Origin of the sequence: Serratia marcescens, from assembly GCF_029846115.1 — a bacterium.
GTDB classification, from domain to species: Bacteria; Pseudomonadota; Gammaproteobacteria; order Enterobacterales; family Enterobacteriaceae; genus Serratia; species Serratia marcescens_L.
The window spans coordinates 4,903,456-4,961,126 of record NZ_JARVZZ010000001.1 but is presented as its reverse complement, the minus strand read 5'-3'; the positions used below and the strand labels follow the sequence as shown (position 1 = coordinate 4,961,126).

Here is a 57,671-nt window from a genome sequence, read left to right as displayed (position 1 = left end):
GGTGAGCCTGACCTTCAGCGGGTCGGTCGCGCCGATCGCCGAAGTGGGTAAAACCGTGAGCGCCGGCATCATTCTGAAGCCGACGGCGGAAGGCCAATGGGCGTGGAGCAATGAGTCGACGCTGGTGTTCACGCCGAAAAAACCGCTGCCGATGGGCGCGAAATATGACGTGACCCTCGAGCCCGCCACGTTGCTGGCGCCGCAGGTCAAGCTCGCCAAAACCCGTTATGCCTTCACCGTGCCCGCGTTTGATTACCGTCTGGGGCAGGCCGAGTATTACCGCGATCCGCAAGATGTGCAGAAACGTAGCGCGATTTTCAATTTGCAGTTCAATGCACCGGTTGACGTCGCCAGCATTGAAAAACAGATTTCGTTGGGATTGAAAGAAGGCAACACTTCCTCCGAGAAAAAGCTGAACTTCTCTCTGGTCTATGACGAGAAAAAACTGAACGCTTGGGTGCATTCCGAGCCGCTGCAGGCGCTGGATCAGGGCGGCGCAGTGCATCTGACCGTCGGTAAGGGCGTTAAATCGACGGCGGCCGGCAATGCGGTCGAAGAGGCGAAAAACAACTGGGTCAAAGTCCCGACGCTGTACAGCCTGGCGTTGAGCGACGCCAGCGCTCAGGTGGTGGACACCGACGGCGGCCAAGGGCAGCGTGCGCTGGTGGTCGGCTTCAGCGATGCGGTGAAAGATAAAGAGCTGGCGCGGGCCACCAAAGCCTGGCTGCTGCCGCAGCACGATCCGAGCGATGCCGAAGCCGCCAACGATGCCGAAGATTTCTATCAATGGACGGTCGACAGCGTCGGTAAAAACGTGCTGGCGCAGGCGACGGCATTGCCATTGACGCTTAACGAGGCTGAAGAGGCCTACCAGCCGCAGTTCAGCTTCCGCTTTGAAGCCCCGGCGCATCGCTTCGTGCTGATCGAGATAGACAACCAGCTGGTTTCCGTCGGCGGTTACAAAATGCCGAAGAAGGTTTATCGGGTGGTCGAAGTGCCGGAGTTCCCGAAATCGCTGCAGTTCATGTCCGCAGGCTCGCTGCTGTCGGTCAACGGTGACAAACAGATCAGCGTGGCGGCGCGCAACGTGGCGGGCCTGCGGCTGGACATCAAGCGGGTGATCCCGAGCCAGCTGCAGCACATCGTCTCCTTCAAAAGCCGGGAGTACTCGTCCACGGAATTCAACCGGCTCAACGACGAATATTTCACCGAGCATTTCAAATACCAGACGGCGCTCAACAACGAGCGGCCGGGCGAAGTGAACTATCAGGGCATCGATCTCTCCCGTTATCTCTCCACCAACGCCAGTTCCCATCGCGGAGTGTTCCTGCTGACGCTGTCTGAATGGCAGCCGAACCGAAAACCGGCGGCGGAAGAGGCGGGCGCCGAGCCAGAACAGGAACCGGACGAGAGCACCGGGGATGATCAGCCCGACGTCGGCGATTCGCGCTTTGTGGTGGTGACCGATCTGGGCATTGTCGCCAAGAGCTCGCAGGATAAGACGCGCGACGTCTTCGTGCAGTCGATTCAAAGCGGCGCGCCGGTCAGCGGCGCCAACGTGTCGGTAGTGGCCAAAAACGGCGTGACGCTGCTCAGCCAAACCACCGGGGCCGACGGCCACGTGCGTTTCCCGGCGCTCGACGTGTACACCCACGAGCGCCAGCCGGTGATGTTCCTGGTGGAAAAGGAAGGGGATGTCTCCTTCCTGCCGACCGGCAGCTATAACGATCGCGGGCTGGACTTCTCGCGCTTCGACGTCGCCGGTGAACAAACGCCGACCGATCCGCGTACGCTCGGCAGCTACCTGTTCTCCGATCGCGGCGTTTATCGACCGGGGGATACTTTCAATATTGGCCTGATCACCCGCGCCGCCGACTGGCGCGTTGGTCTGGCCGGCGTGCCGGTGCGCGCCGAAGTCCGCGATCCGCGCGACAAGCTGATGACCACCGTGCCGCTGACGCTGGGCGCCAGCGGTTTCAACGAGCTGAGCTATACCACCGATGAAAACTCGCCCACCGGCGAGTGGAACGTCTATCTGTATCTGATCGGCAAAAACAACGATACCTCCACGCTGCTCGGCCATACCGCGGTCAATGTGAAGGAGTTCGAGCCGGATCAGCTGAAAGTGAAGCTGGCGCTGACGCCGAATCGCCAGCAAGGCTGGGTCAAACCGTCCGAGCTGAAGGCCAGCATCGATGTGCAGAACCTGTTCGGTACTCCGGCGCAGGATCGCCGCGTGACCACCAGGCTGACGCTGCGGCCGATGTATCCGAGCTTCGATCGCTTCCCGGATTATGCGTTCTATGAAAACCGGCAAAACAGCGACGGGTTCGAAACCGAGCTGGAAGATCGCACCACCGATGAGCACGGCGTGGCTGAGATACCGCTCGATCTGAAATCCTACGCCGACGCTACTTATCAGCTGCAGCTGCTGTCGGAGGCGTTCGTCGCCGGCGGCGGGCGCTCGGTGGCGGCTACCGCCCGTACGTTGGTTTCCCCTTACGATTACCTGATTGGGGTGCAGGCGGACGGCGATCTGGGCTACATCAACCGCGACGCGGAGCGGCATCTGAACGTGATCGCCATCGATCCGGACCTGAAACAGATCGCCATGCCGAACCTGAAGCAGGTGTTGATCGAACAGAAATACATTTCGGTGCTGACCAAACAGGATTCGGGCGTTTACAAATACCAGTCGAAGATGAAGGAAGTGCAGCTGTCGGAACAGCCGCTGGCGCTGAGCGAGCAGGGCGCGGATCTGCGGCTGGCGACCGATAAGCCGGGCGATTTCGTGCTGGTGATTGAAGATGCGCAGGGCAAGACGCTCAACCGCGTTGCCTACAGCGTGGCAGGCAACGCCAACCTGAGCCGTTCGCTGGATCGCAACGCCGAACTGAAGCTGAAACTGAACCAGGCGGAATATCAGCCGGGCGAGGAGATCGAGGTGGCGATCAACGCGCCTTATACCGGTAGCGGTTTGATCACCATCGAGAAGGACAAGGTTTACGCCTGGCAGTGGTTCCACACCGACACCACCAGCTCGGTGCAGAAGATCCGCGTACCGGCCGGCATGGAGGGCAACGGCTACATCAACGTTCAGTTCGTGCGCGATATCAACTCCAGCGAAATCTTCATGAGCCCGCTGAGCTATGGCGTGATGCCGTTCAAGATCAGCACCAAGGCGCGCCAAAACAGCCTTGAGGTGACGGCGCCGGAGGTCATCAAGCCGGGTGAAAACCTGACGATGACGGTCAAGACCGACGCGCCGCAGCAGGTGGCGCTGTTTGCCGTCGATGAGGGCATTCTGCAGGTGGCGCGTTACCGCCTGAAGGATCCGCTGGAGTTCTTCTTCAGCAAGCGCGAACTGAACGTGAGCAGCGCCCAGATCCTCGACCTGATCCTGCCGGAGTTCAGCAAGCTGATGGCGCTGACCGCGGCGCCGGGCGGCGACGCGGGCGAAGGGCTGGATCTCAACCTCAACCCGTTCAAGCGCAAGCGCGACAAGCCGGTGGCCTATTGGTCCGGCATTATCGAGGTCAGCGGCGAGAAGCAGTTCGTCTACCCCGTACCGGACTACTTTAACGGCAAGATCCGCGTGATGGCGATTTCGGTGACGCCGGAGAAAATCGGCAAGGCGCAAACCGCCGCCACGGTGCGCGACAACTTCATCATGACGCCGAATGTGCCGGCAATGGTGGCGCCGGGCGACGAGTTCGACGTCAGCGTGGGCGTCAGCAACAACCTCGAAGGGCTGAACGGCCAGTCGGTGGCCATCAACGTTCTGTTGACGCCGCCACCGCAGTTGGAGGTGGTGGGCAGCGCGACGCAAAGCCTGACGCTGGCGGAAAAACGCGAAGGCGTGATCGCTTTCCGTCTGCGCGCCAAATCCGTGCTGGGCGATGCGCCACTGGTGTTCGACGCCCGTTACGGCGACCAGGCCAGCCGCCGCACCGTCAGCACCTCGGTGCGGCCGGCGGCGCCATACCGTACCCAGTCGGTGATGGGGCGGATGGGCGGCAGCAGCCAGAACGTCGATGGCCTGCGCCAGATGTTCGATGCTTTCGCGCAGCGCAGGGCGGCTGTGTCGAATTCGCCGCTGGTGCTGACCAGCGGGCTGGCGCAATACCTGGCGGATTATCCGTATTACTGTTCCGAGCAGATCGTCAGCCGCTCCATTCCGCTGATGCTGCAGAGCCGCCACCCAGAGATGAAAAGCAGCCTAAGCCAGGCGGAAGTCAGCAAGCAGCTGCGCAACCTGCTTGGCGTGCTGCGCGCCCGCCAGAACGACAGCGGAGCGATCGGCGCCTGGCGTTCGTCGCCGGATGCCGATCCTTTCGTCACGCCTTATGTAGTGCAGTATTTGCTCGAAGCCAAAGCGGCGGGCTACGCCCTGCCAGAAGGCATGCTGGACGAGGCCAACGGCGCATTGCGCGAACTGGCGGCCAGCGGATTCGACGATCTGTATCTGCTGCGCCTGCGCAGCTGGGCGGTTTACCTGCTGACGCTGCAGGGCGAGGTGACCACCAACTCGCTGGCGGCGGTGCAGGATACGCTGCAAAAACGCTATGGCGAAGGGTGGAAAACCGATCTGAGCGCGCTGTATCTGGCCTCTTCCTATCGCCTGTTGAAGATGGACGACGAAGCCGCCGCGTTGCTGCAACCGAGCTGGCAGCAACTGAGCAAGGCGTATGACAGCGCCTGGTGGACGCAGAATTATTTCGATCCGCTGGTGCAGGATGCGACTCGGCTGTATCTGATTACCCGTCACTTCCCGGAGAAGGTGGCGTCGATCCCGCCGCAGGTGCTGGAGAATATGGTCAAGGCGCTGAAAGAAGAGCGTTACACTACCTACTCTTCCGCGATGAGCATTCTGGCGCTGGAAAGCTATTCGACCCAGGTGGCGGCGCAATCCGCCAACGCGGACGCCTTGGGCATCGTGCAGGTAGGCAAAACCGGCGGTGAGCCGCAGCGCATCAGTGAGCTGCAGGGGTTGTTCGTGCAGGGGCAGTTCAACGCCGATGCAACCGCGGTGCGCTTCACCAACGGCGGCAATGCGCCGGCCTGGTATGTGGTGACGCAGGCCGGTTACGATCTGAATGCGCCGCAAAAAGCGCTGTCGCGCGGGATTGAGATCGTCCGCGATTACACCGACGAGCAGGGCAAACCGGTGACGCAGGTGACGCTGGGGCAGAAGATCAACGTCCATCTGAAGGTGCGCGCCAACTCGAAAGAGGGGCAGAGCAACCTGGCGATCGTCGATCTGCTGCCGGGCGGGTTCGAAGTGGTGCAGCAGACGCCGCCGGAGCCGGCCGATGCCGGCGAGGAGAGTGACGATCGCGGCGGTTGGCAGTCGCCGCTGGCCGCTACCGGCTCCACCTGGGCGCCGGATTACAGCGATATCCGTGAAGATCGGGTAATTATCTACGGCAGCGCCGGCACCGAGGTGCAGGAGTTCGTCTATCAGATCAAGGCCACCAATACCGGCAGCTTTATTATTCCACCGGCCTATGGCGAAGCCATGTATGACCGAGAAGTGCAGGCCATGTCGGCCGGTGGCGGCAAGCTGGTGGTGGTGCCGGCGGGCAACGACTAGGCCGGATCCGGCGCCAGGCCAGCGTCTGGCACCGGGGTGATGAGAACGTATGAAGATCCTGACTGGGCGCGTGCTGCAAAACGGCTTGATGGCGGCGTTTTTACTGGCGCTGCTGTTGACCGCGATTCGGCTGTGGCCGCATCCGCCCCTGTGGCAGGGGCTGCCGCAGTCTTCCGTCTATTACGACAGGCATGGCGCGCTGCTGCGCATCACCCTGGCCAACGACGATCGCTACCGGCTGTGGACCCCGCTGGAGCAGGTGTCACCGCTGGCGGTACGCGGGCTGCTGCTGCACGAAGACCGCTGGTTCTACTACAACCCCGGCTTTAACCCCGTCAGCCTGATGCGCGGCTTCTGGCGCAGCTATGTCGCCGGCGGCAAAATGCAGGGCGGGTCGACCATCAGCATGCAGCTGGCGCGCATGCGCTGGCATCTCAATACCCGTACGCCGGGCGGCAAGGTGCTGCAGGTGCTGCACGCGGTGCAACTGGAGCTCAGTTACTCCAAGCGCGATATCCTGGAAGCCTATCTGAATTACGCCCCCTATGGCCGCAACATCGAAAGCATCGGCGCCGCCAGCCTGATCTATTTCGCCAAGTCGCCGAAGGATTTGACCTTGCCGGAGGCGCTGACGCTGGCGGTGCTGCCGCAGTCGCCCAGCTACCGTCTGGAGCCGAAAACCGGCGTGCTAGGCGCTGCGTTGACGCAGGCGCGTAACCGTCTGTTCCAGCGCTGGCGGCAGGTTTACCCCACCGACGCCAGCCAGCAAACGCTGTTCCGCCTGCCGCTGGCGCTGCGGCAGCCTGAGCAAGTACCCTATATCGCGCCGCACTTTATCGAACAGCTACGCCAGCAGACGCAGCAACTGGTGCAGCGCGATACGCGCGTCGACACCACGCTGGACGCCGGGTTGCAGCGGCTGATCGAACGGCAGGTCAACGCGTTTATCGCCCGCAACCGCAGCCGCGGCATTCAAAACGCCGCGGTGCTGTTGGTAGACAGCCGCGATATGGGGGTGCGCGCGCTGGTGGGATCGGCGGACTATTACAACCGTCCAATCCAGGGGCAGGTGAACGGCACCAACGCCAAGCGTTCGCCGGGATCGACACTGAAGCCATTCATCTACGCGCTGGGTATGGAGCAGGGCGTGCTGCATCCGATGACCATCCTGAAAGACGTGCCTTCGTCGTTCGGCGCCTATGCGCCGGAAAACTTCGACCGGCGCTTTCTCGGCCCGGTGACCGCCACCGATGCGCTGAATTTCAGCCGCAACATTCCGGCGGTGTATGTCGCCTCGCAGCTACGCCAGCCGACCTTTTATCAGTTTTTGCGTCTGACCGGCGTGGCCAATATGGCCAGCGAGAGCCACTACGGGCTGTCGCTGGTGCTGGGCGGTGGTGAGGTGACGGCGCAGGAATTGGCGAAGCTGTACGCGCTGCTGGCGAACCGCGGCGAGCTGCGGCCGCTTCGCATGCAGCTGAACGAGGTCGAATCGACGCCGGTGCGGCTGCTGAGCGAGGAGGCCAGTTTCATCACGCTGGATATGCTGCGCCAGCACCGGCGGCCGGGCGATACGCTGGCACAGCGTTCTTCATCGCTGCCGGTGTACTGGAAGACTGGCACCTCCTGGGGCTTTCGCGACGCCTGGAGCGTCGGGATTTTCGGCCCTTACGTGCTGGTGGTGTGGGAGGGCAATTTCGACGGGCGCGGCAACAATGCGTTGGTCGGCGCCGAGGCCGCCGCACCGCTGTTCTTCAACATCATCGACAGCGTCAACGCCAGTTACCCCGGCCTGCGGGAACCGAAGCACCCGTTCCCCCAACGGCTGCGGCGGGTGGACATTTGCCTCGCCAGCGGCGATCTGCCAACGCCGTGGTGCCAACAGAAGGGCAAGACCTGGTTTATTCCCGGCAAGTCGCCGATCAAGGTCGACAGCGTCTATCGGCCGGTGGTGCTGGATATTCACAGCGGCGAGGTCGTTTGCCCACCGTATGACGCGGCGCAGACCCGCACCGAAATCTTTGAGTTCTGGCCTTCCGATCTGGCCAACGTCTTCGCTCAGGCCGGGTTGCCTAAGCGCACGCCGCCGGTCAACCGCTGCAAGGACAACGGCATCGCCGTCGGCGGCAACGCGCCGCGCATCACTTCGCCGCTGAAAAATACCACCTATACCTTGCGCCAGTCGCAGCAGGGACGGGACAAAATCGCCTTCAATGCGGTGACGGACGCCGACAGCAAAACGGTGTACTGGTTCGTCGACGATATCTATCTCGGCAGCAGCGCCAGCAAAAAGCCGATCGACTGGCGGCCGATAAACAACGGGCGCTACCGCATTCGGGCGGTGGACGATCGCGGCCGCGCCGATACGCGGCTGGTAACCATCGAATGGGTGAACTAGCGCTGAGCCGCACGCCTGTTATACTCGCGCCCGAAACGGCTATTTACCTGGGAAAGCGATGTGATTGAGATTTTGTATCAGGATGAACACCTGGTGGCGGTGAACAAACCGTCGGGCTGGTTGGTACACCGCAGTTGGCTGGATCGTCATGAAACACGCTTTATGATGCAAACGGTGCGCGATCAGCTCGGGCAGCACGTCTTTACCGTGCACCGTCTCGATCGCCCGACGTCCGGCGTGCTGCTGATGGCGCTCTCCAGCGAGGTGGCGCGCCTGCTGTCTCTGCAGTTCGAGCAGCATCAGGTGCAGAAAACCTACCATGCGGTGGTGCGCGGTTATGTGCGGGAGGGGGCGACCCTCGACTACCCGCTGACGGCGGAGCTGGACAAAATCGCCGATAAACATGCCGATGCCGATAAGGGGCCGCAGCCGGCGGTGACGCACTACCGTCCGTTGGCGCAGGTAGAGATGCCGGTGGCCGTCGGCCGCTACGACAGCGCGCGGTATAGCCTGGTGGAGCTGCAGCCGGAAACCGGCCGCAAGCACCAGCTGCGACGCCACATGGCGCATCTTCGCCATCCGATCATCGGCGACAGCAAGCACGGCGATCTGCGGCAGAACCGCGGTATGGCGCAGCATTTCGGCTGCCCGCGCCTGATGCTGCACGCCAGCCATCTGCAGCTGACGCACCCGGTGACCGGCGAGCCGCTGCGGGTGACGGCGCGCTGGGGCGAAGACTGGCAAGGGGTGATGACGCAGTTCGGTTGGGCGGGGCTATTCCCTGAACTTGCCGGGGTTGAGTTTAGCGCGGCTAACGGTCAGGATAGCTGACAATTTTTAAAGGTAATGAAGGGAGTAGGAGCCATGGCTCAGGTTGGTATCTTCGTGGGAACGGTCTACGGCAATTCGCTGCTGGTGGCGGAAGAAGCGCAAAACATCCTCAGCGAGCAGGGCCATGAGGTCAAACTGTTCGAAGAGGGCACGCTGGAGGCCTGGCAGTTTTATCGCCAGCACTACGCGCTGGTGATCACCTCCACCACCGGGCAGGGCGATCTGCCGGACAGCATCGCGCCGCTGTTCCACGCCATTCGCGATCAGGTCGGCTACCAGCCGGAGCTGCGTTATGGGCTGATCGCCCTCGGCGACAGCAGCTATGACAACTTCTGCGGCGCCGGGCGCGCGTTCGACGCGCTGTTGCAAGAGCAGGGCGCCACCCGCGTTAGCGAAGTGCTGGAGATCGATGCGATGGAACAGCCGGAGCCGGAAGTGGCCGCCTGTCCGTGGGTCGAGCAGTGGGGCACGCTGCTGCAATCGTAAAGTAAAAAGGCGCCGCGAAAGGGCGCCTTGACGATGATGCGGATCAACCGATCCGCATTACTTGCCGCGGGTGAGTTTTTCCAGATCGGCTTCGATCTCGGCAATCTTGTGCGACACCACGCCTTCGAGATGGCGCAGGTCGTCGAGGATTTTACGTTTCAGATCCACTTCCACCTGATCGCGCTGGCAAAGCTGATCCAGTTCGTCGATCACGTAACGCAGGTTCGGGTTGATCTCGTGAATTTCCTTGTAGCCCTGGCCGGCGTTGTCCGCCACCACGGTTTTACGCTGACGCGGGTACTTGAACTTCACGCTCTTGGCGAAGAACTCGCCCTTGTCCTTGCGGAAATAGATCTTGAGGATGTCGTTGTTGGCCTCTTGACGCAGGCTATAGCGATCGACGTCTTCCGGTTGATTGATGCCCAAACTCTTCAAGTTATCGTACATACTGCGCCCTCTTTAGATGTGATCGTTATATTCCACGACTGCAATTATGGCGGAAAGCGAGATCTGCGACTGTGACTGCCAGCGAAACGCAGACAAAAAAATAGCGGGTGAATCACCCGCTATTTCAATTTAGTCGATAGTACGCAATAACTCATTAATGCCGACTTTACCGCGCGTTTTGGCGTCGACTTTCTTGACGATCACCGCGCAGTACAGGCTGTAAGAACCGTCTTTCGAAGGCAGGTTGCCGGAAACCACCACCGAACCCGCCGGTACGCGGCCGTAATGGATTTCGCCGGTCTCGCGGTCATAGATGCGGGTGCTCTGGCCGAGGTATACGCCCATCGAAATCACCGAGCCTTCTTCCACGATCACGCCTTCCACCACTTCGGAGCGCGCGCCGATGAAGCAGTTGTCTTCGATGATGGTCGGGTTGGCCTGCAGCGGCTCCAGCACGCCGCCGATGCCGACGCCGCCGGACAGGTGAACGTTTTTGCCGATCTGAGCGCAAGAACCGACGGTGGCCCAGGTGTCGACCATTGTGCCTTCGTCGACGTAGGCGCCGATGTTAACGTAAGACGGCATCAGCACGGTGTTGCGAGCGATGAACGCGCCCTGGCGCACGGTGGCCGGCGGCACGACGCGGAAACCTTCCTTCTGGAAGCGCGCTTCGTCGTAGTCGGCGAACTTCATCGGCACCTTGTCGTAGTAGCGGGTTTCCGCGCCGTCCATCACCTTGTTGTCGTTGATGCGGAAAGAGAGCAGCACGGCTTTCTTCAGCCACTGATGGGTGACCCATTGACCGTCGATCTTCTCGGCGACGCGCAGGGCGCCGCTGTCCAGCAGGCCGATCACCTGGTTTACCGCTTCGCGCGTTACGGTGTCTACGTTCGCCGGGGTGATGTCCGCACGGCGCTCGAAGGCGCTTTCAATAACGTTCTGTAATTGCTGCATGCTGTTCTCTTTCCTGATGTTGTCGGTAAAAAGTTACTTGTATCACATTTTATCGTTTGGGGTGAGGGCCTCTGTCAACCGTAGCTCCAACTTTCTGCGCGTTTCTTGGTCGAGTGCGCGCCGCTCGCCGTCGGCCAGGATAAACAAATCCTCGACCCGCTCGCCGATGGTGGAAATGCGCGCGCCGTGCAGCGACAGCCCCAGGTCGGCGAACACTTCGCCCACCCGCGCCAGCAGGCCGGGCTGGTCGAGCGCGGTCAGCTCCAGGTAGCTGCGACGGTCGGTATGGGTCGGCAGGAAAGTGACCTCGGTCGGCACGCTGAAGTGACGCAGCTTGGAAGAGGGCCGGCGCACGCGCGGTGGCTGATACTCCCGCTGGGTGATGGCCTGCAGCAGCGCCTGGCGGATCGCCGCGTGGCGATCCTGCGCCAGCGGGCTGCCGTCCGGCTCCAGCACGATAAAGGTGTCCATCGCCATACCGTCGCGGTTGGTGAAGATCTGGGCGTCGTGCACGCTCAGATTGCGGCGATCCATTTCCCCGGCGACGGCGGCGAACAGATAAGGACGGTCCGGGCTCCAGATGAAGATCTCGGTGCCGCCGCGCGTCGCCTGGCGGCTGACCAGCACCAGCGGCTGGGTGGAATCGTGGGCCAGCAGGTGGCGGGCGTGCCACGCCAGCTGATTTGGCGAGTGGCGCAGGAAATAGTCGGCGCGGCAGCGGCTCCAGATGCGGTGCAGCGCCTCTTCGTCGATGTTGTCCATGCGCAGCAGCGCCAGCGCCTGCAGGCGGTGGTGGCGCACGCGTTCGCGCAGATCGGGGCTGTTCTGCATGCCGCGGCGCAGCTGTTTCTCGGTGGCGAAATACAGCTCGCGCAACAGGCTCTGCTTCCAGCTGTTCCACAGGGTTTCGTTGGTGGCGCAGATATCCGCCACCGTCAGACACACCAGATAGCGCAGGCGGGTTTCGCTCTGCACTTCGCTGCTGAACTGCTGAATCACCGTCGGATCCTGGATATCGCGGCGCTGCGCGGTGACCGACATCAGCAGGTGGCAGCGCACCAGCCAGGCTACCAGTTGGGTTTCTCGCGAGTTGAGGCCGTGCAGTTCGGCGAATTCCACCACGTCTTCCGCGCCGAGGAGCGAGTGATCGCCGCCGCGCCCTTTGGCGATATCGTGGAACAGTGCTGCCAACAGTAATAATTCCGGGTGCGGCAGGCGCGGGTACAGCTCCACGCACAGCGGATGGCGCGGCCGGGTTTGCGCATCGGCGAAGCTCTCCAGCTTCTGCAGCACGCGGATGGTGTGTTCATCGACGGTATAGGCGTGGAACAGGTCGAACTGCATCTGCCCGACGATCTTGCCCCACTGCGGCATATAGGCCCACAGCACGCTGTGACGGTGCATCGGCACCAGCGCGCGCGACACCGCGCCGGGGTGGCGCAGGATGGCCATAAACAGATCGCGCGCTTCCGGAATGGTGCACAGCGGCTGTTTCAGATGGCGGCGCGCGTGGCGCAGCTGGCGCACGGTGGTGGAGTAAATGCCCTTGATTTCGCGGTTGCGCACCATCAGGTAGAACATGCGCATGATGGCTTGCGGCTCGCGGATAAACAGCGTTTCGTCGCGCAGATCGATCAGATCGCCACGCAGCTGGAAATCGTCGTTCAGCGGGCGCGGCTTCTCGGTGGCGTCCAGCGCCAGGATGGCCTCGTCGAACAGCTGCAGCAGCATGTGGTTCAGCTCGCTGACGCGCCGCGTCATGCGGTAGAAGTCTTTCATCATGCGCTCGACCGGCTCGTTGCCTTCGCCTTCATAGCGCAGCAGCTGCGCGACGCTGAGCTGCCGATCAAACAGCAGGCGGTTGTCGTAACGCGGCAGCACCAGGTGCAGCGCGAAGCGGATGCGCCACAGGAAGCTCTGGCACTCGTTCAGCTCGTTGCGCTCGGCCTGGGTGAGGAAACCGAAGCCGACCATTTCGTCCAGCGAGGTGGCGCCGAAGTGGCGGCGCGCCACCCACAGCAGCGTGTGGATGTCACGCAGGCCGCCGGGGCTGCTTTTGATATCCGGCTCTAGGTTATAGCTGGTGCCGTGGTAGCGCTGGTGGCGCTCCTGCTGCTCGTTGATCTTGGCGTGGAAAAACTGCGGTGAAGGCCAGAAGCCGTCGCTGAAGATATGTTTTTGCATCTGCAGAAACAGCGCGACGTCGCCGCAGATCATGCGCGATTCGATCAGGTTGGTGGCCACGGTCAGATCCGCCAGCCCTTCCAACAGGCATTCTTCCAGGGTGCGTACGCTGTGGCCCACCTCCAGCTTGAGATCCCACAGAAGGGTGATGAATTCGCCTACCCGCTGCGACTGTTGCTCCGTCAGCCGGCGCTGGCTGAGCACCAGAACGTCGATGTCCGACAGCGGGTGCAGTTCGCCGCGGCCATAGCCGCCGACCGCCACCAGCGCAGTTTCCGGGATATCTTCGAAGCCGTAGAAGGTCCACAGCCGGCGCAGCAGGCGATCGATGAAGTCGCTGCGCGCCGCCACCAGGCTTTCGGCGCTGGATCCGGCGTCGAACGCCGCTGCCAGCCACAGCTGGAACTGCTCCAGCCGCTGTTTCAGCTCCGGACAGGTGAGCTCGTCGTCGCCGTAGGCGCTGGGAGAGACGGGTGGCATCGGCACGGCCGGGGCCGCCTGTTGAAGGAGATTGTCAGACATAGTGCGCAGCCCATAAAAAAGGCCGGCAAAAGCCGGCCTGGTGATATTCTGCACGCGGCGTTCGCCGCGGTGCTTACATCTCGTGCGTAATGATGTTGGGGATGGTGTCATCCTTGCGCAACGTCATTATCTCGCAGCCGTTATCAGTGACCACAATAGTATGCTCATACTGCGCCGACAAGCTGCGATCTTTGGTTTTTACCGTCCAGCCGTCTTTCATGGTGCGGATGCGGTAGTCACCGGCGTTGACCATCGGTTCGATGGTGAAAGCCATGCCCGCCTGCAGCACCACGCCGCCGTCGTCGGCGTCATAGTGCAGCACCTGCGGTTCTTCGTGGAACACTTCGCCGATGCCGTGGCCGCAGTACTCGCGTACCACGGAGAACTTCTCGGCTTCGACGAATTGCTGGATAGCCTTGCCCAGGGTGCGCAGGCGGATGCCCGGCTTGACCATCTTCAGCGCCAGATACAGGCTTTCCTGAGTGACGCGGCACAGGCGCTCGCCCAGAATGGTCGGTTTGCCGACGATGAACATCTTCGAGGTGTCGCCGTGGAAGCCGTCTTTAATCACGGTCACGTCGATATTGACGATGTCGCCGTCTTTCAGCGTTTTATCGTCGCTCGGGATGCCGTGGCACACCACTTCGTTCACCGAGATGCACACGGATTTCGGGAAGCCGTGGTAGCCGAGGCAGGCGGAGATGGCCTGCTGCTCGTTGGTGATGTACTCGTGACAGATACGGTCCAGCTCGCCGGTGGTCACGCCAGGTTTGACGTGCGGCTCGATGATTTCCAGCACTTCGGCGGCCAGGCGGCCGGCCACGCGCATTTTTTGGATGTCATCAGGTGTTTTAATTGAGATTGCCATGAAATTCGTCCGCAGGTGTCGTTATCGTCGACAATAAGAAGCAGTGACTTATGGTATCAGCCCGGCCGGAGGCTGCCAAATTTCATTTCCCGATGCCCGGCGCAAAGCAACAAAAGTTGGTGTCGGCAGCGGGTTTATGGTATAAAGCGCGCCGGCGATCCGCGACTTGGTTCTTGTGACCTGGCAGGAATTGGCCGAAAATACTTTAACTGCACTCATTTTGTGTAAATAACACACACGTATCGGCACATCCGCCGGGGTGCCCTGAGGTGACTTGTCGCCGCCAGGGTCGGCGTTATGGGATACGTGGAGGCATAACCCCAATTAATCTATAGAGGTTTAATCATGGCAACTGTTTCCATGCGCGACATGCTCAAGGCTGGTGTTCACTTCGGTCACCAGACCCGTTACTGGAACCCGAAAATGAAGCCTTTCATCTTCGGCGCTCGTAACAAGGTTCACATCATCAACCTGGAGCAGACCGTACCAATGTTCAACGCCGCTCTGGCTGAACTGAGCAAGATCTCTTCCCGTAAAGGCAAGATCCTGTTCGTTGGTACCAAACGCGCAGCAAGCGAAGCGGTAAAAGACGCTGCGAACAGCTGTGACCAGTTCTTCGTAAACCACCGCTGGTTGGGTGGCATGCTGACTAACTGGAAAACCGTTCGTCAGTCCATCAAGCGTTTGAAAGATCTGGAAATCCAGTCTCAAGACGGCACCCTGGACAAGCTGACCAAGAAAGAAGCGCTGATGCGCACTCGTGAACTGGCCAAGCTGGAAAACTCCCTGGGCGGTATCAAAGATATGGGCGGTCTGCCAGACGCACTGTTCGTTATCGATGCCGATCACGAGCACATCGCGATCAAAGAAGCCAACAACCTGGGTATCCCGGTATTCTCTATCGTTGATACCAACTCCAACCCAGACGGCGTTGACTTCATCATCCCTGGTAACGACGACGCAATCCGTGCAGTAAACCTGTACCTGACTGCCGTTGCTGCCGCTGTGCGTGAAGGTCGTTCTCAAGATCTGGCCGTTCAGGCGGAAGAAGGCTTCGTAGAAGCTGAATAATAAGGCAAGCTCGTCACTGAGCCCTTATTAACCAGGTATTGACATATGTTGGTTAGGGGGGCCTGTAAAGGCCCCCTTTGCTTATCTGAATGAGAACTGTCTCCACGCGAGATAACCGAGGAAAAATAAATGGCTGATATTACCGCTGCCCTGGTAAAAGAACTGCGCGAGCGTACCGGCGCTGGCATGATGGATTGCAAGAAGGCGCTGGTTGAATCCAACGGCGACATCGAACTGGCAATCGAAAACATGCGTAAGTCCGGTGCGATCAAAGCCGCTAAAAAAGCAGGCAACGTAGCTGCTGACGGCGTGATCAAAACCAAGATCGAAGGCAACTACGGCATCATTCTGGAAGTTAACTGCCAGACTGACTTTGTAGCGAAAGACGCCGGTTTCCAGGCGTTCGCCGACAAAGTGCTGGATGCCGCTATGACCGGCAAAATCACTGACGTTGACGTGCTGAAAGCACAGTTCGAAGAAGAGCGCGTAGCGCTGGTGGCAAAAATCGGCGAAAACATCAACATTCGTCGCGTTGCTTCCCTGGAAGGCGAAGTGCTGGGCAGCTACCTGCACGGCGCGCGTATCGGCGTTCTGGTTGCGGCTAAAGGCGCTGACGACGAGCTGGTCAAGCAAATCGCAATGCACATTGCGGCGAGCAAGCCAGAGTTCGTGAAGCCAGAAGACGTGTCTGCTGAAGTGGTAGAAAAAGAGTACCAGGTTCAGCTGGACATCGCCATGCAGTCCGGCAAGCCGAAAGAAATCGCAGAGAAAATGGTTGAAGGCCGCATGAAGAAATTCACCGGCGAAGTGTCTCTGACCGGTCAGCCTTTCGTTATGGATCCGAGCAAATCTGTTGCTCAGGTGCTGAAAGAGCACAACGCTGACGTGACCAACTTCATTCGCTTCGAAGTGGGCGAAGGCATCGAGAAAGTCGAAACCGACTTCGCTGCTGAAGTTGCCGCGATGAGCAAACAGTCTTAATGACTGTCGATGGAACCGCCGTCTGGCGGTTCCATACTATCCAGCCAAAATTACACCGGTGGCAGGCCCTGCAGCGTGATACTCACCTCAGGCGCGTTTCATCGGCTGAAATCCCCAATACTAATACTGCTTCTTAGGACAGAACACCATGGCAACCAATGCAAAACCCGTATATCAGCGTATTCTGCTTAAACTGAGTGGCGAAGCCCTGCAAGGTGCAGAAGGTTTTGGTATCGACGCCAGCGTTTTGGATCGCATGGCTCAGGAAGTGAAAGAGCTGGTCGAACTGGGAATTCAGGTCGGTGTAGTTATTGGCGGCGGGAACCTGTTCCGCGGCGCGGGCCTGGCGCAAGCCGGCATGAACCGCGTAGTGGGCGACCACATGGGAATGCTGGCTACCGTGATGAACGGCCTGGCTATGCGTGATGCACTGCACCGTGCCTATGTGAACGCCCGCCTGATGTCGGCGATCCCGCTGAATGGCGTATGTGACAATTACAGTTGGGCAGAGGCGATCAGCCTGCTGCGCAACAACCGCGTGGTGATCTTCTCCGCCGGTACCGGCAACCCGTTCTTCACCACCGATTCCGCCGCTTGCCTGCGCGGTATCGAGATCGAAGCGGACGTGGTGCTGAAAGCCACCAAAGTGGATGGCGTATACTCCGCCGATCCGGTGAAAAACCCGGATGCGACGCTGTATGAACAATTAACCTATCAGGACGTGCTGGAGCGCGAGCTGAAAGTGATGGATCTGGCGGCGTTTACGCTGGCCCGCGATCACGGTCTGCCGATCCGCGTATTCAACATGAACAAGCCAGGCGCACTGCGCCGCGTGGTGATGGGTGAGAACGAAGGTACGCTGATCAGCAAATAAGGCTGTTCACACCCCTTTTTCGGCGCGCGTGACGCCAGGCGCCGCGCGCTCTCCGAGTACGATTACGGGCTATACTTGAGTATCGCCTGCCAAGTAACCAGCTTCCAAGGGTTTGCAACGTGACTAATGAAATCAGAAAAGATGCTGATTCACGCATGGAAAAAAGCGTAGAAGCATTCAAAAACCAAATCAGCAAGATCCGCACCGGCCGCGCTTCTCCAAGCATTTTGGACGGCATCATGGTGGAATACTACGGCGCCGCTACGCCGCTGCGTCAGCTGGCCAACGTGACCGTGGAAGACTCCCGCACGCTGAAAATCAACGTGTTCGACCGCAGCCTGAGCCAGGCCGTTGAGAAAGCGATCATGAGCTCCGATCTGGGCCTCAACCCGTCTTCCGCCGGTTCTGACATTCGCGTTCCGCTGCCTCCGCTGACCGAAGAGCGTCGTAAGGATCTGATCAAGATCGTGCGCGGCGAAGCCGAGCAGGGCCGCGTAGCGGTGCGTAACGTGCGTCGCGACGCCAACGACAAGGTCAAGGCGCTGCTGAAAGACAAAGAGATCAGCGAAGACGAAGAACGTCGTTCACAAGACGAGATTCAGAAAATGACCGACGCTTACATCAAGCTGGTCGACGCCGCGCTGGCGGAGAAAGAAAAAGAGCTGATGGATTTCTAATCAGTATCGCGCAGAAAAAAAGCGTCGCCTGGGCGGCGCTTTGTTTTTTGTGGCGCAGATCCCGTTTCATCGTACTGAAAGATCATGGACAAGCGGTGTCCAAGGTTCCACACTGGAATACCTCCGATCTCATCAGACAGTTATTCAGAGTGAACTCATGAAGCAACTGACCATTCTTGGCTCGACCGGCTCGGTAGGGACCAGCACCCTGGCCGTGGTCAGGGCGAATCCCGACCGTTTTGCGATCAAAGCGCTGGTGGCCGGCCGCAACGTCGCGGTTATGGCGCAGCAATGCATGGAATTTCGGCCCGCCTTCGCCGCGATGGCGGATGAAAGCGCCGCGCGTGAGCTGCGCGCTGTTCTGGCGGAAAGCGGCGTCGCTACCGAAGTCTTGGCCGGAGAACAAGCGGCCTGCGAGCTGGCCGCTTTGGACGACGTCGATCAGGTGACGGCGGCGATCGTCGGCGCTGCGGGGCTGTTGCCGACGCTGGCGGCGATCCGCGCAGGCAAGCAGGTACTGCTGGCCAACAAAGAGTCGCTGGTCACCTGCGGCCGTCTGTTTATGGATGCGGTGCGGCATAGCCAGGCGCAGTTGCTGCCGCTCGACAGCGAGCACAACGCGATTTTTCAGAGTTTGCCTGAGAGTATTCAGCGTCAGTTGGGATACTCTTCCCTGGACAGTCATGGTGTTTCGCGCATCGTGCTTACCGGCTCCGGCGGCCCGTTCCGCACCACGCCGCTGGAGCAGTTCGCCGCGATGACCCCGGATCAAGCCTGCGCCCACCCGAACTGGTCGATGGGCCGCAAGATCTCGGTGGACTCCGCCACCATGATGAACAAAGGTCTGGAATACATTGAGGCCCGCTGGCTGTTTAACGCCTCGGCCGAGCAAATGGAAGTGATCCTGCATCCGCAGTCGGTGATTCACTCGATGGTGCGTTACGCCGACGGCAGCGTGCTGGCGCAGCTGGGTACGCCGGATATGCGCACGCCGATCGCTCACGCGATGGCGTATCCGCAGCGCGTGAACTCCGGCGTCGAAGCGCTGGACTTCTGCCGCATCGGTTCGCTGACCTTCGCCGAACCGGAGCGCGAGCGTTATCCTTGCCTGTATCTGGCGATCGAAGCGTTCGACGCCGGCCAGGCGGCGACCACTGCGCTGAACGCGGCCAACGAAATCGCCGTGGCGGCATTTTTGCAGCAGCAGATTCGCTTCACCGACATCGCGGCGGTCAACCGCCAGGTGGTGGAGCGTCTCGCGCTGCAGGAACCGACCTGCATCGAAGCGGTCTTAGACATTGACCGCCAGGCGCGCGCCGCCGCCGAGGAGCGCGTTCGCGCGTTGCGTGGTTGAGCACGGCGATTATCCGATTTTGCTCGTAATTCACGCGTGCCGCAGCGGGGCCGTTTGTTCATGCCCCGCTGAGGTGGTATAGTCTGCGCCACCTGTCAGCGGTTATACCGTTGAATTATGGCCCGATTGGCGCTGTATGCGCCAATGGCGACCCGGCTGCGCCGGGTATCGCGAGGGCAGGCTGAAAGCCGTGTCGGGCACACGGCTTTTTTTGCGCGTAAGGGCCTGATGTTCCGGAAAGGCAGTTATATTTCTACTGAGGAAATAAGTACGAGTTATGTCGTCCGCAAACCAACAAGAGGCTAATCCATCTTCCCCGGGGCCGCGCCATGTCGCCATCATCATGGACGGTAACGGACGCTGGGCCAAACGTCAGGGCAAGTTACGTGTCTTCGGTCATAAAGCAGGGGTGAAATCGGTTCGCCGCGCGGTCAGTTTTGCCGCCAGCCACCATTTAGATGCGCTCACGCTTTATGCCTTCAGCAGCGAAAACTGGAACCGTCCGGTGCAGGAAGTCTCCGCCCTGATGGAGCTTTTTGTCCGTGCTCTGGATAGTGAAGTAAAAAGCCTGCATAAACATAACGTCAGGCTGCGGGTGATCGGCGATATCAGCCGCTTCAGCGCGCGTTTGCAGGAGCGGATCCGCCGCTCTGAAGCACTGACGGAAAATAACGATGGCCTGACGCTCAATATCGCTGCCAACTACGGTGGCCGTTGGGATATCATTCAGGGAGTAAAGGAACTGGCCGAACAGGTACGGGTAGGGGAGTTGCACCCGGATCAGATCAGCGAGGAATTATTGAGCGAGCGGGTTTGCATGAGCGACCTGGCGCCGGTGGATCTGGTTATCCGCACCGGTGGCGAGCATCGCATCAGTAACTTCCTGCTGTGGCAAATCGCCTATGCTGAACTTTACTTTACTGATGTGCTCTGGCCTGATTTCGATGAACTTGTCTTTGAAGGTGCGCTGAATGCATTTGCACAACGTGAGCGCCGCTTCGGGGGAACAACACCTATCGGCGCCGATGCGTCCTAGGGAGAACTTTTGCTGAAGTATCGCCTCATAACTGCTCTGATTTTAATCCCGATCGTTATCGCGGCGCTGTTCCTGTTGCCGCCGCTGGCCTTTGCTCTGGTAACGCTCGTCGTGTGCATGTTAGCAGCCTGGGAGTGGGGCCAACTGGCCGGTTTTACCTCCCGTTCGCAGCGCATCTGGCTGGCGATACTGTGCGGTTTTCTGCTGGCGCTGATGATGCTCAGCGTCCCTGCTTACCATCAATCCGTGCCGCAGATAAGCGGCTCGCTGTGGCTGTCGCTGGCCTGGTGGCTGGCGGCGCTGCTGCTGGTGTTGTTCTATCCCGGCTCGGCCGCCATCTGGCGCAATTCGCGCCCGCTGCGCCTGCTGTTCGGTCTGCTGACCATCGTGCCGTTCTTCTGGGGCATGCTGGCGCTGCGCCAGTTCGGCTACGAGCAAAACCCGTTTACCGGCGCCTGGTGGCTGCTGTACGTGATGCTGCTGGTGTGGGGCGCGGATTCCGGCGCCTACATGTTCGGCAAGCTGTTCGGCAAGCATAAGCTGGCGCCAAAGGTCTCGCCGGGTAAAACCTGGGAAGGGCTGATTGGCGGGCTGCTGACGTCGGCGGTCATTTCCTGGCTGTTTGGTCGCTACGCGCCACTGAACGTGGTGCCGACCACGCTGTTGGCCTGTTCTGTGCTCGCCGCGCTGGCTTCGGTGCTGGGCGATTTGACCGAAAGCATGTTTAAACGCGAAGCGGGCATCAAGGACAGCGGTCATTTGATCCCCGGTCACGGCGGCATATTGGATCGTATCGACAGCCTGACCGCGGCGGTGCCGGTGTTTGCCTGCCTGATGCTGTTGGTGTTTTAATCCGTCGATGACGGAAAGTGAGGGATGATGGTCAGCGTGCTTTGGAACCTGGTGGCGTTTCTGATTGCGCTCGGTATTTTGATTACCGTGCACGAGTTCGGACACTTTTGGGTTGCCCGTCGTTGCGGCGTGCGCGTTGAACGCTTCTCCATCGGCTTTGGCCGGGCGCTGTGGCGCCGTACCGATCGCCAGGGCACCGAGTACGTCATCGCTTTGATTCCGCTCGGCGGCTACGTGAAGATGCTGGACGAGCGCGTGGAGTCGGTGGCGCCGGAAATGCGTCACCAGGCCTTCAACAACAAAACCGTCTGGCAGCGCGCGGCCATCATCAGCGCCGGCCCCATCGCCAATTTCCTGTTTGCTATCCTTGCCTATTGGCTGGTGTTCATCATCGGTGTGCCGAGTTTCCGCCCGGTGATCGGCGAAATCGCGCCGCAATCCATCGCCGCCAAGGCTGAAATTTCGTCTGGCATGGAACTAAAGTCGGTTGACGGCATCGAAACGCCTGATTGGGAATCAGTTCGTCTGGCGCTGGTGGCGAAGATTGGCGATGCGCAAACCGAAGTCGGCGTCGCGCCGTTCGGTTCTTCGCAGGTGGTGACAAAAACCCTGGATTTGCGCCAGTGGAACTTTGAACCGGACAAGCAGGATCCCGTTGTCGCGCTGGGCATTATGCCGCGCGGCCCGCAGATAGAATCCGTGTTGGCGGAAGTGCAGCCTAACTCGGCGGCGCAAAAGGCGGGTTTACAAGCGGGGGACAGGATCGTTAAAGTCGATGGTCAGCCGTTGGGTCGTTGGCAGACGCTGGTGAAGCGTATCCACGATGGCCCGGGGCAGCCGCTGGCTTTGGAGATTGAAAGAAACGGCGCCCCCTTGTCTTTGACGCTGATACCGGATACAAAGCCGGTGGGAAAAGACAAATCGGTGGGTTTTGCAGGCATCATTCCAAAAGTGCTGCCGCTGCCGGACGAGTATAAGACGATTCGCCAGTATGGACCGTTCCCGGCGCTGTATCAGGCCGGCGACAAGACCTGGCAGCTGATGCGGCTGACGGTCAACATGCTGGGCAAATTAATAACCGGTGATGTAAAGCTGAACAACCTGAGTGGCCCGATCTCGATTGCACAGGGAGCTGGGGCGTCAGCCGGAGTCGGGTTCGTGTATTATCTGATGTTCCTGGCGTTGATTAGCGTCAACCTGGGTATCATCAACCTGTTCCCATTACCGGTGTTAGATGGTGGGCATCTCCTCTTCCTGGCGATAGAAAAGCTGAAGGGTGGGCCGGTTTCCGAGCGAGTACAGGACTACAGCTACCGCATAGGTTCTATCGTGCTGGTGTTGTTGATGGGTCTTGCACTTTTCAATGATTTTTCCCGCCTCTAGGGGCGGGGATAGGTTAGGAAGAACGCATAACAACGATGGCGATGAAAAAGTTGCTCATAGCGTCGCTGCTGTTTGGCAGCGCCACCGTATACGGTGCAGACGGGTTCGTAGTGAAAGATATTCATTTCGAAGGCCTGCAGCGAGTCGCCGTCGGTGCGGCGTTACTCAACATGCCGGTTCGCGTCGGCGATACCGTCACTGACGATGACATCAGTAATACCATTCGTGCCTTGTTTGCCACCGGCAACTTCGAGGACGTGCGCGTACTGCGCGATGGTAATACCTTGATCGTGCAGGTGAAGGAACGTCCTACCATCGCCAGCATCACTTTCTCCGGCAATAAGTCGGTGAAAGATGACATGCTCAAGCAGAACCTGGAAGCCTCCGGCGTCCGGGTGGGCGAGGCGCTCGACCGCACCACGATCTCCAGCATTGAAAAAGGGCTGGAAGACTTCTACTACAGCGTCGGTAAATACAGCGCCTCGGTGAAAGCCGTAGTCACGCCGCTGCCACGCAACCGTGTCGACCTGAAACTGGTGTTCACGGAAGGGGTCTCCGCCAAGATTCAACAAATCAACATCGTCGGCAACCATGCCTTCACCAACGACGAACTGATCTCGCGCTTCCAACTGCGTGACGAAGTGCCGTGGTGGAACCTGGTCGGCGATCGCAAATACCAGAAGCAGAAACTGGCGGGCGATCTCGAAACCCTGCGCAGCTTCTATCTGGATCGCGGCTATGCCCGCTTCAACATCGATTCTACTCAGGTGAGCCTGACGCCGGATAAAAAAGGCATCTACATCACCATCAACATCACCGAAGGCGATCAGTACAAGCTTTCCGATGTTGTCGTGAACGGCAACCTGGCCGGCCACTCGGCGGAAGTCGCTCAGATCACCAAAATCGAACCGGGCGAGCTGTACAACGGCAGCAAGGTGACCAAAATGGAAGACAACATCAAAACGATGTTGGGCCGTTATGGTTACGCCTACCCGCGCGTCGGCACTCAGCCTGAGATCAACGATGCGGATAAAACCGTCAAGCTGCACGTCAACGTTGACGCGGGCAACCGCTTCTACGTGCGTCGCATCAAGTTCGAAGGCAACGACACCAGCAAAGATTCCGTACTGCGTCGTGAAATGCGCCAGATGGAAGGCGCCTGGCTCGGCAACGAGCAGGTCGAGCAGGGCAAAGAGCGTCTGAACCGTCTGGGCTACTTCGAAACGGTTGACGTGGAAACCCAGCGCGTGCCGGGCACCGCCGATCAGGTCGACGTGACCTACAAGGTGAAAGAGCGCAACACCGGTACCTTCAACTTCGGCGTCGGTTACGGCACCGAGAGCGGCGTCAGCTTCCAGGCGGGCGTGCAGCAGGATAACTGGTTGGGTACCGGCTACTCGGTCGGCATCAGCGGCACCAAGAACGACTACCAGACCTATACCGAACTGTCGGTCACCAACCCGTACTTCACCGTTGATGGTGTGAGCCTGGGCGGCCGCATCTTCTACAACGACTTTAAGGCGGATGACGCGGATCTGTCGGACTATACCAACAAGAGTTACGGTATCGACGGCACGCTGGGCTTCCCGATCAACGAGAACAACTCGTTGCGTACCGGTCTGGGCTACGTCCACAACGGCCTGTCGAACATGCAGCCGCAGATCGCCATGTGGCGTTACCTCGACTCGATGGGCGTGGATGCGAACAAGACCGACCGCGCCAGCTACTCGACGGACGACTTTACGCTGAACCTGGGTTGGACCTACAACAACCTGGACCGCGGCTACTTCCCGACGTCGGGTAACCGCACCACGTTGAACGGCAAGGTCACCATTCCGGGCTCGGACAACGAATACTACAAGGTGACGCTGGACAGCGTGCAATATGTGCCGATCAACGACGATCGCACCTGGGTGCTGTTGGGCCGTGGCCGTCTGGGTTACGCGGATGGATTGGGCGGCAAGGAAATGCCGTTCTACGAGAACTTCTACGCCGGTGGTTCGAGCACCGTGCGCGGCTTCCAGTCCAACACCATTGGTCCGAAGGCGGTGTACTACAACTCCAACTCGTACCAGTGCCAGTTCAACGCCGGCAGCACGACCGATCGTCAGAGCATCTGTAGCTCGGATGACGCGGTGGGCGGTAACGCCATGGCGGTCGCCAGCCTGGAGCTGATCACCCCGACGCCGTTCATCAGCGAGAAATACGCCAACTCGGTGCGGACGTCGCTGTTCATCGATGCCGGTACCGTGTGGGATACCAAGTGGAAAAATACCAACGAAACGCTGATGTACGGTGTGCCGGACTACAGCAAGGCCAGTAATATTCGTTCTTCCGCCGGTATCGCGCTGCAGTGGATGTCGCCGCTGGGGCCGTTGGTGTTCTCTTACGCCAACCCGATCAAGAAATACGAAGGCGACAAATCCGAACAGTTCCAGTTTAACATCGGTAAGACCTGGTAACGGGTCTCGCCTCTGGGCATAAAAGTTATTAAGAATCGCAATGGCCAGGCGACCGCCGGCAGAGGGAGATGATTCTCATTGTTTGGTGGGATAAGTCTGGCAAATTGTGTACTTCAGTGTCATATGACACAAATGGGTGATGGTAAGGAGTTTATAGTGAAAAAGTGGTTGTGTGCCGCAGGCCTCGGTTTAGCAATGGCTGCTTCAGCTGGTGTTCAGGCAGCAGATAAGATCGCTGTCGTTAACGTCTCCAGCATTTTCCAACAGCTGCCGGCCCGCGAAACGGTCGCTAAACAGCTGGAAAACGAGTTTAAAGGCCGTGCAAGCGAACTCCAGAATATGGAACGTAGCCTGCAGACCAAAATGCAACGTCTGCAGCGTGACGGCGCTACCATGAAAGCCAGCGATCGCAGCAAGTTGGAAAAAGACGTGATGGCGCAGCGCGAGCAGTTCTCTCAGAAAGCCCAGGCTTTCGAGCAGGACAACCGTCGTCGCCAGATGGAAGAGCGTAACAAGATCCTGAGCCGTATTCAGGACGCGGTGAAATCTGTCGCCAGCAAAGGCGGTTATGACGTGGTGATCGACGCCAACGCCGTTGCCTATGCAGACTCTTCCAAAGATATCACTGCTGACGTGCTGAAACAGGTTAAATAACACATGCTTTCAATTCGACTGGCTGATTTAGCGCAGCAGTTGGATGCACAATTGCACGGTGATGGCGATCTCGTCATCACCGGCATTGCTTCTATGCATTCGGCACAGCCTGGCCAAATCACGTTTTTGTCAAACAGCCGCTATCAAGAGCAGCTGTCTTCCTGCCAGGCAAGCGCCGTGGTGCTTACCGAAGCGGATTTACCACACTGCCGTGCTGCGGCGCTGGTGGTTAAGAACCCTTACCTGACCTACGCGCGCATGGCGCAGCTGATGGACACCACGCCGTCGCCGGCCCAGGATATCGCGCCAAGCGCGGTGATCTCGCCTGAAGCGCAGCTGGGGCAGAACGTCGCCATTGGGGCGAACGCGGTGATCGAGTCGGGTGCGGTGCTGGGCGATAACGTGGTTATCGGCCCGGGCTGCTTCATCGGCAAACACGCACGCATCGGCGCGGGAACGCGTCTGTGGGCGAACGTCACGATTTATCATGCGGTTGAAATCGGCCAGCGCTGCCTGATCCAGTCCGGCACCGTGATCGGCGCGGACGGTTTCGGCTATGCGAACGAGCGCGGCGAGTGGATCAAAATCCCTCAATTGGGCACGGTGATTATCGGCGATCGCGTCGAAATCGGCGCTTGCACCACCATCGACCGCGGCGCTTTGGATAACACCCAAATCGGGAATGGTGTTATCATCGACAACCAATGCCAGATTGCACATAACGTCGTGATTGGCGACAATACCGCCGTCGCCGGCGGTGTGATCATGGCCGGCAGCCTGAAAATCGGCCGCTACTGCCAGATTGGCGGTGCCAGCGTGATCAACGGTCACATGGAAATTGCCGACAAGGTTGTTGTTACCGGAATGGGAATGGTTATGCGACCAATCACCGAACCTGGGGTATACTCTTCGGGCATTCCGTTGCAGCCTAACAAGGTTTGGCGTAAAACCGCTGCGTTGGTGATGAATATCGATGAGATCAGCAAACGCTTGAAAGCTGTCGAACGTAAAGTCGGAAAAGACTAATCATTGCCGCCCGCCCTGGCGGGTACAAAACGAAACGCGTTGGTCGTGAGACCAAAAGCGCAAAGAGATGTTAATTTGCGGCCTGCATGATGATCTCCTTTTGGGGTCAGCGCAGGCCGTGTTGTTGATGCCATCAGTTTTTAGAGACAGGAAGAGTATTTTGACTACTGACACTCATACTCTGGATATTGCAGAAATTTTGGATCTGCTTCCTCACCGTTACCCGTTCTTGCTGGTCGACCGCGTCCTCGAGTTTGAAGAGCACAAATATCTGCGTGCGGTGAAGAACGTATCGGTGAACGAACCGTTTTTCCAGGGCCACTTCCCTGGCAAACCGATTTTCCCAGGCGTATTGATCCTGGAAGCCATGGCGCAGGCCACCGGTATCCTGGCGTTTAAAAGCGTCGGCAAACTGGAGCCGGGCGAGCTGTATTACTTCGCCGGTATCGACGAAGCACGCTTCAAGCGCCCTGTGGTGCCAGGCGATCAGATGGTCATGGAAGTCACCTTCGAGAAAACTCGCCGCGGCCTGACTCGCTTCAAAGGCGTGGCGACCGTTGACGGTAAAATTGTCTGCGAAGCAACCATGATGTGTGCCCGCAGCCGGGAGGCTTAATCCGTGATTGACCAAACCGCCTTTATCCATCCTAGCGCGATAGTCGAAGAAGGCGCCGTGATCGGCGCCAACGTGCATATCGGCCCTTTCTGCTACGTCGGCTCCCAGGTGGAAATCGGCGCCGGCACGGTGCTGAAATCCCACGTGGTGGTGAACGGCATTACCAAGATTGGCTGCGATAACCAGATTTATCAGTTCGCCTCCATCGGTGAAGTGAACCAGGATCTGAAATACGCGGGCGAACCGACGCGCGTTGAAGTGGGCGATCGCAATCGCATCCGCGAAAGCGTCACCATCCACCGCGGTACCGCGCAGGGCACCGGCCTGACCAAAGTGGGCAACGACAACCTGCTGATGGTCAACGTGCACGTCGCCCACGACTGCGTGGTCGGCAACGCTTGCGTGCTGGCCAACAACGCCACGCTGGCGGGGCATGTGGAAATCGACGATCACGCCATCATCGGCGGCATGACGGCGATCCACCAGTTCTGCATTATCGGTGCGCATGTGATGGTAGGCGGTTGTTCCGGTGTCGCTCAGGACGTGCCTCCATTCGTCATCGCTCAGGGCAACCACGCGACGCCGTTTGGCGTCAACGCGGTCGGCCTGAAGCGCCGCGGTTTTGACAAGGATGAAATGCAGGCGATCCGCAATGCCTACAAAATCCTGTATCGCAGCGAAAAAACGCTGGATGAAGCGAAGGCGGAAATCGAAGCCCTGGCCAAAGAGCAACCGGTGGTGCAGCAGTACCTCGATTTCTTCACCCGTTCCACCCGCGGCATCATTCGCTGAGTTATGTCGAATCGTCCATTGACTATCGGGTTGGTCGCCGGGGAAACCTCCGGTGACATTCTCGGCGCCGGTTTGATCCGCGCGCTCAAGGCGCAGATCCCCGACGCGCGTTTCGTTGGCGTCGCCGGCCCGCTGATGCAGGCCGAAGGCTGCGAAGCCTGGTACGAAATGGAAGAGCTGGCGGTCATGGGCGTGGTGGAAGTGCTCGAGCGCTTGCCACGCCTGTTGAAGATCCGCAAGGATCTCACTCGCCGCTTCGGCGAGCTGCGGCCGGACGTGTTTGTCGGCATCGATGCGCCGGACTTCAACATCACGCTGGAAGGCCGCCTCAAGCAGCGCGGCATCCGCACCATCCACTACGTCAGCCCTTCCGTGTGGGCCTGGCGGCAAAAGCGCGTTTTCAAAATTGGCAAAGCCACCGATCTGGTGCTGGCCTTTCTCCCTTTCGAAAAAGCGTTTTACGATCGCTTCAACGTACCTTGCCGGTTTATCGGCCACACCATGGCGGACGCCATGCCGCTGCAGCCCGATCGGCTGGCGGCGCGCGCTCAGCTTGGCATCGCTCCGCAGGCGCGCTGTTTGGCCTTGCTGCCGGGCAGCCGCGGCGCCGAAGTCGAGATGCTGAGCGCCGACTTCCTCAAAACCGCGCAGTTGCTGCGCACCCGTTATCCTGAGCTGGAAGTGGTGGTGCCGCTGGTCAACGCCAAACGGCGCGAGCAGTTTGAGCGCATCAAGGCGGAAGTCGCGCCGGATCTGACCGTACACCTGCTGAACGGTCAGGGGCGCGAGGCGATGATCGCCAGCGACGCGGCTCTGCTGGCGTCCGGCACGGCGGCGCTGGAGTGCATGCTGGCCAAGTGCCCGATGGTGGTGGGCTATCGCATGAAGCCGTTCACTTTCTGGCTGGCGCAGAAGCTGGTGAAAACGCCTTACGTTTCGCTGCCGAACCTGCTGGCGGGGCGTGAGATCGTTACCGAGCTGCTGCAGCATGACTGCGTGCCGGACAAACTGGCCGCCGCCGTGATGCCGCTGCTGGAAGAGAGCCCGGAAACCGAAGCGCTGAAACAAACTTTTCTTACCTTGCACCAAAGCATCCGTTGCGGTGCGGACGAACAGGCCGCTCAGGCTGTGTTGGAGCTGGCGAAAGCATGATTGAACCCTTTATCTATCCCGCTGCCACGCTGATTGCCGGTGTGGACGAAGTGGGCCGCGGCCCGTTGGTCGGCGCGGTGGTCACCGCCGCCGTGATCCTCGATCCGGCGCAGCCGATCGTCGGGCTGGCGGATTCCAAGAAACTCAGTGAAAAACGCCGTCTGGCGCTGTATGACGAAATCGTCGCCAAGGCGCTCTCCTGGAGCCTGGGGCGCGCCGAACCGGCGGAAATCGACCAACTGAACATTTTGCACGCCACCATGCTGGCGATGCAGCGCGCGGTGGCCGGGTTGCATATCGCGCCGGACATGGTTTTAATCGACGGTAATCGTTGCCCGAAGCTGCCGATGCGTTCGCAGGCGGTGGTGAAAGGCGACAGCCGCGTGGCGGAGATCAGCGCGGCGTCCATTCTGGCGAAGGTCACGCGCGATCGCGAAATGGCCGAGCTGGACAGCGAGTTCCCGGACTACGGTTTCGCGCAGCATAAAGGCTACCCGACCGCCCTCCACCTGGAGCGGCTGGCCGCGCTGGGCGCCACCGAGCACCACCGCCGCAGCTTCGCGCCGGTGAAAAGGGCGCTGGCGCTGTAGTCTGCGGGCCTGGTTGACCAGGCCCGACGAGAGCATTAACCCGGGTTCAGCTTGCTGAGCCCCTTCAATCAGGTATCTGGAGATGGCCGAACCTCGTTTTATTCACCTGCGCGTCCACAGTGACTACTCCATGATTGATGGATTGGCCAAGACGGCGCCGTTGGTGAAAAGAGCCGCCGCGTTAGCCATGCCTGCTCTGGCAATCACCGATTTCACCAACCTGTGCGGGTTGGTGAAGTTCTACGGCAGCGCGCACGGCGCCGGGATCAAACCGATCATCGGCGCGGATTTCCATGTGCAAAGCGAAGAGCTGGGCGACGAGCTGGCCCAGTTGACGGTGCTGGCCAGCAACAACGAAGGCTACCAGAACCTGACGCTGCTGATTTCCCGCGCCTATCAGCGTGGCTACGGGGCCGCCGGCCCGACCATCGATCGCGACTGGCTGATTGAACATCGTGAAGGGCTGATTCTGCTCTCCGGCGCGCGTCAGGGCGACGTCGGCAAGTTTCTGCTGCGCGGCAACCAGGCGCAGGTGGATCAGTGCCTGGACTTCTACCAGCAGCACTTCCCGGACTGTTACTACCTGGAACTGATTCGCACCGGCCGCCCGGACGAAGAGAACTACCTGCATGCTGCGGTGGCGCTGGCCACTGAGCGCGGTTTGCCGGTGGTGGCCACCAACGACGTGCGCTTCCTGGTGGAAGACGACTTCGACGCCCATGAAATTCGCGTCGCTATTCACGACGGCTTTACGCTGGACGATCCCAAGCGGCCGCGCAACTACAGCCCGCAACAATACATGCGCAGCGAAGACGAGATGTGCGATCTGTTCGCCGACATCCCGGAAGCGCTGCTGAACAGCGTCGAGATTGCCAAGCGCTGCAACGTCACCATTCGCCTCGGCGAATACTTCCTGCCGCAGTTCCCGACTGGCGATATGAGCACCGAGGACTTCCTGGTACTCAAATCGAAAGAGGGGCTGGAAGAGCGTCTCGAGTTCCTGTTCCCCGATCCTGAAGTGCGCGCGCAGCGCCGCCCGGAATACGACGAGCGTCTGGACGTTGAGCTGAAGGTGATCAACCAGATGGGGTTCCCCGGCTACTTCCTGATCGTGATGGAGTTTATCCAGTGGTCGAAGGACAACAACGTGCCGGTTGGCCCGGGGCGCGGCTCCGGTGCCGGTTCGCTGGTGGCCTATGCGTTGAAAATCACCGACCTCGATCCGTTGGAGTTCGACCTGCTGTTCGAACGCTTCCTGAACCCGGAACGTGTTTCGATGCCCGACTTCGACGTCGATTTCTGCATGGAGAAGCGCGACCAGGTAATTGAGCACGTGGCGGAGATGTACGGCCGCGAAGCGGTATCGCAGATCATCACCTTCGGGACCATGGCGGCGAAAGCGGTTATCCGCGACGTAGGCCGGGTGTTGGGGCACCCGTATGGCTTTGTCGATCGTATCTCAAAACTGGTGCCGCCGGATCCGGGCATGACGCTGGAGAAAGCCTTCGCCGCCGAACCGCAGCTGCCGGAAATTTACGAGGCCGACGAAGAGGTCAAGGCGCTGATCGACATGGCGCGCAAGCTGGAAGGGGTGACGCGCAACGCCGGTAAACACGCCGGGGGCGTGGTAATCGCGCCGACCAAGATCACCGACTTCGCGCCGCTGTACTGCGACGCCGAAGGGCACCATCCGGTGACCCAGTTCGACAAGAACGACGTGGAATACGCCGGGCTGGTGAAGTTCGACTTCCTCGGTCTGCGCACCCTGACCATCATCGACTGGGCGCTGGAGATGATCAACGCCCGGCGCGCGAAGACCGGGCTGGAGCCGATCGACATCGCCGCCATTCCGCTCGACGACAAGAAAAGCTTCGATATGCTGCAGCGCTCGGAAACCACGGCGGTATTCCAGCTTGAATCGCGCGGCATGAAAGACCTGATCAAACGTCTGAAGCCCGACTGCTTCGAAGACATGATCGCACTGGTGGCGCTGTTCCGTCCGGGGCCGCTGCAGTCGGGCATGGTGGATAACTTCATCGACCGCAAGCACGGCCGCGAAGAGATCTCCTACCCGGATATCCAGTGGCAGCACGAGTCGCTCAAACCGGTGCTGGAACCGACCTACGGCATCATCCTGTATCAGGAACAGGTGATGCAGATTGCCCAGGTGCTGGCCGGCTACACCCTGGGCGGCGCGGATATGCTGCGTCGTGCAATGGGTAAAAAGAACCCGGTCGAAATGGCCAAGCAGCGCGGCGGCTTTGAAGACGGCGCGAAATCGCGCGGCATCGACGGCGAACTGTCGGTGAAAATCTTCGACCTGGTGGAGAAATTCGCCGGTTACGGCTTCAACAAATCGCACTCTGCCGCCTATGCGCTGGTCTCTTACCAGACGCTGTGGCTGAAGGCGCACTACCCGGCCGAGTTTATGGCGGCGGTGATGACCGCCGATATGGACAACACCGACAAAGTGGTGGGGCTGGTGGACGAATGCTGGCGCATGGGGCTGAAGATCCTGCCGCCGGACATCAACAGCGGCCTGTATCACTTCCACGTCAACGACGACGGCGAGATCGTTTACGGCATCGGCGCCATCAAGGGCGTGGGGGAAGGGCCGATCGAAGCCATCATCGAGGCGCGCAACAGCGGCGAACAGGGTTACTTCAAAGACCTGTTCGATCTCTGCGCACGCTCCGACATCAAGAAATTGAACCGCCGCATTCTGGAAAAACTGATCATGTCCGGGGCGTTCGATCGCCTCGGGCCGCACCGCGCCGCGTTGATGAATTCGCTCGGCGACGCGTTGAAAGCGGCGGATCAGCATGCCAAAGCCGAAGCGATCGGCCAGGTGGACATGTTCGGCGTGCTGGCGGAAGCGCCGGAGCAGGTAGAGCAATCCTACGCCAACGTCCCCCCGTGGCAGGAGCAGGTGGTGCTGGACGGTGAGCGGGAGACGCTGGGGTTATATCTGACCGGCCACCCGATCACCCAGTACCTGAAGGAGATCGAACGTTACGCCGGTGGCCAGCGTTTGAAAGACATGCACCCGACGGACCGGGGCAAAATGACCACCGCCGTCGGGTTGGTGGTCGCCGCGCGGGTGATGGTGACCAAGCGCGGCAACCGTATCGGCATCTGTACATTGGATGACCGTTCGGGTCGCCTGGAAGTGATGTTATTCACCGAAGCGTTAGAAAAATACCAGCATTTGTTGGAAAAAGACCGTATCCTTATCGCCAGTGGACAGGTCAGCTTTGATGACTTTAGCGGTGGGCTTAAAATGATGGCCCGCGAGGTAATGGACATCAGTGAAGCCCGGGAAAAATACGCTCGCGGGCTTGCTATCTCGCTGACTGACAGGCAAATTGATGACCAGCTTTTGAACCGTCTCCGCCAGTCGTTGGAACCCCATCGATCGGGGACGATTCCAGTGCATCTCTACTATCAACGGGAAGATGCGCGAGCCAAGCTGCGTTTTGGCGCAACCTGGCGCGTGACGCCCACCGACCGCTTGTTGATCGACTTGCGGACGTTGGTAGGCAATGAGCAGGTGGACTTGGAATTTGACTAAAATAGGAATGCTATGAGTCTGAATTTTCTTGATTTTGAACAGCCGATTGCAGAGCTGGAAGCGAAAATTGACTCGCTGACTGCAGTCAGCCGTCAAGACGAAAAATTAGATATTAATCTGGACGAAGAGGTTCAGCGCCTGCGTGAAAAGAGCGTTGAGCTGACGCGCAAGATTTTTGCCGATCTTGGGGCCTGGCAGATTGCCCAATTGGCACGCCACCCGCGCCGTCCTTATACCCTGGATTATATCAAACACATCTTTACCGACTTCGAAGAGTTGGCGGGCGATCGCGCTTACGCCGACGACAAAGCGATCGTCGGCGGCATTGCGCGCCTGGATGGCCGCCCGGTGATGATCATCGGGCACCAGAAAGGCCGTGAAACCAAAGAGAAGATCCGCCGCAACTTCGGCATGCCGGCGCCGGAAGGCTACCGCAAGGCGCTGCGCCTGATGGAAATGGCCGCCCGCTTCAAGATGCCGCTTATCACCTTTATCGATACCCCGGGCGCTTATCCGGGCGTGGGCGCGGAAGAGCGCGGCCAGTCCGAAGCCATCGCGCGCAACCTGCGTGAGATGTCGCGTCTGAACATCCCGGTCATCTGCACCGTCATCGGCGAAGGCGGCTCCGGCGGCGCGCTGGCGATCGGCGTGGGCGATAAGGTGAACATGCTGCAGTACAGCACCTACTCGGTGATTTCGCCGGAAGGCTGTGCCTCCATCCTGTGGAAGAGCGCCGACAAGGCGCCGCTGGCCGCCGAAGCGATGGGCATTACCGCGCCGCGTTTGAAAGAGCTGAAGCTGATCGATTCGGTGATCCCGGAGCCGCTGGGTTCCGCGCACCGCGACGTGCCGGCGATGGCCGCCGCGCTGAAAGCGCAGCTGCTGGCCGATCTGAAAGATCTGGACGGTCTGAACGACGAAGAGTTGCTCAACCGTCGCTACCAGCGTCTGATGAACTACGGCTACTGCTGAGTTCTGTGCTTCGCTGCAAGAAACCGCCTCCGGGCGGTTTTTTTTTGGCTACACACCGCCGGATTTTCGTGGTGTTATAGAGACTTGGCCGTTAACTGACAGGAGCTGCCGATGAATATCATCGCCATCATGGGCCCGACGGGCGTCTACTACAAAGATGAGCCGATCCGCGAGCTCCACGCTGCGCTGGCCGCCATGGGATTCCAGCTGGTGTACCCCAAAAACAGCGGTGACCTGCTGAAGCTGGTCGAAGCCAATGCCCGCATTTGCGGGGTGATCTTCGACTGGGACGACTACAGCCTGGAGCTGTGCAGCGAGATCAACGACCTGAACGAATACCTGCCGCTGTACGCCTTTATCAATACTCACTCCACTTTCGACGTCAGCCTGCATGAAATGCGCATGGTGCTCTATTTCTTCGAGTATGGCCTGAATGCGGCGGACGATATCGCGCAGCGCATCCAGCAATACACTGCGGAATACATCGACACCATTACGCCGCCGCTGACCAAGGCACTGTTCAACTATGTGCGCGAAGGGAAGTACACCTTCTGCACGCCGGGCCATATGGCCGGCACCGCGTTCCAAAAAAGCCCGGTGGGCTGCCTGTTCTATGACTTCTTCGGCGCCAATACCCTGAAGGCCGACATCTCGATTTCGGTCACCGAGCTCGGTTCGTTGCTGGATCACACCGGGCCGCACCTGGAGGCCGAAGAGTATATCGCGCGTACTTTCAACGCCGAGCAGAGCTATCTGGTCACCAACGGCACCTCCACCGCCAACAAGATCGTCGGCATGTATTCGGCGCCGGCCGGCAGCACGGTGCTGATCGACCGCAACTGCCACAAATCGCTGTGCCACCTGCTGATGATGAGCGATATCGTGCCGATCTATCTGCGCCCACTGCGCAACGCCTATGGCATCCTCGGCGGCATTCCGCAGGGCGAGTTCACCCGCGAAAGCATCGCCGCCCGGGTGCAGGAGACCGAGAATGCCACCTGGCCGGTGCATGCGGTGATCACCAATTCCACCTATGACGGCCTGCTGTACAACACCGACTACATCAAGCAGACGCTGGAGGTGCCGTCGATCCACTTCGACTCCGCCTGGGTGCCTTACACCAACTTCCATCCAATTTACGACGGCAAAAGCGGCATGAGCGGCGAGCGGGTGCCCGGTAAGGTTTTCTACGAAACCCAGTCGACGCACAAGCTGTTGGCGGCCTTCTCGCAGGCTTCGATGATTCATATCAAGGGCGACTACGACGAAAGCACCTTCAACGAAGCCTACATGATGCACACCACCACCTCGCCGCACTATGGCATCGTGGCATCGATGGAGACCGCCGCTGCCATGCTGCGCGGCAACCCGGGGCGCCGCTTGATCAACCGCTCGGTGGAGCGCGCGCTGCATTTTCGCCGTGAAGTGCAGCGGCTGCGCGAGGAGAGCGACAGTTGGTTCTTCGACATTTGGCAGCCGGAAGAGATCGATGAGGCGCAATGTTGGCCATTGGATCCTGACGACAACTGGCACGGCTTCGGTCAGACCGATCGCGATCACATGTACCTCGATCCGATCAAGGTGACGATCCTGACGCCGGGCATGAACGAGCTGGGCACGCTGGAGGAGGAGGGGATCCCGGCGGCGCTGGTGGCGAAGTACCTCGACGAGCGCGGCATCGTGGTGGAGAAGACCGGGCCGTACAACCTGTTGTTCCTGTTCAGCATCGGCATCGATAAAACCAAGGCGATGAGCCTGCTGCGCGGCCTGACCGACTTCAAGCGCGCCTACGATCTCAACCTGCGGGTGAAGAACATGCTGCCGGATCTGTACGCCGAGGATCCGGATTTCTATCGCAACATGCGCATTCAGGATCTGGCCGCCGGCATTCATCGCCTGATCTGCCAGCATGATCTGCCGCGCCTGATGCAGCGGGCGTTTGATGTGCTGCCGGAAATGAAGCTGACGCCGCACCAGATGTTCCAGGAGCAGGTGCGCGGCAACGTGGAAACCTGCGAGCTGGATCAGCTGGTGGGCAAGGTGGCGGCCAATATGATCCTGCCGTATCCGCCGGGCGTGCCGCTGGTGATGCCGGGGGAAATGATCACCGAAGAGAGCCGTGCGGTGCTCGATTTTCTGCTGATGCTGTGCTCGATCGGCGAGCGCTATCCCGGTTTTGAAACCGACATCCACGGCGCCAAGCTGACGGAAGAGGGGCGCTATCTGGTGAAGGTGTTGAAAGCCCCGCAGCCGTAATGCATAACACGCCCGGCGGTTTGGAAAGATATGCCGGGCGTTCTCATTGACGTTATCGCCGCCGCCGGATACCTTGCCTCATCAGACCGAACAGGAGCGGCCGTCATGCTGGCGTTACATCAGGTACACCATATCGCGATCATTGGCGCGGACTACGCCGCCAGTAAGCATTTTTACTGCGACATTCTCGGATTTACCCTGCTGAGCGAAGTCTACCGCGAGGAGCGCGGCTCCTGGAAAGCGGATCTGGCGCTCAACGGGCAATACACTATCGAGCTGTTTTCTTTCCCTTCGCCGCCGGCCCGCGTCAGCCGCCCGGAGGCCTGCGGCCTGCGCCATCTGGCGTTCAGCGTCGACGACATCGAACAGGCCATCGCCCATCTGCAGGCGGCCGGCGTCGCCTGCGAACCGGTACGCGTCGATCCTTACACCCAATCCCGTTTTACCTTTTTCAGCGATCCCGATGGTTTACCGTTAGAATTATACGAGAGTTAACGGCTTAATCGCCTCCCGGCGGCCACAGCCGGGGGCGGTTATGCTATGATCGCGCCCTTGCCCTACATGCCTACAGAGTTATTTCCGCCATGCAAGAGCCTGCTTTTCGCGTCGGGGAGTGGCTGGTTACCCCTGCCGACAACACCATCAGCCGCGACGGACGCCAAAAAACGCTGGAACCGCGCCTGATCGACATGCTGTGCTATTTCGCCCGCCATCCCGACGTGGTGCTGAGCCGCGACGAGCTGATCGACAACGTCTGGAAGCGCAATATCGTCACCAACCATGTGGTGACCCAATGTATTTCAGAGCTGCGCAAATACCTGAAAGACGGTGACAGCGACAGCCCGGAATACATTATCACCGTGCCCAAGCGTGGGTATAAGCTGGCGACGTCGGTGATCTGGTGTGAAGAGGGGGAGACGCAACCCGCTCCCGCACAGGCGCCGCAGATCGCGGTGATCATGCATGAACCGGAAGACGGCAGTGACGACGACGAGACGCCGTACGTGCCGCCGCGCCGGGCAAGTGCGCCGGTTGCCGCGCCTGACGAAAAGAAGCCGCGTTTTTATCGCCGCTCGACCTTCTGGGTTTGGCTGGCGTTTCTGGCGGCGCTCAGCGTCTGCGTGGCGTTTGTCGGCATCGCCACGCTGTCGCAGCGCGTGCCGGTATCCACCATGCCGGTGCTGCTCAACCCGCGCGACATCGATATCCGCATCCAGGGCGGCGAGAGCTGCAGCAACTGGATGCCGCAGCTCTCTTATGTGGTAGGCGTCAGCGAGCTGATCACCGATTCGTTGAACACCTATTCGACCTTCCTGGTGCACGATCAGACCAACTACAACTATTCCGGCCCCAGCAACTCGGGCAAGTCGCTGTATATCGAGTTCGTCAATCAGCGCCACTACCGTGCCCAGCAGTGTTTCCTGTCCGTGCGGCTGGTGGATAACGCCGACAGCTCAGTCATGCTCGACAAGCGTTACTTCATTACCGCCGATAACCAGCTGAAGATCCAGACCGATTTCCTCTCCAGCCTGTCCGCTGCGCTGAAGCAGCCCTGGCCGCCACAGCTGGAGCAGCGTCTGGCGCAGCTGCTGCCCGACAACGGGCCGTTGCTGCAGCGTTTCTACCAGGCGCATCAATTGCTGATCCACGGCGACGCCGATTCGTTGACCCGCGCCAGCGCCCAGCTGAGCGAGCTGATTAAAAGCGCGCCGAACTTCCACTACTTACTGGCGGAAAAAGCGTTGGTGGACCTGCTGCGTAATTCTTATCAACCGTTCGACAGCCAGGCCTTGATGCAATTGCGCGCCGATATCCGCCATCTGGCGACGATCCCGGAATTGAAAAACACACCAATCATGCAGCAAGTTCTGACGGTGGATGCATTGACGCAGGGGCGCATTGACGAGGCGCACCGGGCTATCGATCTGGGGATTGAGTTGCAAATGTCGTGGCTGAATTATGTGCTGCTGGGCAAGGTGTATGAAATGCAGGGGCAGAACCATTTGGCGGCGGATTCTTATATTACCGCATTTAATCTTCGCCCCGGCGAAGACACATTGCATTGGATCACCAATGGCGTATTCCAGACGTCATTGACCAACGTGGTGCCTTATTTAAATAACTATCAGCGCCAATAATTAATCGAGACCATGCCGCCATTATTCTACCGGGATCATGGCGGCGTTATTTATTGGTGAAGGTATGTTGCATGAATGTATTATTTTGCTGCGCGATATTATTTCTTTTTTGCCGTTTGTTATTCGTTTTTAACTTTTCCATCTCGTTGTTTTAAAATGATGTTTATCTTTTCTTTAGCTTACCTTTTTATCTTGACGTGTTAATGAAAAACCTCAGGTTATCATTTGTATGATCATGAGCGTAATCTCACTTTATCTTTAGGACTTTATTCCCCCCGATGGTTAGCATCCTGACTATCAAGCCGGCTCATTAAAATCTTTTATTTATGGGTGTGGCTTATAAGAAACGTAAATCAGGAGAAACTGACCATGGCTTCACCCAAGAAAATAGGGCTTATTGCCTGCACCGGCGTCGTCGCCGGTAATATGATGGGGAGCGGGATTGCCTTATTGCCCGCCAACCTGGCGAGTCTCGGATCTATCGCCATCTGGGGATGGGTGATCTCGATTATCGGGGCGATGTCGCTGGCCTATGTGTATGCCCGCCTCGCCACCAAAAACCCGCAGCAGGGCGGCCCTATCGCCTACGCGGGCGAAATTTCCCCGGCCTTCGGTTTCCAGACCGGCGTGCTTTATTACCATGCCAACTGGATCGGTAACCTGGCCATCGGCATTACCGCCGTTTCTTATCTCTCCACCTTCTTCCCGGCGCTGAACAACCCGGTACCTGCCGGCATCGCCTGTATCGCCATCGTGTGGATCTTCACCTTCGTCAACATGCTGGGCGGAACCTGGGTCAGCCGTTTGACCACCCTGGGCCTGGTGCTGGTGCTGATCCCGGTGATCGTGACCGCGACCCTCGGCTGGCACTGGTTTGACGCCGCCACCTATCAGGCTAACTGGAATACCTCCGGCACCACCGACAGCCATGCAGTGATCAAAAGTATCCTGCTGTGCCTGTGGGCATTCATCGGCGTGGAATCCGCGGCGGTCAGCACCGGCATGGTGAAAAATCCGAAACGCACCGTGCCGCTGGCAACCATGCTCGGCACCGGCCTGGCGGGCATCATCTACATCGCCGCCACCCAGGTGATCAGTGGTATGTTCCCGGCGTCTGAAATGGCCGCCAGCGGCGCGCCGTTCGCTATCAGCGCCTCGGCGATTATGGGCAACTGGGCTGCACCGATGGTTTCCGCCTTCACCGCCTTCGCCTGCCTGACGTCGCTGGGTTCATGGATGATGCTGGTCGGCCAGGCCGGGGTACGCGCCGCCAACGACGGCAACTTCCCGAAAGTGTACGGCGAGCTGGATAAAAACGGCATTCCGAAGAAAGGTCTGCTGCTGGCCGGCTGCAAAATGACCGCGCTGATGGTGCTGATCACCCTGATGAGCTCCGCCGGCGGCAAAGCGTCCGACCTGTTCGGCGAACTGACCGGTATCGCGGTGCTGCTGACCATGCTGCCTTACTTCTACTCCTGCGTAGACCTGATCCGCTTCGAAGGGGTCAACGTGCGCAACCTGCTGAGCCTGATCGCTTCGGTGTGCGGCTGCGGCTTCTGCTTCATCGCGCTGATGGGCGCCAACTCATTCGAACTGTCCGGCACCTTTATCATCAGCCTGATTATCCTGATGTTCTACGCCCGGAAAATGAATACCCGCCAGGCTGCCAACGCAGCGGCGGTCGATGAAAACACCACGGCCAAAGCGCACTGATTCGCGTCCGCTGACCGACTGAATTTACCCAGCCCCTTTCTTTCCGACCTGTCAGCCGCGACGGGAAGGGGCTTGCTTTGCCAGGAGAAATGCATATGAACGTTATCGCCATCATGAATCACATGGGTGTCTACTTCAAAGAAGAGCCTATCCGTGAACTGCATCAGGCGCTGGAAAGTCTGGATTTCCGCATCGTTTACCCTAACGATCGCGAAGACCTGTTGAAACTGATCGAGAACAACGCCCGTCTGTGCGGGGTGATCTTCGACTGGGACAAATACAACCTGGAGCTGTGCGAAGAGATCAGCCAGTTGAACGAATACATGCCGCTGTACGCGTTCGCCAACACCTATTCGACGCTGGACGTCAGCCTGAACGATCTGCGTATGCAGGTGCGCTTCTTCGAATATGCGCTCGGCGCGGCAACCGACATCGCCGCCAAGATCAAACAGAATACCGACGAGTATATCGACACCATCCTGCCGCCGTTGACCAAGGCGCTGTTCAAATACGTGCGTGAAGGCAAATACACCTTCTGTACGCCGGGCCACATGGGCGGCACCGCGTTCCAGAAAAGCCCGGTGGGCAGCCTGTTTTACGATTTCTTCGGCCCGAACACCATGAAGTCGGATATCTCGATCTCGGTGTCCGAACTGGGATCGTTGCTCGATCACTCCGGCCCGCACAAAGAGGCGGAAGAGTACATTTCCCGCGTGTTCAACGCCGAACGCAGCTACATGGTCACCAACGGCACCTCTACCGCCAACAAGATCGTCGGCATGTATTCGGCGCCGGCGGGCAGCACGGTGCTGATTGACCGTAACTGCCACAAGTCGCTGACTCACCTGATGATGATGAGCGACATCACGCCGATCTACTTCCGCCCGACCCGCAACGCCTACGGCATCCTCGGCGGCATTCCGCAGAGCGAGTTCCAGCGTGCCACCATCGCCAAACGCGTGAAGGACACCCCGAACGCCACCTGGCCGGTGCACGCGGTGATCACCAACTCCACCTATGACGGCCTGCTGTACAACACCGACTTTATCAAGAACACCCTGGACGTGAAGTCTATCCACTTCGATTCCGCCTGGGTGCCTTACACCAACTTCCATCCGATCTATAAAGGCAAGTGCGGCATGAGCGGCGGCCGCGTGGAGGGCAAGGTAATCTATGAAACCCAGTCCACCCACAAACTGCTGGCGGCCTTCTCGCAGGCTTCGATGATTCATGTGAAGGGCGACATCAACGAAGAAACCTTCAATGAAGCCTACATGATGCACACCACCACCTCGCCGCACTACGGCATCGTGGCATCGACCGAAACTGCTGCGGCGATGATGAAAGGCAATGCCGGCAAGCGGCTGATCAACGGCTCTATCGAGCGCGCGATCAAGTTCCGCAAAGAGATCAAACGCCTGAAAGTCGAGTCCGACGGCTGGTTCTTCGACGTCTGGCAGCCGGAGCATATCGATGAGCCGGAATGCTGGCCGCTGCGCTCCGACAGCGCCTGGCACGGTTTCAAGAACATCGACAATGAACACATGTACCTCGATCCGATCAAGGTCACCATTCTGACGCCGGGGATGAGCAAAGAAGGCGAGATGCAACCGTTCGGCATCCCGGCCAGCATCGTGGCGAAATACCTCGACGAACGCGGCATCATCGTCGAGAAAACCGGGCCGTACAATCTGCTGTTCCTGTTCAGCATCGGCATCGACAAAACCAAGGCGCTCAGCCTGCTGCGCGCGATGACCGACTTCAAACGCTCGTTCGATCTGAACCTGCGGGTGAAAAACATGCTGCCTTCGCTGTATCAGGAAGCGCCTGATTTCTATGAAAACATGCGCATTCAGGATCTGGCGCAGAACATTCACCGCCTGGTGGAGCAACACAACCTGCCGGATCTGATGTACCGCGCGTTCGAAGTGCTGCCAACCATGGTGATGAACCCGTATCAGGCGTTCCAGAAAGAGCTGCACGGCGAAGTGGAAGAAGTCTATCTGGAAGAGATGGTCGGCAAGGTCAATGCCAATATGATCCTCCCATACCCACCGGGCGTGCCGCTGGTGATGCCGGGCGAAATGCTGACCGAGGAGAGCCGGCCGGTGCTGGAGTTCCTGCAGATGCTGTGCGAAATCGGCGCGCATTATCCGGGCTTTGAAACCGACATTCACGGCGCCTATCGTCAGGCGGACGGACGTTATCGGGTGAAAGTGCTGAAGGCGAAATAACCGCAGCCAATAACAGGGGAGGCGCTCGCGCTTCCCCTTTGCCGTTCACCGACTGATGGGAGACCTCCATGAAAACACCCTCACAGCCGCGCGCAATTTACTATGTCGTAGCCATACAAATTTGGGAATATTTCAGCTTTTACGGCATGCGTGCGTTACTGATTCTCTATCTGACCCACCAACTCGGCTATACCGACAGCCACGCCATCGATCTCTACAGCGCTTACGCTTCGTTAGTTTACGTCACTCCTATTTTGGGCGGCTGGCTCGCCGACCGCCTGCTGGGCAATCGCGTCGCGGTGATTGCCGGCGCGGCGCTGATGACGCTGGGGCATATCGTGCTCGGCCTGAGTGCGGTCTCCGCCCAGTCGCTCTATCTGGCGCTGGCCATCATCATCTGCGGCTACGGCCTGTTCAAATCCAATATCAGCTGCCTGCTGGGCGAGCTGTATCCGGCGCAGGACTCGCGCCGCGAAGGGGGGTTCTCGCTGCTGTACGCCGCCGGTAACGTCGGGTCTATTTTGGCGCCGATCGCCTGCGGGTTGGCGGCCGAGCGCTATGGCTGGCACGTCGGCTTTGCGTTGGCCGGGATCGGCATGTTCGCCGGCCTGGCGATCTTCCTGCTCGGCGGGCGCCACTTCCGCCATACCCGCGGCGTGAATGCACCGCTGATGCGCGCCAAAAGCCTGGGCTTGCCGCACTGGGGTTGGCTGCTGGCGGCGCTGCTGGCATCGCCGTTGTTCTTCACGCTGCTGTTTGTGCACGACTGGGCCGGCTATTTGCTCGGGCTGGTATGCGTGGTGGCGGTGGTGCTGGTGGCGCGCATTATGCTGCGTGCGGACGCCGGCCAGCGCCGGGGGCTGTGGCAGATCGTTGTGCTGATGCTGCTGGGCACGCTGTTCTGGGCTTTCGCCCAGCAGGGCGGCAGCTCCATCAGCCTGTTTATCGATCACTTCGTCGATCGGCGCTGGTTCGGCTGGACGGTGCCGACCGCGCTGTTCCAGTCGATTAACGCCTGTGCGGTGATGCTGGGCGGCGTGGCGCTGGCATGGCTGGCGAGCGGCGACGGTACGGGCGATCGCACGCTGCGCATCTGGTGCAAGTTCGCCTTCGGTCTGCTGTTGATCGGCGTCGGCTTTGCGCTGATGGCGCTCAATACGCGGCTGCACGGGCCGGGATCGATGGGGCTGATGATCGCCGGCCTGGCGGTGATGGGCTTTGCCGAACTGTTTATCGATCCGGTGGCGATGGCGCAGATCACCCGGCTGAATATCCCCGGCGCCACCGGCGTGCTGACCGGTATCTATATGCTGGCGACCGGTTCGATTGCCAACTACCTGGCGGGCATTATCGCCAATCAGACCGCCGAGGATCACATCGAGGGGGCGGCGATGCAGGCGTATGGCCGCATTTTCGCTCAGATCGGCTGGGGAGCGGCCGGATGCGCGCTGGCGGTGATCGCGGTGCTGGGTGGCTGGTGGTTGCTGACGCGGCGCCAGGCCCGGACGGTTAATGCTTGATTGATGATGGTAGGCGGGGTTAACGTGCAGCTATGTAGAAGTAACAAAGCCTACCGATGAATACTGATCAATTAACGACGCGGGTGGCAGACCAGTTGGGCGCGCAGCAGCGGCTGCTGGTGGCGTTCAGCGGCGGCCTGGATTCCAGCGTACTGCTGCATGTGCTGGCGGCGTTGCGCCGCCAGCGTCCGGCGCTGCAGCTGCGTGCGCTGCACGTGCATCACGGCCTGAGCGCTTTCGCCGACCGCTGGGTTGAGCATTGCCGCAGCCGCTGCGCCGACTGGCAGATCCCGCTGACGGTGACGCACGTGCAGGTGGACGCCCGCCAGGGCGGCATCGAAGCGGCGGCGCGTGCGGCGCGCTATGCCGCCTTCAGCGCCGCCCTAATGGAGGGGGAAGCGCTGCTCACCGCCCAACACCTCGACGATCAAAGCGAAACCTTCCTGCTGGCGCTCAAGCGCGGCAGCGGGCCGGCGGGGCTGTCGGCGATGGCGGCGCGCGCGGCGCTGGGTGAGCACCTGCTGTTGCGGCCGCTGTTGGGCTGTTCGCGTCAGACGCTGGAAAGCTACGCGCAACGCCACGCCTTAACCTGGATAGATGACGACAGCAATCAGGACACGCGCTTCGATCGCAATTTCCTGCGGTTGCAGGTGCTGCCGCAACTCAATCAACGCTGGCCGCACTTCGCCTCGGCGGTGGCGCGCAGCGCCGGCCTGTGCGCCGAGCAGGAGCAGCTGCTGGACGAACTGCTGGCGGAACCGCTGCAAAGTCTGTTGGCGGCGGATCGATCATTGGCGATCGACGGCCTGACGGACTGTTCGCCGATGCGGCGCTTCGCCTTGCTGCGGCGCTGGATCGCGTTGTTTAACGTCACCATGCCGGCGCGTGAGCAGCTTCAGCGCCTGTGGGAAGAGGTGGCGCTCAGCCGAGAGGATGCCGAACCGCAGCTGCAGCTCGGCGCCTATCAGATTCGCCGTTTCCGCGGCCGGTTGCACCTGTTGCCGCTGCTGGCGGCGCTGCGCGATGTGCATCTGCCTTGGCAGCCTGACGAGCCGCTGGTGCTGCCGGACGGGCTGGGGCAGCTGATTGCCGGTGAGGGCGAGCTGGCGCTGCGTGCGCCGCAGCCGTCGCAGCGGATCAGCATTCGCTTCGGCGGCGCGCAGGGTACGGTGCGCATCGTGGGGCGCGCGCATTCGCGGCCGATAAAAAAACTGTGGCAGGAGCTGGGTATTCCGCCCTGGCAGCGTGAACGCATCCCGTTGATTTATTATGATGAGCAGCTGATCGCCGCGCTGGGCGTATTCGTCTGTGAAGCGGGGCTGGTGCCGGAAGGCGAACGCCCGTGGCGGCTGCGCTGGGAAAAAAATCATAATCGCGAGGAACAATAATGAAGTTTGTGGGGATCACGCTGTTGGCCGCCGGTCTGTTCAGCCTGCCGGCGTTGGCGGCGGGGGATGCGGCGGCCGGCCAGGCGAAAGCCGCCGCCTGTGCGGCGTGCCACGGCGCGCAGGGCAAGGTGACGGTGCCGATGTATCCGAACCTGGCCGGGCAGAATGCCATGTACCTGCAGCACGCGTTGCAGGCGTATAAGAAAGGGGAGCGCAACGGCGGCCAGGCCGAGGTGATGAAGGCCTACGTGTCGGGGCTGTCGGATGACGATATCGCCGATCTGGCGGCCTATTACGCCAGCCTGAAGCCTTAAATGACGAGGGCAGCCATTGGGCTGCCCTGTTGGGATGGGGTTACCGCTGCTCAGTCCGACAGACTGACGACCACGGTACCGATTTCCGGATGACTGAAACTGCTGATATGGTCCAGGCGCAGGTCGCGCTGCTGGCCGTTCTGTTCGATGGTCAGATACTCAACGCGTTTCTTTTGCAGCAGGTCGATCGCCTTGGCCTCGATCACTTCTCCGTCGCGTAACTCCAGCTTCAGAATAAGTTTATGCTGACAGGCGAGTTCCAGGTTGTCGTAGTCATCGCAATTGATGGGTTGGTACTCATCATTCATCAACATAGTCGCTCACCAATAAGTTAGCGGCGGCAAAGGCCGCCTGTTCCCTAACGGAGGACGGTAGCGCATCGTTCGCTGCGACATCGTCCAATGCCTTTAACGCACAAGCCAGCGCATCAGGCACGTAGCCAAGATCTCCACTGCCAATCTCGGCGTAAGTACGGCGTACTAACTCACAGTATTGTTGCACAGTTTCCTCCCTTAAGAACCTCTGCATCATCAAGACTACTATCGCGATGAGGCGCAGGCTCTCGGAGTTTTATCCTATCCTAGACGACTATAGCACAGCTGTTATGGAGTTATCAGCACCCCGGCACGCCTTTCGCACTGCCGCGCCCTGGCCGCGCTGGCGGCGTTCGGCCCTGATCAAGTACACTGTCGCCGGATAATAACGAGGTCACCCATGGCGCTGAAAGCAACCATTTATAAAGCCGCGGTCAATATTGCTGATATGGATCGTCACTTCTACCACGACGCCACGCTGACGCTGGCGCAACACCCGTCCGAAAACGAGCAGCGCATGATGCTGCGCCTGTTGGCCTGGATCTGCCATGCCGACGAGCGGCTGGTGTTCACCAAAGGGCTGAGCGCCGACGACGAGCCGGAGATCTGGCAGCGCAACGACCACAATGGGTTGGAAATGTGGATCGAGATGGGGTTGCCCGACGAAAAACGCATCCGCAAGGCCTGCAACCAGTCGCCGCGCGTGGTGTTGTACGCCTACGGCGAGCGCGCCGCGCACGTGTGGTGGCAGGGAATGCAGGGCAAGGTGGTCGGCTACAAGAACCTGAGCGTGCGTTTCCTCGACGACGAGCAGTTGGCGCGCCTGACGGCATTGGCCAGCCGCACTATGACGCTGCAGGCAACGCTGCAGGAGGGAACTATTTGGCTGTCCGATGCTCAGAATAGTCTGGAAATCCAGTTTGCCGAGTGGCAGCGGGCGCAGGTGTGACCGGTGCTCGAACTGTCAAGAAACGTAGCCATACCGGATAATGAGCTGGAATTGACGGCGATCCGCGCGCAGGGCGCGGGCGGCCAGCACGTGAACAAAACCTCAACGGCGATCCATTTGCGCTTTGACATCCGGGCATCCAGCCTGCCAGAGTATTATAAGGAAAGGCTGCTGGCGCTGAATCATCATCTCATTACCGCTGATGGCGTGGTGATTATCAAGGCGCAAGAGTATCGCAGTCAGGAATTGAATCGTGAAGCGGCGTTGGCCAGGCTGGCCGCGCTGATTCAGCAGGCGATGGTGGTGGAAAAAACGCGCAAGGCGACCAAGCCGACGAAAGGGGCCAAACTGCGTCGCCTGGAAGGCAAGACACGTAAAGGCGCCACCAAAGCGCTGCGTGGCAAGGTTCGCACTTAGGAATACATGAACACAGTAGGAGAATAACTGTGAAGAAAATTACGGTAGCCCTGTTCCTCGCGGCAGGCGCACTCTCGTTGTTGGGATGCAACAATCATTATCAGCCGAAGGAACAACCGCTGCAGGCGATGCCGCAGAGTTATCAAGGGCTGTTGCCTTGCGCCGATTGCGGCGGTCTGGATACGGCGCTGTTCCTGGATGAGGACGGCACCTTCGTGCTGCAGGAAACCTATCGCGGCACCAAAGACGGCGATCAGACCTTTGCCGATTACGGTAAATGGGCGCGCACTGCGGATAAACTGGTGCTGACCGACAGCAACGGCGAAAAACGCTATTTCCGTCCGGTGGGCAAGAGTCTGGAAATGCTGGATCGCAGCGGCGTGCCGATCGAGTCCAAACTGAATTACCGCCTGGATCCGGTCGAGAAGCCGTTGCCTAAAACGCCGATGACGTTGAAAGGCAGCTACACCTATATGGCGGACGCGGCGGTCTTCAAGGACTGCGCTACCGGCAAAACCTTCCCGGTGGATAACAACATCGCGCTGGAGCAAGGTTACGCCAAAGCATATAAGACCGCCGGCGAGCCGGTATTCCTGACGTTCAGCGCGCATTTCAGCGTGCAGCCGTCGATGGAGGAAGGTCTGACCGAGAAGGCGCTGGTGCCGGACGGTAAAATCGCGTTCGATCGCAGCAAGAACTGCAGCAGCAAATAAGCGATTTCGGATATAAAAAAACCCGCGTGAGCGGGTTTTTTATTTTCTGGCGTTCGTCGTTTAGCGTTTGATCTGGCCCAGCAGGAAATCAACGATTTCGCCGGTTTTGATCATTTGCTTCTCGCCGACGCGGCGGTTCTTGTACTCGATCTCTTCGTTGTCGAGGTTACGGTCGCCGATAACGATAGAGTGCGGCACGCCGATCAGCTCCATATCCGCGAACATCACGCCCGGGCGTTCTTTGCGGTCATCGAGGATCACGTCGATGCCGTGGGAGCGCAGGGTGTTGTACAGCTCTTCGGCCAGCGCCTGCACGCGGAACGACTTGTGCATGTTCATCGGCAGAATAGCGACCTGGAACGGCGCGATGGCGTCCGGCCAGATGATGCCGCGTTCGTCATGATTCTGCTCGATGGCGGCGGCCACGACGCGCGTAACCCCGATGCCGTAGCAACCCATGGTCAGCACCTGATTGCGGCCGTCTTCACCCTGCACGGTCGCTTTCATCGCTTCCGAGTACTTGGTGCCGAGCTGGAAGATATGGCCCACTTCGATGCCGCGTTTGATCAGCAGCGTGCCCTGACCGTCCGGGCTGGCGTCACCTTCCACCACGTTACGGATATCGGCCACCTGCGGCAGCGGCAGATCGCGCTCCCAGTTGATGCCGAAGTAGTGTTTGCCGTCAACGTTGGCGCCGGCGCCAAAGTCGCTCATCGCCGCCACGCTGCGGTCAGCAACCACCGGCATCGGCAGGTTGACCGGGCCGAGTGAACCCGGGCCGGCGCCGACGATGGCGCGAATTTCTTCTTCGGTGGCGAAGGTCAGCGGCGCGGCAACCTGCGCCAGCTTCTCGGCCTTGACTTCGTTCAGCTCGTGATCGCCGCGCACCAGCAGGGCAACCAGCTTGTGGCCGCTCTCTTCGGTGGCGCGCACCATCAGCGTCTTCACGGTTTTTTCCACCGGCAGCTGGAACTGCTCGACCAGTTCAACGATGGTTTTTGCGTTCGGCGTATCCACCAGACGCAATTCTTCGCCGGCCGCTGCGCGTGGAGCCGCCGGCGCGACCGCTTCCGCCAGCTCGATGTTGGCGGCGAAGTCGGAACCGGTGGAGAACACGATATCGTCTTCACCGCTGTCTGCCAGCACCTGGAATTCGTGCGAGGCGCTGCCGCCGATCGAGCCGGTATCGGCCTGCACCGGGCGGAAATCCAGGCCCATGCGGCTGAAGATTTTGCTGTACGCTTCGTACATCGCGTCGTAAGTCTCCTGCAGAGACTCCTGTGAGGTATGGAAGGAGTAGGCATCCTTCATCAGGAACTCACGGGAACGCATCACGCCGAAACGCGGGCGCACTTCATCACGGAACTTGGTCTGGATCTGGAAGAAGTTCAGCGGCAGCTGTTTGTACGAGCTGATCTCGTTGCGGATCAGATCGGTGATCACTTCTTCATGCGTCGGGCCCAGCACGAACGGGCGGTCGCCGCGATCGACGAAGCGCAGCAGCTCGGGGCCGTATTGCTCCCAACGGCCGCTTTCCTGCCACAGATCGGCAGGCTGAACCACCGGCATGGACACTTCGATCGCGTTAGCATTGTTCATTTCTTCGCGAACGATGTTTTCAACCTTTTTCAGAACGCGCAGGCCGGTCGGCAGCCAGGTGTAAAGACCGGAGGCCAGCTTGCGGATCATCCCGGCGCGCAGCATCAGCTGGTGGCTGATCACTTCGGCGTCGGCAGGTGTCTCCTTCAGTGTGGAGAGCAGATATTGGCTAGTACGCATGGTGTTTTGGTTCCGTTAGAACTGCAAATTGCATCGGGCTGCCAGAGTGGCGGCCAAAAGTGACAAAAGTGGTTTAGTTTACCAGCGCGAGCGGGTCGCCAAAAGAGAGGCGGCGGAATTTTAACGCGGGTCGAGCGCCAACACTTCGGTATGACCATCCACGACGCGCCAGCGCACGTTGAAATCCAGCAGCCAGACAGCGTAATCCCGTTCGACGCCCTCTCCTTTACGATAGGCGGGACGGGGGTCTTGCGCCAGCACCTGGCTGATAAAACGCCTTAATTGCGGGTAACGCGCCTGATGTTGCTGCAGCTGCTGCTCGGCCTGTGGCGCGAAACGTACCGGCATGTCGCCGGCGGGCGCGGCCTGGGCAAAGCCGGCGCGGGCCTGCGGCTGGCTTTCGGCGAACGGCAGATACGGCTTGATGTCTACCACCGGGGTACCGTCGACCAGATCGAGGCTGCCCAGCTCCAGCGTCACTTCGCCGTTTTTTACCCGCACGCCTTTCAGTTCGATCAGGGACATGCCGAGCGGGTTGGGCCGGAAGGTGGAGCGGGTGGCGAACACGCCCATGCGGGCATTGCCGCCTAAACGCGGCGGACGCACCGTCGGCCGCCAGCCGCCTTCCAGGGTTTGATGGAAAATGAACATCACCCACAGATGGCTGAAATCGCTGAGGCCGCGTACCGCCTCCGCCTGGTTGTAGGGCGGCAACAGCAGCAGTTCGCCGCCACCGTCTTCGACCAGCCCCGGCTGGCGGGGAACGGCGAATTTTTCTTTATACGGCGAGCGGATCACGCCGATCTGCTCGAAAACGAATTCGGTCATTTGGACGAGACGTTAAGCGCCGAGCCCTGGCAGACGGCCTGCTGGTAACAACCGGCGACGCCGCTGACGATCTGGCAGTCGTGCAGCAGCACGGCATTGGCCTTCATGTAAGACGCGCGGATTTGCATGCGTTTACGGGCGGTGGCCAGATTCGGTGGGGAGTCTTGTACGGTGGTTTGGCACGATTCGCCAGACACTTCACCCAGATCGCGGAACGGCTTGCCCACGAGCTCTTCTGCACTTTTGTACAGTTTTACCGGAGCGGGGCGGGCGGCCGGCGTAGTTTTGGCCGGGGCGGTGGTGGTCGGCTTGCTGGTGCTGTTTGTTGAGGACGGCGCGATACGTTGCGATGAACATCCGGCCAGCGCGAGCGCTAACAAACAGAGAGGTAAAACACGCATTGAGATTCCTCTGCCTTAATGAAAGTGGCGCTATTGAAGCAATCTATGGCGGAAATAACAAGACGGGCCTTGGCCCGTCTTGCAATTATAGGAATAAAATTGGCGAATAAGCGCTTACCAGCCTTTCACCGCCCCGCCGTTGAAGATTTTGTTGGCGGCGGCGTCCACTTCGTCAGACTGATAGGCCTGCACGAATTTCTTCACGTTTTCCGCATCTTTGTTATCTTCGCGCGCAACCAGCAGGTTGACGTAAGGCGAGTCTTTATCTTCCACGAACAGGCCGTCTTTCGCCGGCGTCAGGCCGATCTGGCTGGCGTAGGTGGTGTTGATCACCGCCAGCGCGATCTGCTGATCGTCCAGAGAACGTGGCAACTGAGGCGCTTCCAGCTCAACCAGCTTCAGGTTTTTCGGGTTCTCGGTCACGTCCAGCACGGTCGGCAACAGGCCAACGCCGTCCTTCAGTTTGATCAAGCCGACTTTCTGCAGCAGCAGCAGCGAACGGCCCAGGTTGGTCGGATCGTTAGGCAGTGCGATCTGAGAACCCTCTTTCAGCTCGTCCAGCGATTTGATTTTCTTGGAGTAACCGGCAATCGGGTAAACAAAGGTGCTGCCGACCGGCACCAGCTTGTAGCCGCGATCTTTGATTTGCTGATCCAGGTACGGCTTGTGCTGGAAGGCGTTCAGATCGATATCGCCTTTGCTCAGCGCTTCGTTAGGCAACACGTAGTCGTTGAAGGTTACCAGCTCAACGTCCAGACCGTATTTCTCTTTCGCCACTTTCTGAGCGACTTCAGCCACTTGCTGCTCAGCGCCGACGATCACGCCGACCTTGATATGGTTTGGATTCTTTTCATCCTGGCCACAGCCCGCCAGAGCCAGAGTGCCGATCAGTGCGCCAATTGCCGCGATGGATTTAAATTTTAACGACATATCCCTTCCTCATTAGACTCGCATTAACATGCTGTGAAACTATTTATGGGTAACGGCTTTGACGATGCGATCGCCGCAGAACTGGATCAGATAAACCAAAACTACCAGTAATACTAATACGGTATTCATCACTGTGGCGTTATAACCGATATAACCGTATTGGTAACCGATTTGGCCCAGGCCGCCGGCGCCGACCGCGCCGCCCATGGCGGAGTAGCCCACCAAGGTGATCAGCGTGATGGTTGCGGCGTTGACCAGACCCGGCAAGGCTTCCGGCAGCAACACTTTCTTGATGATCTGCATCGGCGTGGCGCCCATGGCGCGCGCCGCTTCCACCAGGCCGGACGGGATCTCCAGCAGGGCGTTTTCCACCATGCGCGCGATGAACGGCGCGGCGCCCACGGTCAACGGCACGATGGCCGCCTGCAGACCGATAGAGGTGCCGACGATCATGCGGGTAAACGGAATCATCCAAACCAGCAGGATAATGAACGGGATCGAACGGAAGATGTTCACCAGCCCGGACAGGATTTTATACAGCGAGTTGTTGGCGATGATTTGCCCCGGGCGGGTGACATACAGCAGCACGCCTACCGGCAGGCCGAGCACGAAACCGAAGAAGCCGGAGACAAAGGTCATCATGACGGTTTCCCACACGCCACGCGCCATCAACCACATCATTGCCTCAGACATAACCCAGAACCTCTACTTTTACCTGATTTTCTTGCAGGAACTTAATCGTCGCCAGCGCGTCTTCGTCGCTGCCGTGCAGCTCCGCCAGCATCACGCCGAATTTCACGCCGCCGGCATAATCCATCTGGGCGCTGATAATGTTGTTGTTCACGTTGAAGCGGCGAGCGGCTTCAGACAGCAGCGGCGCATCGACCGACTGGCCGGTGAATTCCAGGCGCAAAAGCGGCTGGCGGTCGCCCTGACGTTCCGGCGACAGGCGCGCGGCGTAGTCGTCCGGGATATCGAGATGCAGCGTGGACTGAATGAACTGCTGGGCCAGCGGGGTTTTCGGGTGCGAGAACACTTCGCTGACGCTGTCTTTTTCGATCAGCTGCCCCTGGCTAATGACCGCGACCTGGTCGCAGATGCGTTTCACCACGTCCATTTCGTGGGTGATGAGCAGAATGGTCAGGCCCAGGCGGCGGTTGATGTCTTTCAGCAGTTCCAGGATGGAACGGGTGGTGGCAGGATCCAACGCGCTGGTGGCTTCGTCGCACAGCAGTACTTTCGGGTTGCTGGCCAGCGCGCGGGCGATCGCCACGCGCTGTTTCTGGCCGCCGGACAGGTTGGCCGGGTAGGCGTCGTGTTTGTCCGCCAGGCCGACCAGCTCCAGCAGTTCGGTCACGCGCTTTTTGATCTCGGCGCGCGGGGTATTGTCCAGCTCCAGCGGCAGCGCCACGTTGCCGAATACCGTGCGGGAAGAGAGCAGGTTGAAGTGCTGGAAGATCATGCCGATTTGGCGACGGGCGCGCGTCAGTTCGCTTTCCGACAGCGAAGTCAGATCCTGACCATCGACCAGGACCTGGCCGGACGTTGGACGCTCCAGCATGTTGGCGCAGCGGATCAGCGTGCTTTTGCCGGCGCCGGAAGACCCGATAACGCCATAGATTTGCCCGGCAGGGACGTGAAGGGTCACGTCAGAGAGCGCGGTAATGGTGCGCGAACCCTGCTGGAACACTTTAGTAATGTTAGAAAGTTTAATCATATTCTTCTTATTTTAGCGTGGTTGCCCGTGGCTAGATAAAAGTAAACCTCGGCGTGGAACCAAGGTATGGATCAGATGTTAAGGCGTCTAGACGTCCAAGTCAACGGCCAACGACGTTCTCCGGCGTTCTCAGTGCGGGGTAAAACATGCGATACTGTCAGCGTATACAGGCCCTCAGGAGCAAAGCGGTGACACAAAGCGTTCCAGCAATTTTTCTCGATCGTGACGGTACGATTAACGTTGACCATGGCTATGTCCATGAAATCGACAATTTCCACTTTATTGACGGCGTGATTGACGCCTGTCGCGAACTCAAAAAGATGGGCTTCGCGCTGGTGATGGTGACCAACCAGTCCGGCATTGCGCGCGGCAAGTTCAGCGAAGACCAATTTATGTACCTGACCGAGTGGATGGACTGGTCGCTGGCCGATCGCGACGTCGACTTCGACGGCATCTATTTCTGCCCGCACCATCCGGAGGCAGTAGTAGAAGAGTATCGTCAGGTGTGTGACTGCCGTAAACCGCAGCCGGGCATGCTGCTGCAAGCGCAGCAGGAATTGAACATCGATATGGCCGCTTCTTATATGGTGGGCGATAAACCGGAAGATATGCAGGCGGCGATCGCGGCCGGCGTTGGCACCAAGGTGCTGGTGCGTACCGGCAAACCGGTGACCGAGCAGGGCGAAAAGCTGGCCGATTGGGTGCTAAATAGCCTGGCGGACCTGCCGGCAGCCATCAAAAAGCGGGTTTAATAGGCGTTACGAATGAATAGTGAGCGGTCAGATAAAAAATGCATATTATCGCTTGTCATTCTGAACCGACTCCCTATAATGCGCCTCCATCGACACGGCGCAAGTGATTCACTTCACACAGCGGCCGGGAAGAAAGAGAAAAAATCCTGAAAATTAGGGTTGACTCTGAAAGAGGAAAGCGTAATATACGCCACCTCGAGTTAGCAAGCGAAAGCGCCTAACTCACTGCTCTTTAACAATTTATCAGACAATCTGTGTGGGCACTCCACAAGACGATATCCAGCATCTTCGGATGCAAAAAAATATCAAGTCTTGAAGAGTGACTAACTGAAGTAAAATTCATGCAGTAAATCTTTGAGCATCGCTTCTCGAGTGGAAGCAAATCAAGCTTTTAATTGAAGAGTTTGATCATGGCTCAGATTGAACGCTGGCGGCAGGCTTAACACATGCAAGTCGAGCGGTAGCACAGGAGAGCTTGCTCTCTGGGTGACGAGCGGCGGACGGGTGAGTAATGTCTGGGAAACTGCCTGATGGAGGGGGATAACTACTGGAAACGGTAGCTAATACCGCATAACGTCGCAAGACCAAAGAGGGGGACCTTCGGGCCTCTTGCCATCAGATGTGCCCAGATGGGATTAGCTAGTAGGTGGGGTAATGGCTCACCTAGGCGACGATCCCTAGCTGGTCTGAGAGGATGACCAGCCACACTGGAACTGAGACACGGTCCAGACTCCTACGGGAGGCAGCAGTGGGGAATATTGCACAATGGGCGCAAGCCTGATGCAGCCATGCCGCGTGTGTGAAGAAGGCCTTCGGGTTGTAAAGCACTTTCAGCGAGGAGGAAGGTGGTGAACTTAATACGTTCATCAATTGACGTTACTCGCAGAAGAAGCACCGGCTAACTCCGTGCCAGCAGCCGCGGTAATACGGAGGGTGCAAGCGTTAATCGGAATTACTGGGCGTAAAGCGCACGCAGGCGGTTTGTTAAGTCAGATGTGAAATCCCCGGGCTCAACCTGGGAACTGCATTTGAAACTGGCAAGCTAGAGTCTCGTAGAGGGGGGTAGAATTCCAGGTGTAGCGGTGAAATGCGTAGAGATCTGGAGGAATACCGGTGGCGAAGGCGGCCCCCTGGACGAAGACTGACGCTCAGGTGCGAAAGCGTGGGGAGCAAACAGGATTAGATACCCTGGTAGTCCACGCTGTAAACGATGTCGATTTGGAGGTTGTGCCCTTGAGGCGTGGCTTCCGGAGCTAACGCGTTAAATCGACCGCCTGGGGAGTACGGCCGCAAGGTTAAAACTCAAATGAATTGACGGGGGCCCGCACAAGCGGTGGAGCATGTGGTTTAATTCGATGCAACGCGAAGAACCTTACCTACTCTTGACATCCAGAGAACTTAGCAGAGATGCTTTGGTGCCTTCGGGAACTCTGAGACAGGTGCTGCATGGCTGTCGTCAGCTCGTGTTGTGAAATGTTGGGTTAAGTCCCGCAACGAGCGCAACCCTTATCCTTTGTTGCCAGCGGTTCGGCCGGGAACTCAAAGGAGACTGCCAGTGATAAACTGGAGGAAGGTGGGGATGACGTCAAGTCATCATGGCCCTTACGAGTAGGGCTACACACGTGCTACAATGGCATATACAAAGAGAAGCGACCTCGCGAGAGCAAGCGGACCTCATAAAGTATGTCGTAGTCCGGATTGGAGTCTGCAACTCGACTCCATGAAGTCGGAATCGCTAGTAATCGTAGATCAGAATGCTACGGTGAATACGTTCCCGGGCCTTGTACACACCGCCCGTCACACCATGGGAGTGGGTTGCAAAAGAAGTAGGTAGCTTAACCTTCGGGAGGGCGCTTACCACTTTGTGATTCATGACTGGGGTGAAGTCGTAACAAGGTAACCGTAGGGGAACCTGCGGTTGGATCACCTCCTTACCTAAAGATATTAGTTCGAGTGGCGTGCTCACACAGATTGTCTGATGAAAAGTAACGAGCAAAGCGCTACCTGTTGATGCCATGAGTCATTCATGCTGATACGAACCGATTAAGTTATTCAGTTTAATCGGATTTTCGTGTCCCCATCGTCTAGAGGCCTAGGACACTGCCCTTTCACGGCTGTAACAGGGGTTCGAATCCCCTTGGGGACGCCATTCCGATAATGAGTGAAAGACATTATCACCGGTTAGCGATAACCGAAAAAATCTTAAAGATGACTTGCGAGTCATGTTTAAGATATTGCTCTTTAACAATCTGGAACAAGCTGAAAATTGAAACATGACGGCTGAAATTTATCCCTCCGTAGATGTACTGGGATGAAGAGTAACCTGTCATAGAGTCTCTCAAATGTTTGCAGCGCGAACGATGGAAACATCTTCGGGTTGTGAGGTTAAGTGACTAAGCGTACACGGTGGATGCCTAGGCAGTCAGAGGCGATGAAGGGCGTGCTAATCTGCGAAAAGCGTCGGTAAGGTGATATGAACCGTTACAACCGGCGATACCCGAATGGGGAAACCCAGTGTGTTTCGACACACTATCATGTCATGAATACATAGTGGCATGAGGCGAACCGGGGGAACTGAAACATCTAAGTACCCCGAGGAAAAGAAATCAACCGAGATTCCCCCAGTAGCGGCGAGCGAACGGGGAGGAGCCCAGAACCTGAATCGGCTTGTGTGTTAGTGGAAGCGTCTGGAAAGTCGCGCAGCAAAGGGTGATAGCCCCGTACACTAAAATGCACAGGTCGTGAGTTCGATGAGTAGGGCGGGACACGTGACATCCTGTCTGAATATGGGGGGACCATCCTCCAAGGCTAAATACTCCTGACTGACCGATAGTGAACCAGTACCGTGAGGGAAAGGCGAAAAGAACCCCGGCGAGGGGAGTGAAATAGAACCTGAAACCGTGTACGTACAAGCAGTGGGAGCACCTTCGTGGTGTGACTGCGTACCTTTTGTATAATGGGT

The 57,671-nt window shown here is 59.0% G+C and carries 45 protein-coding genes, 1 tRNA gene and 2 rRNA genes (2 of these 48 only partly in view); 36 read left to right on the top strand and 12 right to left on the bottom strand.

The window, feature by feature from the left end; genetic code table 11:
* The 4 genes in view from QDT79_RS23690 to QDT79_RS23675 are tightly spaced (at most 60 nt apart) and all read left to right on the top strand, a layout consistent with a single transcriptional unit that may run on beyond the window.
* Positions 1–5,593: the 3' portion of an alpha-2-macroglobulin family protein gene (locus QDT79_RS23690; RefSeq protein WP_308317144.1), read on the top strand. The gene continues 383 nt to the left of window position 1, outside the view; the window shows 5,593 of its 5,976 coding nt (coding positions 384–5,976); its start codon lies off the left edge, out of view; it ends in the stop codon at positions 5,591–5,593.
* 49 nt (positions 5,594–5,642) lie between these two features.
* On the top strand, positions 5,643–7,991 hold the full coding sequence (pbpC, locus tag QDT79_RS23685) for a penicillin-binding protein 1C (RefSeq protein ID WP_308317143.1): 2,349 nt from the start codon (positions 5,643–5,645) through the stop codon (positions 7,989–7,991).
* 60 nt (positions 7,992–8,051) lie between these two features.
* Positions 8,052–8,822 carry a tRNA pseudouridine(65) synthase TruC gene (gene truC, locus QDT79_RS23680; protein WP_308317142.1) on the top strand — a complete coding sequence of 257 codons (771 nt, stop codon included), beginning with the start codon at positions 8,052–8,054 and terminating at the stop codon, positions 8,820–8,822.
* 33 nt (positions 8,823–8,855) lie between these two features.
* A complete protein-coding gene (locus tag QDT79_RS23675) occupies positions 8,856–9,308 on the top strand; it encodes a flavodoxin (protein WP_033654121.1) in 453 nt (150 codons plus the stop codon).
* Between the two features lie 57 nt (positions 9,309–9,365).
* On the opposite strand, the gene QDT79_RS23670 is transcribed toward QDT79_RS23675, so the two are convergent.
* The 4 genes from QDT79_RS23670 to map all read right to left on the bottom strand — a co-directional run bounded on the left by QDT79_RS23670 (position 9,366) and on the right by map (position 14,283).
* Entirely contained in the window at positions 9,366–9,755 is a 390-nt protein-coding gene (locus QDT79_RS23670; protein WP_004931929.1) for a DUF3461 family protein, read from the bottom strand.
* A gap of 129 nt (positions 9,756–9,884) precedes the next feature.
* Positions 9,885–10,709 (bottom strand): 2,3,4,5-tetrahydropyridine-2,6-dicarboxylate N-succinyltransferase, encoded by an 825-nt coding sequence (dapD, locus tag QDT79_RS23665; RefSeq protein WP_004931932.1) that lies wholly within the window; start codon positions 10,707–10,709, stop codon positions 9,885–9,887.
* A gap of 42 nt (positions 10,710–10,751) precedes the next feature.
* Positions 10,752–13,415, bottom strand: a complete 2,664-nt coding sequence (gene glnD, locus QDT79_RS23660; protein ID WP_308317141.1) for a bifunctional uridylyltransferase/uridylyl-removing protein GlnD — start codon at positions 13,413–13,415, stop codon at positions 10,752–10,754.
* 73 nt (positions 13,416–13,488) lie between these two features.
* Positions 13,489–14,283 (bottom strand): type I methionyl aminopeptidase, encoded by a 795-nt coding sequence (gene map / locus QDT79_RS23655; RefSeq protein ID WP_004931936.1) that lies wholly within the window; start codon positions 14,281–14,283, stop codon positions 13,489–13,491.
* A 345-nt stretch (positions 14,284–14,628) separates the two neighbouring features.
* On the opposite strand from map, the gene rpsB reads away from it, so the two are divergent.
* The 25 genes from rpsB (at position 14,629) to QDT79_RS23530 (ending at position 45,909) form a co-directional block, all read left to right on the top strand.
* Positions 14,629–15,354 (top strand): 30S ribosomal protein S2, encoded by a 726-nt coding sequence (rpsB, locus tag QDT79_RS23650; RefSeq protein WP_016929891.1) that lies wholly within the window; start codon positions 14,629–14,631, stop codon positions 15,352–15,354.
* Between the two features lie 129 nt (positions 15,355–15,483).
* Positions 15,484–16,335 (top strand): translation elongation factor Ts, encoded by an 852-nt coding sequence (gene tsf / locus QDT79_RS23645; RefSeq protein WP_107227893.1) that lies wholly within the window; start codon positions 15,484–15,486, stop codon positions 16,333–16,335.
* 148 nt (positions 16,336–16,483) lie between these two features.
* Positions 16,484–17,209: a UMP kinase gene (gene pyrH, locus QDT79_RS23640; RefSeq protein WP_004931940.1), complete on the top strand. Its 726-nt coding sequence runs from the start codon at positions 16,484–16,486 to the stop codon at positions 17,207–17,209.
* A gap of 119 nt (positions 17,210–17,328) precedes the next feature.
* The gene (gene frr, locus QDT79_RS23635; protein WP_004931943.1) at positions 17,329–17,886 is read left to right on the top strand and encodes a ribosome recycling factor; all 558 of its coding nucleotides are present in this window, start codon (positions 17,329–17,331) and stop codon (positions 17,884–17,886) included.
* Between the two features lie 157 nt (positions 17,887–18,043).
* On the top strand, positions 18,044–19,240 hold the full coding sequence (ispC, locus tag QDT79_RS23630; RefSeq protein ID WP_063990763.1) for a 1-deoxy-D-xylulose-5-phosphate reductoisomerase: 1,197 nt from the start codon (positions 18,044–18,046) through the stop codon (positions 19,238–19,240).
* Between the two features lie 277 nt (positions 19,241–19,517).
* On the top strand, positions 19,518–20,276 hold the full coding sequence (gene ispU / locus QDT79_RS23625; protein WP_063990764.1) for a (2E,6E)-farnesyl-diphosphate-specific ditrans,polycis-undecaprenyl-diphosphate synthase: 759 nt from the start codon (positions 19,518–19,520) through the stop codon (positions 20,274–20,276).
* Between the two features lie 9 nt (positions 20,277–20,285).
* Complete coding sequence (gene cdsA / locus QDT79_RS23620; protein WP_063990765.1) at positions 20,286–21,128, top strand: phosphatidate cytidylyltransferase; 843 nt, start codon at positions 20,286–20,288, stop codon at positions 21,126–21,128.
* 27 nt (positions 21,129–21,155) lie between these two features.
* Positions 21,156–22,511, top strand: a complete 1,356-nt coding sequence (rseP, locus tag QDT79_RS23615) for a sigma E protease regulator RseP (RefSeq protein ID WP_004931952.1) — start codon at positions 21,156–21,158, stop codon at positions 22,509–22,511.
* 35 nt (positions 22,512–22,546) lie between these two features.
* Positions 22,547–24,973, top strand: coding sequence for an outer membrane protein assembly factor BamA (gene bamA, locus QDT79_RS23610; protein ID WP_063990766.1), 2,427 nt, complete (start codon positions 22,547–22,549; stop codon positions 24,971–24,973).
* A 156-nt stretch (positions 24,974–25,129) separates the two neighbouring features.
* Entirely contained in the window at positions 25,130–25,627 is a 498-nt protein-coding gene (gene skp / locus QDT79_RS23605) for a molecular chaperone Skp (protein ID WP_025304031.1), read from the top strand.
* Positions 25,628–25,630: 3 nt separating this feature from the next.
* Positions 25,631–26,653 carry a UDP-3-O-(3-hydroxymyristoyl)glucosamine N-acyltransferase gene (lpxD, locus tag QDT79_RS23600; RefSeq protein ID WP_025304030.1) on the top strand — a complete coding sequence of 341 codons (1,023 nt, stop codon included), beginning with the start codon at positions 25,631–25,633 and terminating at the stop codon, positions 26,651–26,653.
* A gap of 160 nt (positions 26,654–26,813) precedes the next feature.
* On the top strand, positions 26,814–27,269 hold the full coding sequence (gene fabZ / locus QDT79_RS23595) for a 3-hydroxyacyl-ACP dehydratase FabZ (RefSeq protein ID WP_004931962.1): 456 nt from the start codon (positions 26,814–26,816) through the stop codon (positions 27,267–27,269).
* Positions 27,270–27,272: 3 nt separating this feature from the next.
* Positions 27,273–28,061, top strand: a complete 789-nt coding sequence (lpxA, locus tag QDT79_RS23590) for an acyl-ACP--UDP-N-acetylglucosamine O-acyltransferase (RefSeq protein WP_004931964.1) — start codon at positions 27,273–27,275, stop codon at positions 28,059–28,061.
* 3 nt (positions 28,062–28,064) lie between these two features.
* Entirely contained in the window at positions 28,065–29,213 is a 1,149-nt protein-coding gene (gene lpxB, locus QDT79_RS23585; protein ID WP_038878789.1) for a lipid-A-disaccharide synthase, read from the top strand.
* Positions 29,210–29,803, top strand: coding sequence for a ribonuclease HII (gene rnhB / locus QDT79_RS23580; protein WP_033654126.1), 594 nt, complete (start codon positions 29,210–29,212; stop codon positions 29,801–29,803). The genes lpxB and rnhB overlap by 4 nt, the downstream gene beginning before the upstream one ends.
* Positions 29,804–29,885: 82 nt before the next feature.
* The gene (gene dnaE / locus QDT79_RS23575) at positions 29,886–33,374 is read left to right on the top strand and encodes a DNA polymerase III subunit alpha (protein WP_308317140.1); all 3,489 of its coding nucleotides are present in this window, start codon (positions 29,886–29,888) and stop codon (positions 33,372–33,374) included.
* A 12-nt stretch (positions 33,375–33,386) separates the two neighbouring features.
* Positions 33,387–34,346, top strand: coding sequence for an acetyl-CoA carboxylase carboxyl transferase subunit alpha (gene accA / locus QDT79_RS23570; protein ID WP_019455765.1), 960 nt, complete (start codon positions 33,387–33,389; stop codon positions 34,344–34,346).
* Between the two features lie 111 nt (positions 34,347–34,457).
* The gene (locus QDT79_RS23565) at positions 34,458–36,602 is read left to right on the top strand and encodes a lysine decarboxylase LdcC (protein WP_063990770.1); all 2,145 of its coding nucleotides are present in this window, start codon (positions 34,458–34,460) and stop codon (positions 36,600–36,602) included.
* A 105-nt stretch (positions 36,603–36,707) separates the two neighbouring features.
* On the top strand, positions 36,708–37,097 hold the full coding sequence (locus QDT79_RS23560) for a VOC family protein (protein WP_063990771.1): 390 nt from the start codon (positions 36,708–36,710) through the stop codon (positions 37,095–37,097).
* An 89-nt stretch (positions 37,098–37,186) separates the two neighbouring features.
* On the top strand, positions 37,187–38,740 hold the full coding sequence (gene cadC, locus QDT79_RS23555; RefSeq protein ID WP_308317139.1) for a lysine decarboxylation/transport transcriptional activator CadC: 1,554 nt from the start codon (positions 37,187–37,189) through the stop codon (positions 38,738–38,740).
* Positions 38,741–39,109: 369 nt separating this feature from the next.
* Positions 39,110–40,453, top strand: coding sequence for a cadaverine/lysine antiporter (cadB, locus tag QDT79_RS23550; protein ID WP_033635727.1), 1,344 nt, complete (start codon positions 39,110–39,112; stop codon positions 40,451–40,453).
* Positions 40,454–40,548: 95 nt separating this feature from the next.
* Complete coding sequence (gene cadA, locus QDT79_RS23545; protein ID WP_038878804.1) at positions 40,549–42,687, top strand: lysine decarboxylase CadA; 2,139 nt, start codon at positions 40,549–40,551, stop codon at positions 42,685–42,687.
* A gap of 68 nt (positions 42,688–42,755) precedes the next feature.
* Positions 42,756–44,207, top strand: coding sequence for a dipeptide permease DtpD (dtpD, locus tag QDT79_RS23540; protein ID WP_308317138.1), 1,452 nt, complete (start codon positions 42,756–42,758; stop codon positions 44,205–44,207).
* 56 nt (positions 44,208–44,263) lie between these two features.
* Positions 44,264–45,595: a tRNA lysidine(34) synthetase TilS gene (tilS, locus tag QDT79_RS23535; RefSeq protein WP_308317137.1), complete on the top strand. Its 1,332-nt coding sequence runs from the start codon at positions 44,264–44,266 to the stop codon at positions 45,593–45,595.
* Positions 45,595–45,909 (top strand): c-type cytochrome, encoded by a 315-nt coding sequence (locus tag QDT79_RS23530; protein WP_063990775.1) that lies wholly within the window; start codon positions 45,595–45,597, stop codon positions 45,907–45,909. Before tilS ends, QDT79_RS23530 begins: the two co-directional genes overlap by 1 nt.
* 50 nt (positions 45,910–45,959) lie before the next feature.
* On the opposite strand, the gene rof is transcribed toward QDT79_RS23530, so the two are convergent.
* Both rof and QDT79_RS23520 read right to left on the bottom strand, forming a co-directional pair.
* Positions 45,960–46,223 carry a Rho-binding antiterminator gene (rof, locus tag QDT79_RS23525; protein ID WP_004931991.1) on the bottom strand — a complete coding sequence of 88 codons (264 nt, stop codon included), beginning with the start codon at positions 46,221–46,223 and terminating at the stop codon, positions 45,960–45,962.
* A complete protein-coding gene (locus tag QDT79_RS23520; protein ID WP_004931993.1) occupies positions 46,210–46,410 on the bottom strand; it encodes a YaeP family protein in 201 nt (66 codons plus the stop codon). The genes rof and QDT79_RS23520 overlap by 14 nt, the downstream gene beginning before the upstream one ends.
* 213 nt (positions 46,411–46,623) lie before the next feature.
* On the opposite strand from QDT79_RS23520, the gene QDT79_RS23515 reads away from it, so the two are divergent.
* Genes QDT79_RS23515 through nlpE form a run of 3 tightly spaced genes read left to right on the top strand, consistent with a single transcriptional unit; the run spans position 46,624 to position 48,302 of the window.
* Positions 46,624–47,172: a YaeQ family protein gene (locus QDT79_RS23515; RefSeq protein WP_063990776.1), complete on the top strand. Its 549-nt coding sequence runs from the start codon at positions 46,624–46,626 to the stop codon at positions 47,170–47,172.
* Positions 47,173–47,175: 3 nt separating this feature from the next.
* Complete coding sequence (gene arfB, locus QDT79_RS23510; protein WP_063990777.1) at positions 47,176–47,589, top strand: alternative ribosome rescue aminoacyl-tRNA hydrolase ArfB; 414 nt, start codon at positions 47,176–47,178, stop codon at positions 47,587–47,589.
* A 29-nt stretch (positions 47,590–47,618) separates the two neighbouring features.
* Entirely contained in the window at positions 47,619–48,302 is a 684-nt protein-coding gene (gene nlpE / locus QDT79_RS23505) for an envelope stress response activation lipoprotein NlpE (protein WP_063990778.1), read from the top strand.
* Between the two features lie 60 nt (positions 48,303–48,362).
* Here nlpE and proS read toward each other — a convergent pair whose 3' ends face one another.
* From proS to metN, 6 genes are all read right to left on the bottom strand, one after another.
* The gene (gene proS, locus QDT79_RS23500) at positions 48,363–50,081 is read right to left on the bottom strand and encodes a proline--tRNA ligase (RefSeq protein ID WP_063990779.1); all 1,719 of its coding nucleotides are present in this window, start codon (positions 50,079–50,081) and stop codon (positions 48,363–48,365) included.
* Positions 50,082–50,201: 120 nt separating this feature from the next.
* Positions 50,202–50,909, bottom strand: a complete 708-nt coding sequence (gene tsaA / locus QDT79_RS23495) for a tRNA (N6-threonylcarbamoyladenosine(37)-N6)-methyltransferase TrmO (protein WP_063990780.1) — start codon at positions 50,907–50,909, stop codon at positions 50,202–50,204.
* Positions 50,906–51,310 carry an envelope stress sensor lipoprotein RcsF gene (gene rcsF, locus QDT79_RS23490; RefSeq protein ID WP_025304011.1) on the bottom strand — a complete coding sequence of 135 codons (405 nt, stop codon included), beginning with the start codon at positions 51,308–51,310 and terminating at the stop codon, positions 50,906–50,908. Before rcsF ends, tsaA begins: the two co-directional genes overlap by 4 nt.
* Positions 51,311–51,424: 114 nt before the next feature.
* Positions 51,425–52,240 (bottom strand): MetQ/NlpA family lipoprotein, encoded by an 816-nt coding sequence (locus QDT79_RS23485; protein ID WP_063990782.1) that lies wholly within the window; start codon positions 52,238–52,240, stop codon positions 51,425–51,427.
* Between the two features lie 39 nt (positions 52,241–52,279).
* Positions 52,280–52,933 (bottom strand): methionine ABC transporter permease MetI, encoded by a 654-nt coding sequence (locus tag QDT79_RS23480; protein WP_004932010.1) that lies wholly within the window; start codon positions 52,931–52,933, stop codon positions 52,280–52,282.
* Positions 52,926–53,957, bottom strand: a complete 1,032-nt coding sequence (gene metN, locus QDT79_RS23475) for a methionine ABC transporter ATP-binding protein MetN (RefSeq protein ID WP_004932012.1) — start codon at positions 53,955–53,957, stop codon at positions 52,926–52,928. The genes QDT79_RS23480 and metN overlap by 8 nt, the downstream gene beginning before the upstream one ends.
* A 188-nt stretch (positions 53,958–54,145) precedes the next feature.
* On the opposite strand from metN, the gene gmhB reads away from it, so the two are divergent.
* The 4 genes from gmhB to QDT79_RS23455 form a co-directional block, all read left to right on the top strand.
* The gene (gene gmhB / locus QDT79_RS23470; protein ID WP_015378880.1) at positions 54,146–54,709 is read left to right on the top strand and encodes a D-glycero-beta-D-manno-heptose 1,7-bisphosphate 7-phosphatase; all 564 of its coding nucleotides are present in this window, start codon (positions 54,146–54,148) and stop codon (positions 54,707–54,709) included.
* Positions 54,710–55,101: 392 nt separating this feature from the next.
* A 16S ribosomal RNA gene (locus QDT79_RS23465) occupies positions 55,102–56,643 on the top strand.
* 139 nt (positions 56,644–56,782) lie between these two features.
* A tRNA-Glu gene (locus QDT79_RS23460) sits at positions 56,783–56,858 on the top strand.
* Between the two features lie 234 nt (positions 56,859–57,092).
* A 23S ribosomal RNA gene (locus QDT79_RS23455) occupies positions 57,093–57,671 on the top strand; it runs 2,329 nt beyond the window's last position.
* The 16S and 23S rRNA genes sit together here with 1 tRNA gene alongside, the layout of an rRNA operon.

What these genes read in the sequence shown, in the direction of transcription:
- pbpC (WP_308317143.1), top strand. Translation starts at nt 5,643, where the DNA reads ATGAAGATCCTGACTGGGCGCGTGCTGCAAAACGGCTTGATGGCGGCG.
- QDT79_RS23675 (WP_033654121.1), top strand. Translation starts at nt 8,856, where the DNA reads ATGGCTCAGGTTGGTATCTTCGTGGGAACGGTCTACGGCAATTCGCTG.
- QDT79_RS23670 (WP_004931929.1), bottom strand. Translation starts at nt 9,755, where the DNA reads ATGTACGATAACTTGAAGAGTTTGGGCATCAATCAACCGGAAGACGTC.
- dapD (WP_004931932.1), bottom strand. Translation starts at nt 10,709, where the DNA reads ATGCAGCAATTACAGAACGTTATTGAAAGCGCCTTCGAGCGCCGTGCG.
- glnD (WP_308317141.1), bottom strand. Translation starts at nt 13,415, where the DNA reads ATGTCTGACAATCTCCTTCAACAGGCGGCCCCGGCCGTGCCGATGCCA.
- map (WP_004931936.1), bottom strand. Translation starts at nt 14,283, where the DNA reads ATGGCAATCTCAATTAAAACACCTGATGACATCCAAAAAATGCGCGTG.
- rpsB (WP_016929891.1), top strand. Translation starts at nt 14,629, where the DNA reads ATGGCAACTGTTTCCATGCGCGACATGCTCAAGGCTGGTGTTCACTTC.
- tsf (WP_107227893.1), top strand. Translation starts at nt 15,484, where the DNA reads ATGGCTGATATTACCGCTGCCCTGGTAAAAGAACTGCGCGAGCGTACC.
- pyrH (WP_004931940.1), top strand. Translation starts at nt 16,484, where the DNA reads ATGGCAACCAATGCAAAACCCGTATATCAGCGTATTCTGCTTAAACTG.
- ispC (WP_063990763.1), top strand. Translation starts at nt 18,044, where the DNA reads ATGAAGCAACTGACCATTCTTGGCTCGACCGGCTCGGTAGGGACCAGC.
- ispU (WP_063990764.1), top strand. Translation starts at nt 19,518, where the DNA reads ATGTCGTCCGCAAACCAACAAGAGGCTAATCCATCTTCCCCGGGGCCG.
- rseP (WP_004931952.1), top strand. Translation starts at nt 21,156, where the DNA reads ATGGTCAGCGTGCTTTGGAACCTGGTGGCGTTTCTGATTGCGCTCGGT.
- bamA (WP_063990766.1), top strand. Translation starts at nt 22,547, where the DNA reads ATGGCGATGAAAAAGTTGCTCATAGCGTCGCTGCTGTTTGGCAGCGCC.
- lpxD (WP_025304030.1), top strand. Translation starts at nt 25,631, where the DNA reads ATGCTTTCAATTCGACTGGCTGATTTAGCGCAGCAGTTGGATGCACAA.
- lpxB (WP_038878789.1), top strand. Translation starts at nt 28,065, where the DNA reads ATGTCGAATCGTCCATTGACTATCGGGTTGGTCGCCGGGGAAACCTCC.
- rnhB (WP_033654126.1), top strand. Translation starts at nt 29,210, where the DNA reads ATGATTGAACCCTTTATCTATCCCGCTGCCACGCTGATTGCCGGTGTG.
- dnaE (WP_308317140.1), top strand. Translation starts at nt 29,886, where the DNA reads ATGGCCGAACCTCGTTTTATTCACCTGCGCGTCCACAGTGACTACTCC.
- accA (WP_019455765.1), top strand. Translation starts at nt 33,387, where the DNA reads ATGAGTCTGAATTTTCTTGATTTTGAACAGCCGATTGCAGAGCTGGAA.
- QDT79_RS23565 (WP_063990770.1), top strand. Translation starts at nt 34,458, where the DNA reads ATGAATATCATCGCCATCATGGGCCCGACGGGCGTCTACTACAAAGAT.
- QDT79_RS23560 (WP_063990771.1), top strand. Translation starts at nt 36,708, where the DNA reads ATGCTGGCGTTACATCAGGTACACCATATCGCGATCATTGGCGCGGAC.
- cadC (WP_308317139.1), top strand. Translation starts at nt 37,187, where the DNA reads ATGCAAGAGCCTGCTTTTCGCGTCGGGGAGTGGCTGGTTACCCCTGCC.
- cadB (WP_033635727.1), top strand. Translation starts at nt 39,110, where the DNA reads ATGGCTTCACCCAAGAAAATAGGGCTTATTGCCTGCACCGGCGTCGTC.
- cadA (WP_038878804.1), top strand. Translation starts at nt 40,549, where the DNA reads ATGAACGTTATCGCCATCATGAATCACATGGGTGTCTACTTCAAAGAA.
- dtpD (WP_308317138.1), top strand. Translation starts at nt 42,756, where the DNA reads ATGAAAACACCCTCACAGCCGCGCGCAATTTACTATGTCGTAGCCATA.
- tilS (WP_308317137.1), top strand. Translation starts at nt 44,264, where the DNA reads ATGAATACTGATCAATTAACGACGCGGGTGGCAGACCAGTTGGGCGCG.
- QDT79_RS23530 (WP_063990775.1), top strand. Translation starts at nt 45,595, where the DNA reads ATGAAGTTTGTGGGGATCACGCTGTTGGCCGCCGGTCTGTTCAGCCTG.
- rof (WP_004931991.1), bottom strand. Translation starts at nt 46,223, where the DNA reads ATGTTGATGAATGATGAGTACCAACCCATCAATTGCGATGACTACGAC.
- QDT79_RS23515 (WP_063990776.1), top strand. Translation starts at nt 46,624, where the DNA reads ATGGCGCTGAAAGCAACCATTTATAAAGCCGCGGTCAATATTGCTGAT.
- proS (WP_063990779.1), bottom strand. Translation starts at nt 50,081, where the DNA reads ATGCGTACTAGCCAATATCTGCTCTCCACACTGAAGGAGACACCTGCC.
- tsaA (WP_063990780.1), bottom strand. Translation starts at nt 50,909, where the DNA reads ATGACCGAATTCGTTTTCGAGCAGATCGGCGTGATCCGCTCGCCGTAT.
- rcsF (WP_025304011.1), bottom strand. Translation starts at nt 51,310, where the DNA reads ATGCGTGTTTTACCTCTCTGTTTGTTAGCGCTCGCGCTGGCCGGATGT.
- QDT79_RS23485 (WP_063990782.1), bottom strand. Translation starts at nt 52,240, where the DNA reads ATGTCGTTAAAATTTAAATCCATCGCGGCAATTGGCGCACTGATCGGC.
- QDT79_RS23480 (WP_004932010.1), bottom strand. Translation starts at nt 52,933, where the DNA reads ATGTCTGAGGCAATGATGTGGTTGATGGCGCGTGGCGTGTGGGAAACC.
- metN (WP_004932012.1), bottom strand. Translation starts at nt 53,957, where the DNA reads ATGATTAAACTTTCTAACATTACTAAAGTGTTCCAGCAGGGTTCGCGC.